The sequence below is a fragment of the Bartonella japonica genome (genome assembly GCF_040545385.1).
Lineage (GTDB): Bacteria > Pseudomonadota > Alphaproteobacteria > Rhizobiales > Rhizobiaceae > Bartonella > Bartonella japonica.
On record NZ_JBEPLT010000005.1, the window covers coordinates 57,672 to 106,134 of the forward strand.

Annotated in this window: 38 protein-coding genes and 2 tRNA genes (1 of these 40 running past the window's edge); 7 read left to right on the forward strand and 33 right to left on the reverse strand. The window is 36.3% G+C overall.

Annotated elements, in window-relative coordinates:
- Together ABID39_RS03530 and sodC are read left to right on the forward strand one after the other, a co-directional pair.
- On the forward strand, positions 1 to 29 hold the end of the coding sequence (locus ABID39_RS03530) for a hypothetical protein (protein ID WP_354186097.1). The gene continues 304 nt to the left of window position 1, outside the view; 29 of the gene's 333 nt are visible here — the last part of the coding sequence; its start codon lies off the left edge, out of view; it ends in the stop codon at positions 27 to 29.
- A gap of 432 nt (positions 30 to 461) precedes the next feature.
- On the forward strand, positions 462 to 986 hold the full coding sequence (gene sodC / locus ABID39_RS03535; protein ID WP_354186099.1) for a superoxide dismutase [Cu-Zn] SodC: 525 nt from the start codon (positions 462 to 464) through the stop codon (positions 984 to 986).
- A gap of 331 nt (positions 987 to 1,317) precedes the next feature.
- Here the strand turns inward: sodC and ABID39_RS03540 are convergent, their stop codons facing one another.
- The 6 genes from ABID39_RS03540 to ABID39_RS03565 all read right to left on the reverse strand — a co-directional run bounded on the left by ABID39_RS03540 (position 1,318) and on the right by ABID39_RS03565 (position 7,876).
- Positions 1,318 to 1,719, reverse strand: coding sequence for an SUF system Fe-S cluster assembly protein (locus ABID39_RS03540; protein ID WP_354186101.1), 402 nt, complete (start codon positions 1,717 to 1,719; stop codon positions 1,318 to 1,320).
- Complete coding sequence (locus ABID39_RS03545) at positions 1,712 to 2,956, reverse strand: cysteine desulfurase (RefSeq protein WP_354186103.1); 1,245 nt, start codon at positions 2,954 to 2,956, stop codon at positions 1,712 to 1,714. The genes ABID39_RS03540 and ABID39_RS03545 overlap by 8 nt, the downstream gene beginning before the upstream one ends.
- Positions 2,957 to 2,965: 9 nt before the next feature.
- On the reverse strand, positions 2,966 to 4,234 hold the full coding sequence (gene sufD / locus ABID39_RS03550) for a Fe-S cluster assembly protein SufD (protein ID WP_354186105.1): 1,269 nt from the start codon (positions 4,232 to 4,234) through the stop codon (positions 2,966 to 2,968).
- An 11-nt stretch (positions 4,235 to 4,245) separates the two neighbouring features.
- On the reverse strand, positions 4,246 to 5,001 hold the full coding sequence (gene sufC / locus ABID39_RS03555; RefSeq protein ID WP_354186107.1) for a Fe-S cluster assembly ATPase SufC: 756 nt from the start codon (positions 4,999 to 5,001) through the stop codon (positions 4,246 to 4,248).
- Between the two features lie 54 nt (positions 5,002 to 5,055).
- Complete coding sequence (gene sufB / locus ABID39_RS03560) at positions 5,056 to 6,567, reverse strand: Fe-S cluster assembly protein SufB (RefSeq protein ID WP_354186109.1); 1,512 nt, start codon at positions 6,565 to 6,567, stop codon at positions 5,056 to 5,058.
- Between the two features lie 151 nt (positions 6,568 to 6,718).
- Positions 6,719 to 7,876, reverse strand: a complete 1,158-nt coding sequence (locus ABID39_RS03565; RefSeq protein ID WP_354186111.1) for a cysteine desulfurase family protein — start codon at positions 7,874 to 7,876, stop codon at positions 6,719 to 6,721.
- A gap of 157 nt (positions 7,877 to 8,033) precedes the next feature.
- Between ABID39_RS03565 and ABID39_RS03570 the strand changes: the two genes are divergently transcribed.
- The 3 genes from ABID39_RS03570 (at position 8,034) to ABID39_RS03580 (ending at position 10,909) form a co-directional block, all read left to right on the forward strand.
- Positions 8,034 to 8,714, forward strand: coding sequence for an alpha/beta hydrolase (locus ABID39_RS03570; protein WP_354186113.1), 681 nt, complete (start codon positions 8,034 to 8,036; stop codon positions 8,712 to 8,714).
- A gap of 202 nt (positions 8,715 to 8,916) precedes the next feature.
- Positions 8,917 to 10,170, forward strand: a complete 1,254-nt coding sequence (tyrS, locus tag ABID39_RS03575; protein WP_354186115.1) for a tyrosine--tRNA ligase — start codon at positions 8,917 to 8,919, stop codon at positions 10,168 to 10,170.
- 253 nt (positions 10,171 to 10,423) lie between these two features.
- Positions 10,424 to 10,909 carry a peroxiredoxin gene (locus tag ABID39_RS03580; protein WP_354186117.1) on the forward strand — a complete coding sequence of 162 codons (486 nt, stop codon included), beginning with the start codon at positions 10,424 to 10,426 and terminating at the stop codon, positions 10,907 to 10,909.
- Between the two features lie 119 nt (positions 10,910 to 11,028).
- Here the strand turns inward: ABID39_RS03580 and prfB are convergent.
- The 3 genes from prfB to ABID39_RS03595 form a co-directional block, all read right to left on the reverse strand.
- Positions 11,029 to 12,157 (reverse strand): peptide chain release factor 2 gene (gene prfB / locus ABID39_RS03585; protein ID WP_354186119.1). Its coding sequence is split into 2 segments (ribosomal slippage): positions 11,029 to 12,087 and positions 12,089 to 12,157, totalling 1,128 coding nucleotides; the frame shifts between segments, so codons are not numbered across the junction.
- Between the two features lie 185 nt (positions 12,158 to 12,342).
- Positions 12,343 to 14,808 carry a penicillin-binding protein 1A gene (locus ABID39_RS03590; protein WP_354186121.1) on the reverse strand — a complete coding sequence of 822 codons (2,466 nt, stop codon included), beginning with the start codon at positions 14,806 to 14,808 and terminating at the stop codon, positions 12,343 to 12,345.
- 145 nt (positions 14,809 to 14,953) lie between these two features.
- Positions 14,954 to 16,183 (reverse strand): N-acetylmuramoyl-L-alanine amidase, encoded by a 1,230-nt coding sequence (locus ABID39_RS03595; protein ID WP_354186123.1) that lies wholly within the window; start codon positions 16,181 to 16,183, stop codon positions 14,954 to 14,956.
- Positions 16,184 to 16,790: 607 nt separating this feature from the next.
- On the opposite strand from ABID39_RS03595, the gene ABID39_RS03600 reads away from it, so the two are divergent.
- Positions 16,791 to 19,421: an Rne/Rng family ribonuclease gene (locus ABID39_RS03600; protein ID WP_354186125.1), complete on the forward strand. Its 2,631-nt coding sequence runs from the start codon at positions 16,791 to 16,793 to the stop codon at positions 19,419 to 19,421.
- Between the two features lie 93 nt (positions 19,422 to 19,514).
- Here ABID39_RS03600 and ABID39_RS03605 read toward each other — a convergent pair whose 3' ends face one another.
- The 24 genes from ABID39_RS03605 to ABID39_RS03720 all read right to left on the reverse strand — a co-directional run bounded on the left by ABID39_RS03605 (position 19,515) and on the right by ABID39_RS03720 (position 48,103).
- Positions 19,515 to 20,126, reverse strand: a complete 612-nt coding sequence (locus ABID39_RS03605) for an invasion associated locus B family protein (RefSeq protein WP_354186127.1) — start codon at positions 20,124 to 20,126, stop codon at positions 19,515 to 19,517.
- A gap of 1,949 nt (positions 20,127 to 22,075) precedes the next feature.
- Positions 22,076 to 22,933 (reverse strand): hypothetical protein, encoded by an 858-nt coding sequence (locus ABID39_RS03610; RefSeq protein WP_354186129.1) that lies wholly within the window; start codon positions 22,931 to 22,933, stop codon positions 22,076 to 22,078.
- A 227-nt stretch (positions 22,934 to 23,160) separates the two neighbouring features.
- Positions 23,161 to 26,661, reverse strand: a complete 3,501-nt coding sequence (mfd, locus tag ABID39_RS03615; protein WP_354186131.1) for a transcription-repair coupling factor — start codon at positions 26,659 to 26,661, stop codon at positions 23,161 to 23,163.
- An 11-nt stretch (positions 26,662 to 26,672) separates the two neighbouring features.
- Positions 26,673 to 26,957 (reverse strand): FAD assembly factor SdhE, encoded by a 285-nt coding sequence (locus tag ABID39_RS03620; RefSeq protein ID WP_354186133.1) that lies wholly within the window; start codon positions 26,955 to 26,957, stop codon positions 26,673 to 26,675.
- Between the two features lie 74 nt (positions 26,958 to 27,031).
- Positions 27,032 to 27,712, reverse strand: coding sequence for an ABC transporter ATP-binding protein (locus ABID39_RS03625; protein ID WP_354186135.1), 681 nt, complete (start codon positions 27,710 to 27,712; stop codon positions 27,032 to 27,034).
- Positions 27,712 to 28,980 (reverse strand): lipoprotein-releasing ABC transporter permease subunit, encoded by a 1,269-nt coding sequence (locus tag ABID39_RS03630; RefSeq protein ID WP_354186137.1) that lies wholly within the window; start codon positions 28,978 to 28,980, stop codon positions 27,712 to 27,714. Before ABID39_RS03630 ends, ABID39_RS03625 begins: the two co-directional genes overlap by 1 nt.
- Before the next feature lie 11 nt (positions 28,981 to 28,991).
- A complete protein-coding gene (gene proS / locus ABID39_RS03635; RefSeq protein WP_354186139.1) occupies positions 28,992 to 30,317 on the reverse strand; it encodes a proline--tRNA ligase in 1,326 nt (441 codons plus the stop codon).
- Positions 30,318 to 30,542: 225 nt separating this feature from the next.
- On the reverse strand, positions 30,543 to 32,219 hold the full coding sequence (locus tag ABID39_RS03640; protein WP_354186141.1) for a ribonuclease J: 1,677 nt from the start codon (positions 32,217 to 32,219) through the stop codon (positions 30,543 to 30,545).
- 55 nt (positions 32,220 to 32,274) lie between these two features.
- Positions 32,275 to 33,084 (reverse strand): biotin--[acetyl-CoA-carboxylase] ligase, encoded by an 810-nt coding sequence (locus tag ABID39_RS03645; protein ID WP_354186143.1) that lies wholly within the window; start codon positions 33,082 to 33,084, stop codon positions 32,275 to 32,277.
- The gene (nuoN, locus tag ABID39_RS03650; protein ID WP_354186145.1) at positions 33,084 to 34,538 is read right to left on the reverse strand and encodes an NADH-quinone oxidoreductase subunit NuoN; all 1,455 of its coding nucleotides are present in this window, start codon (positions 34,536 to 34,538) and stop codon (positions 33,084 to 33,086) included. The genes ABID39_RS03645 and nuoN overlap by 1 nt, the downstream gene beginning before the upstream one ends.
- 18 nt (positions 34,539 to 34,556) lie before the next feature.
- Positions 34,557 to 36,026, reverse strand: coding sequence for an NADH-quinone oxidoreductase subunit M (locus ABID39_RS03655; RefSeq protein ID WP_354186167.1), 1,470 nt, complete (start codon positions 36,024 to 36,026; stop codon positions 34,557 to 34,559).
- Positions 36,026 to 37,990, reverse strand: coding sequence for an NADH-quinone oxidoreductase subunit L (gene nuoL / locus ABID39_RS03660; RefSeq protein ID WP_354186169.1), 1,965 nt, complete (start codon positions 37,988 to 37,990; stop codon positions 36,026 to 36,028). The genes ABID39_RS03655 and nuoL overlap by 1 nt, the downstream gene beginning before the upstream one ends.
- A gap of 6 nt (positions 37,991 to 37,996) precedes the next feature.
- Positions 37,997 to 38,305 (reverse strand): NADH-quinone oxidoreductase subunit NuoK, encoded by a 309-nt coding sequence (gene nuoK, locus ABID39_RS03665; protein ID WP_354186147.1) that lies wholly within the window; start codon positions 38,303 to 38,305, stop codon positions 37,997 to 37,999.
- Positions 38,306 to 38,315: 10 nt separating this feature from the next.
- Positions 38,316 to 38,936: an NADH-quinone oxidoreductase subunit J gene (locus ABID39_RS03670; RefSeq protein WP_354186149.1), complete on the reverse strand. Its 621-nt coding sequence runs from the start codon at positions 38,934 to 38,936 to the stop codon at positions 38,316 to 38,318.
- A 96-nt stretch (positions 38,937 to 39,032) separates the two neighbouring features.
- Positions 39,033 to 39,524 (reverse strand): NADH-quinone oxidoreductase subunit NuoI, encoded by a 492-nt coding sequence (gene nuoI / locus ABID39_RS03675; protein WP_019223540.1) that lies wholly within the window; start codon positions 39,522 to 39,524, stop codon positions 39,033 to 39,035.
- Positions 39,525 to 39,538: 14 nt separating this feature from the next.
- Positions 39,539 to 40,585: an NADH-quinone oxidoreductase subunit NuoH gene (gene nuoH, locus ABID39_RS03680; RefSeq protein ID WP_354186152.1), complete on the reverse strand. Its 1,047-nt coding sequence runs from the start codon at positions 40,583 to 40,585 to the stop codon at positions 39,539 to 39,541.
- 22 nt (positions 40,586 to 40,607) lie between these two features.
- Positions 40,608 to 42,677, reverse strand: coding sequence for an NADH-quinone oxidoreductase subunit NuoG (nuoG, locus tag ABID39_RS03685; protein WP_354186154.1), 2,070 nt, complete (start codon positions 42,675 to 42,677; stop codon positions 40,608 to 40,610).
- A gap of 64 nt (positions 42,678 to 42,741) precedes the next feature.
- Positions 42,742 to 44,049 (reverse strand): NADH-quinone oxidoreductase subunit NuoF, encoded by a 1,308-nt coding sequence (nuoF, locus tag ABID39_RS03690; protein ID WP_354186156.1) that lies wholly within the window; start codon positions 44,047 to 44,049, stop codon positions 42,742 to 42,744.
- Between the two features lie 161 nt (positions 44,050 to 44,210).
- On the reverse strand, positions 44,211 to 44,846 hold the full coding sequence (nuoE, locus tag ABID39_RS03695) for an NADH-quinone oxidoreductase subunit NuoE (RefSeq protein WP_354186158.1): 636 nt from the start codon (positions 44,844 to 44,846) through the stop codon (positions 44,211 to 44,213).
- Complete coding sequence (locus tag ABID39_RS03700; RefSeq protein WP_354186161.1) at positions 44,846 to 46,036, reverse strand: NADH-quinone oxidoreductase subunit D; 1,191 nt, start codon at positions 46,034 to 46,036, stop codon at positions 44,846 to 44,848. Before ABID39_RS03700 ends, nuoE begins: the two co-directional genes overlap by 1 nt.
- A 106-nt stretch (positions 46,037 to 46,142) precedes the next feature.
- On the reverse strand, positions 46,143 to 46,772 hold the full coding sequence (locus tag ABID39_RS03705; RefSeq protein ID WP_354186171.1) for an NADH-quinone oxidoreductase subunit C: 630 nt from the start codon (positions 46,770 to 46,772) through the stop codon (positions 46,143 to 46,145).
- Positions 46,773 to 46,788: 16 nt separating this feature from the next.
- Positions 46,789 to 47,370, reverse strand: a complete 582-nt coding sequence (locus ABID39_RS03710; protein ID WP_354186163.1) for a NuoB/complex I 20 kDa subunit family protein — start codon at positions 47,368 to 47,370, stop codon at positions 46,789 to 46,791.
- Positions 47,361 to 47,726, reverse strand: a complete 366-nt coding sequence (locus ABID39_RS03715) for an NADH-quinone oxidoreductase subunit A (RefSeq protein ID WP_354186165.1) — start codon at positions 47,724 to 47,726, stop codon at positions 47,361 to 47,363. Before ABID39_RS03715 ends, ABID39_RS03710 begins: the two co-directional genes overlap by 10 nt.
- Positions 47,727 to 48,026: 300 nt before the next feature.
- A tRNA-Asp gene (locus tag ABID39_RS03720) sits at positions 48,027 to 48,103 on the reverse strand.
- Positions 48,104 to 48,278: 175 nt separating this feature from the next.
- Here ABID39_RS03720 and ABID39_RS03725 point away from each other — a divergent pair.
- Positions 48,279 to 48,354, forward strand: a tRNA-Val gene (locus tag ABID39_RS03725).
- The last annotated feature ends 109 nt before the right edge of the window (positions 48,355 to 48,463 follow it).

Here is a 48,463-nt window from a genome sequence, read left to right on the forward strand (position 1 = left end):
GGGAGACTTGTACATATCCTAAACGTTAATGCTCTTATAAACTTCCGTTATAGATAGAAATTTTTTATTATTTAACATGTGAGTTTACAGGTTATATCTCTATTTTGATAAGATCCTTGTCATATTATGAATTATATATAACGTACTGGCTAAACTCTCAAAATTCCTTCTTTATTTTTTAAAAATCTCTCTTGAAAAAATATAAGTGAAATATAATTAGATTCTATGAAAGTTACATTTTTTATAGAGACAAAGAGGTTCTTCGAGATACGCTTTAAAAGTGATAGAAATTTTGAAAAATATTAATATAAACTGCTGATTATTATTATGTAATTAAAGTATTTATTTATTTTAGTAATTATAGATTTATAAGATAATATATTTTTATTTATCAGTTCTCATGTAATTGAATTAATTTATTTATAATAAATGTGTATAAGATAAGTAAGAAGAGTTTCTTTATGAATAGAGTTTTTTTTCTTGTATTAACTTCACTGACATTTCTAACTTGGAACGCTGCTGCATTAGCGGCATCTATGCAAGTTAAAATTTATAAATTAAATAAAAACAATACCAAACAAGCTGTTGGTACAATTAAAATTGAAAAAAGTGCACATGGTTTAATTTTTGTACCAAACTTATTCACCTTACCAGAAGGTTTTCATGGTTTTCATGTTCATGAAAATCCTTCATGTGATATGAAAGATGGTGTCATTGGTGGTGCTGCAGGTGGACATTATGATCCGGGTCGTACGCATAAACATCTTGGACCTTATAATATTAATGGTCACCTTGGTGATTTACCTGCACTTTATGCTGATGATAAGGGACGATCAACGATGAGCGTTCTTGCTCCACGAATTAAAGAACTTTCAAAGGTTAAAGGACACTCCTTAATAATTCATTTAGGAGGAGATAATCAATCAGATCAACCTTTACCACTCGGTGGCGGCGGTGTGCGTTTGGCGTGCGGTATTATTGAATAGAAAGACTTATTTTTATTTATTACAGGTTAACTCATTAGACTGTTTAAGCATTTTCCTTAGAAAACAAAACACTTTAGCATAATATCCCTTTTCTTTCCGATTACCTGTATAATCTTCTTCAAGCGTTTTAAGCGTGAATAAACTTCTTCATAAGGTATGATATGATTTTTTCAATAAAATACGAAATACTCGTTTGAATATTTCTTTTTTCTAAGAGAGATAATTTTTAGTTTCTTCTAGTGCAAATCATTCAATATCCTTAAACTTAAGTTATTGATAAAAATAAAAAAATATTTGATAAATCCACTAAATAAAATTTCCTTAATAATATTTAGTACCACCCTACAGCAATTTGTGCTTCTTCTGACATACAATTAGGAGTCCATGGTGGATCAAAGGTCATGGTGACTTCAACACTAAGAACTCCTTCAACAGCACTGACAGCATTTTCTACCCATCCCGGCATTTCTCCTGCAACGGGACATCCCGGTGCTGTAAGTGTCATTTCAATTTTTACCGAACGGTCATCTTCAATATCGATACGATAAATCAAGCCAAGCTCATAAATATCAGCAGGAATTTCAGGATCATAAACTGTTTTAAGAGCAGCAATAATATCATTGGTCATACGATCAATTTCATCTGCTGGAATAGCTGATATATAAGATTTTTCATCTTGGTTCACAGCTTCAAAAGATTCTGTAGAAGGATGCTCTTCAACTATTTTAGCCATTAAAAAATATCCTTGCTTTTTCTAATGCTTCTACTAACTGATCAATATCTTCACGATTGCTATACATAGCTAATGATGCACGACAAGCGGATGTTAAGCCAAAATGTTGTAATAAAGGTTGTGCACAATGCGTTCCTGCGCGTATAGCAACACCTTGCCGATCAATAAACATAGCAACATCATGTGCATGAATACCTTCTATTTCAAAAGATATAATAGCACCTTTATGAGGAGAATGACCGTAAATGCGTAATCTTTTAATCGTTTCAAGCCTTTCATGTGCATAAGATAAAAGTTCTGTTTCATATGCATGAATAGCATTTCTGCCTTTTTTATGTATGTAATCAATAGCAGCAGCCAATCCTATAGCTTCAGCTATAGGGGGCGTGCCCGCTTCAAAACGATGAGGAGGTGCGTTATAAGAAACCTTATCAATTGTGACATCCTTAATCATTTCTCCTCCCCCTTGAAAAGGATGCATTTCTTCTAGCCTATCTTCCTTACCATACAGAACGCCAATACCTGTGGGGCCATAAAGCTTATGACCTGTAAAGACATACCAATCACAATCAAGATCTTGCACGTCAACTGCTAAATGCACAGCTCCTTGAGAACCATCAACAAGAACAGGAATAGCATTTTGATGCGATAATTTAATAATCTCTTTAACAGAAGGAACCGTTCCCAAGACATTAGACATATGAGTCACAGCAACAAATTTTGTTTTATCGCTTAAAGCCTTTTGAAAATCTTCAATATGTAAAATACCATTTTCATCAACAGGTACAAAAACAAGCTTGACGCCTTTTTGTTCACGAATAAAATGCCAAGGGATAATGTTTGAGTGATGTTCCATAATGGTGAGGACAATTTCATCACCTGCATTCAATTTAGACATAGCCCAACCGTAAGCAACAGTATTAATAGCTTCCGTTGCACTCTTTGTAAAAACAATTTCCCTTGCTGTTTGAGCATTTAAAAAAGCACACACTGTCTGGCGAGCATCTTCATAAGATTGTGTTGCTGCATTTGATAAAAAATTTATTCCCCGATGTACATTTGCATAACGGTATCGATAAAAATTATCCATCGCATCAAGCACAGATTGCGGCTTTTGAGCAGATGCAGCACTGTCGAGATAAGCCAATCGCTTTCCGTAAACCTTACACTGTAAAATAGGAAAGTCACGGCGAACTTCCTTCACATTATACCCCAATATTGCCCCATTATTATTCATTTTTCTGCCCTAAGCATTTTCTTCTAACCATTTTCCAATGATATTTCTTAAAATGGTTTGAATATTTTTTTGCCTGATATCATCAATGAGCTCGAAGACAAAACCTTTAATCAAAAGTGCACGAGCCGTATTCAAAGGAATACCACGTGCCATGAGATAAAAAAGATGATCATGATTGATATTAGCAACTGTCGCACCATGACCACAAGCAACATCATCAGCAAAAATTTCTAGTTCAGGCTTTGCATTAAATTCCGCATCATCTGAAAGGATGAGGCTATTACAAGCCATGCGAGCATCTGTTTTTTGAGCCTTTTGAGCAACACGTATAATTCCTTGAAAAACACCAACTGCCTTATCGGTAACCACATTACGTACAATTTCTGTTGAGGTTGTTTTTTCTTCAATGTGACGAATATTCATCGTAAGATCGCTATGTGTGTGTCCCGATAACAAATTTATGACTCGTAATTGAAAATCAGACTCTCCTCCTTGTAACTCAACATCTATTTCCTGACGATTAAGTTGACTACCAATATTAATCACATAAAGCGATAGTTTAGCATTTTGGCTAAGAATAGCACGAAAGCGACAAAATTGTGCAGAATTGAAACCACGGTTGCGAATAAGAATCCATGTTACATTACTATAATCTGCAACCTGTAACGAAGATATCGAACTAACAAAGGTATCTTTATCATTACCAATTTGATGCTCCACAAACACAGCTTGACTGTTTTTATCAATTTTTATACTTGAAAAAACATGAGATTGCCCACCCATTTGAATATTTTGTAATTCAATGGGAACATCAATTTTTGTATTTTCAGGAATATCAAAAAGCCAACCGTCCGTAACAAAAGCTGTGTTTAACTGTCCAATAAAATCTTCATCAGACATAATTTGATCTATCGTTACAGAATTTTCTTTTAACGCATCTGCAAGACGTCTTACTGTAATATTCTCTGCTTTTGATTGTGTAGAGGTTTTTCCATTTACAACAGAAAAAACAGCACTCTCTGAAAGCAATGCATCAACGAATTGTTTATCATTTACTTTTGAAAAGCCACTAACAGATTTTAACAACGTCCGCAAATTAGTATAGTGCCAATTTTCGTTTTTTCGTGAGGGAAGCCGTGAGGTTTGAAATAATTTAATCGCTTTTTTGCGGACTGCTTGCACTGCCCTATCACCAGGTAAGTTTCTCATAGATTGATTAAAATTACCGATAAGATCTTCTTCAACGGCTAACAATTCTTGTTGTGAGTTCGCATTCATATTCAATGGCCTCAAGCCGCCTCATTGATAATATCAGTATATCCATTTTGCTCTAAATAAAGTGCTAATGATTTATCACCGCTTTTAATAATGCGTCCTTTATAAAGAACATGTACTGTATCAGGGATAATGTAATTAAGCAGACGCTGGTAATGCGTGATCACCAAAAATGAACGTTTCGAATTACGAAGTTTATTAACACCATCAGCAACAATTTTTAATGCATCAATATCTAAGCCAGAATCTGTTTCATCTAAGATACAAAGTCTAGGTTCAAGAAGTGCCATTTGCAAAATTTCAGCTCGTTTTTTTTCTCCACCTGAAAACCCCACATTTAATGGACGTTTCAGCATATCCATATCAATTTCAAGTTTTGAAGAAGCTTCTTTTACATATTTTATAAATTCAGGAATTTTAAGCTCTTTATCACCACGTGCTTTGCGTTGAGAATTCATTGCTACTTTCAAAAATTCCATTGTTGCCACTCCAGGTATTTCCATTGGATATTGAAATGCAAGGAAAACACCATATGTTGCACGTTCTGCTGGATCCATTTCTAAAAGTGATTGTCCATTATACAGGATATCACCTTCTATCACTTCATAATCATCGCGACCAGCAAGCAAATAAGATAATGTTGATTTTCCTGCTCCATTTTGCCCCATGATAGCAGCAATCTCACCCTCTTGAATGGTCAAGTTTAAACCACGGATGACCTCCGTCTCGGTCCCTACAATACGGGCACGCAAATTTTTAATCTCTAACATTATTTAATCCTGTTCTGGTTATTTTACATCAAGCTATGCTATTGATCTAACCAATCATCCTACACTACCTTCAAGGCTGATACCAATGAGCTTTTGTGCTTCGACAGCAAACTCCATTGGAAGCTTTTGAATAACTTCTTTTACAAAACCATTCACAATTAATGCGATAGCTTCTTCCTCAGGAATACCTCGTTGCATAACATAAAAAAGTTGATCATCAGAAATTTTTGATGTTGTTGCTTCATGTTCAAATTGAGCAGTTGCATTTTTTGCTTCAATATAAGGTACTGTATGAGCACCACAATCATTACCAATTAACAAACTATCACATTGTGTAAAATTACGTGCATTCTGCGCTTTTCGATGTGCTGTAACTTGTCCCCTATAGGTGTTATTTGAAAAACCAGCAGAAATACCCTTGGAAACAATACGACTTGATGTATTTTTTCCCAAGTGAATCATTTTTGTTCCAGAGTCGATTTGTTGATGGCCATTTGCAACAGCAATGGAATAAAATTCTCCACGAGAATTGTCACCACGCAATAAGCAAGATGGATATTTCCAAGTAATTGCAGAACCAGTCTCAACTTGTGTCCATGAAATCTTAGAATTATCACCCCGACAATCTCCTCGCTTTGTTACAAAATTATAAATACCCCCCTTCCCATCTTTATCACCAGGATACCAATTTTGTACTGTAGAATATTTAATTTCTGCATTTTCCAGTGCAATAAGCTCAACAACAGCAGCATGAAGTTGATTGTCGTCACGTTGGGGAGCCGTACATCCCTCAAGATAAGAAACATAGGAATCTTCATCCGCAATAATCAAAGTTCTCTCAAATTGACCCGTGTTGCGTTCATTAATTCTAAAATAGGTTGAAAGCTCCATAGGACACCGAACCCCTTTGGGAATATAAACAAATGAACCATCTGTAAAAACAGCTGCATTTAAAGCAGCATAATAATTATCCCCCACAGGAACAACTGTTCCTAAATATTTTTTAATAAGAGCAGGATGTTTGATAACTGCCTCTGAAATCGAACAAAAAATGACACCAACACGTGCTAACTCTTTTTTAAATGTTGTTACAACCGAAACAGAATCAAATACCGCATCAACAGCTACCTGTCCTGATGCGTAAATACTATTATCAAAAGTTGAAGGATCAGACTGTTTCCTTACTCCTGCTAAAATTTCCTGCTCTTTAAGAGGAATACCGAGTTTTTCATACGTTGCTAACAATTCAGGATCCACTTCATCCAAAGACTTTGGTCCTGTATGATTTTTAGGAGCGGCGTAATAATGAAGATCCTGAAAATCAATGGGAGGATATTGAATGCGAGCCCAATGAGGTTCTTGCATTGATAACCAGCGACGGAAAGCTTGTAGACGCCATGTCAACATCCATTCAGGTTCATGTTTTTTTGCAGAAATAAACTCAATAATGCCTTCATTCAAACCTTTTGGAGCTTTATCTGTCTCAATATTGGTTTCAAAACCATATTTATATTGATCTACGTCTATTTCACGGACTTGACGGATTGTTTCCTGTATTGCCGGCATCAGTTTTCTCCACTTTCCCCGGTGTTAGAGACCGGTGATTAAAAGTCTTGTTTCTTTATAAAATAAAGCAAAAAACTTATTCATTAGATTATAGGTAAAACAGGATAATTTCAATCAAGTATATTTCATTTTTAAAAAAGTTCTAAATTATTTAATGATAAATTTTATTTTTGTTTTTATCTATGATTTGTGAAAAAACCGATAAAAAGTCATCAATATCTTCAGACGTTGTGTTTCGTCCTATTGAAACACGAATTGCGCCATTGGGAACATCATACCCCATTGCTTCTAAAACCTTGCTTTGTTTTACTTTTCCCGAAGAACAAGCAGAACCTGCTGATACAGAAAATCCAGCCAAATCAAAACCAATTTGCATAGTTTCAGCCTTCATATTGCGCACAGCAAAATAAGTTGTATTTGGCAAACGTTGAACTCTTTTACCAAAAATTTCAATGTCATTACTGATTTTTTGTAGACCATCTTCTAGTTTATTGCGTAAATAAATTAACTGTTTTATTTCTTCTTGAGTAGAACAATCCGCTATAGCTGCCCCAAAAACAGCAATGAGTGGTAAAGCTTCTGTTCCTCCACGCGAACCTTTTTCTTGCCCTCCCCCAATAATAAGAGGATCTGGCATAAGAAGGTTGCCACATGAGACAATAGCACCAACTCCTTTAAGCCCACCGATTTTATGTGCAGATAATATAAAAAAATCTCCACCCATTTGATGAATATCAACAAAGTTTTTGTCTACATATTGTGTCAAATCAACGATAAGAATACCTCCACTATCCCGAACAATAACAGATATTTCTTTTATTGGTTGTATCACACCAGTTTCACCATTAGCAGCTTGAATAGCAACAAGAGGAAGACCTTTTGTTTTATCATGCACTGCTAGGAGAGATGCCAATTTATCTTGTTGAATTAAACCATCTTGATCAACACTCACTGTGCTGATGCATTCTTTTGAAAAACGTCCTCCTTCTGCAACAGATGGATGTTCCGTCGCTCCGATATAAAGATGAGAAAAATAAACCTTTGAATTGCCCATATTATAAAAGGGTGTGAGCAAAGTCATCGCCGCTTCACTCGCACCAGATGTAAAGACGACATGATCTGGATTTGTATTGAGGTTTTCAGCGATTTGCCTACGTGCTTTTTGCAACAAAGTTTTAGCAGCACGGCCTTCCGCATGAACAGATGATGGATTACCAAATATCTCTAGTGAAGCCAGCAATGTCATCCGTGCCATTTCTTTGAGCGGTGTTGTCGCATTATGATCAAAATATCGGCGTCTTACAACCATTTGACTTCACAATTATTCATCGTACGAATTGATTCAAAAATAGTGCATTATTTAAAAAAATGCACTTAAAAAAGAATATTTAGTGATTAACTAAGAAATTTTATGATAAAAGTCGGTTCAGGTCAATGAGAGCCTTATAGCATTTAAGGAGCATTTAATGCCAGAAATTATTTTTAACGGTCCCGCAGGTCGTCTTGAAGGGCGTTATCAACCCTCACAACAAAGAAATGCACCAATCGCGATTATTTTGCACCCTCATCCCCAATTTGGTGGAACAATGAACAATAAAATTGTTTATGATCTCTTCTACATGTTTCAACAACGTGGTTTTACAACATTACGTTTTAATTTTCGTGGTATTGGTCGCAGCCAAGGTGAATTTGATTATGGAATTGGAGAACTTTCAGATGCGGCTTCGGCACTCGATTGGGTGCAAACACAGCATCCTGATTCTAAAAGTTGCTGGGTAGCTGGATATTCATTTGGAGCATGGATTGGTATGCAACTTTTAATGCGCAGACCAGAAATCGAGGGCTTTATATCCGTTGCTCCTCAACCGAATGTTTATGACTTTTCATTCCTCGCCCCTTGTCCTTCCTCAGGACTTATTATTCACGGTGCTCTTGATAAAGTTGCTCCCCCAAAAGATGTCCAATTACTCGTAGATAAATTAAAAACACAAAAAGGCATCACAATTACACAAGAAATACTAGAAAATGCTAACCACTTTTTTAGCGGATGTAATGAAGAACTTATTGAACGATGTGCTCAATATTTGGATAGCCATATTACACATGAATTTCTTATTCCTCCTCCTGAAATACTTTCCCTTACATAAGAAGCGCTAAGAATTTATATAAATGAACAGTGCTTTCTTTCTCTGAAAAACGTTTCTCTTTAAACAAAGATAATATTTGTGTTTGTCTCTTATTACCGATGTTTCTCCTTCTCTTGTAAGGTATACATTACTTGTGATAGAGATAATGTATTAATGCCTTATTTGTATAAATAAATACAATATTGATTAGGAAATAAAATCTGTGTTTGCCTTTAAATCTGACTTTTTACACATTATGCGCGAACGTGGTTTTATCCACCAAATTTCGGATGAAAAAGGCTTAGATGATCTTTTTTCAAAAGAAGTTGTGAGCGCCTATATTGGATTTGATCCTACAGCATCAAGTCTCCATGCCGGAAGTCTTCTTCAAATTATGATGCTGTATTGGTTACAAAAGACCGGTCATCGCCCTATTGCTTTGATGGGTGGAGGAACAGGATTGATTGGTGATCCTTCCTTCAAAGATGAAGCACGACGTCTTTTGACACAAGATGATATTGCTGCAAATATCGCTGGCATTAAAAAGGTATTTGCTAACTATTTAACATTTGGTGATAAAAAAAACGATGCATGTATCGTCAATAATGCTGAATGGTTATGCAATTTGAACTACTTAGAATTTTTACGTGATGTGGGAAAACATTTTTCTGTCAACCGTATGTTATCATTTGATTCTGTCAGACTGAGACTTGAGCGTGAACATTCTTTGTCATTCTTAGAGTTTAATTATATGATTTTGCAGGCTTATGATTTTGTTGAACTTTATAAGCGCTATGGATTACGTATGCAAATGGGTGGCTCAGATCAATGGGGCAATATTATTAATGGAATTGAATTAGGACATCGCTTAAACACACCACAATTATATGCATTAACTTCACCGTTGTTGACAACGTCTTCTGGTGCAAAAATGGGCAAATCTTTGAATGGTGCTATTTGGCTGAATGCAGATATGCTTTCACCTTATCAATTTTGGCAATATTGGCGTAATACAGAAGATAGTGATGTTACACGATTTTTAAAGCTCTATACAACATTGCCAATGAATGAGATTCTCAAACTTTCTGCATTGCAAGATAGTGAAATTAATGAAGCAAAGAAAATCCTCGCAACAGAAATTACAGCAATGCTACATGGACGCAGTCTCGCTGAAGCAGCAGCAGAAACTGCTCGTAAAACTTTTGAAGAAAAAGCGCTTGGAGAAGATCTTCCAACTGTTGAAATTAATGCTACAGAATTAAAAAATGGTATAGGGTTACTCGCTCTTCTGGTCAAAGCTGGATTGGCTAAATCTAACAGTGAGGCACGCCGGCATGTTCAAGGTGGAGGAGTACGTATTAATGATCAAAATATTGAGGATGAAACACGCCTTATTATTGAAGGAGATGTAAATACAACAGGAGTCATTAAACTATCTTTCGGTAAGAAAAAACATGTTTTGATGAAACCACTATAATTTATTTATGATTTTATAATTTTTTCACTCATTTGGACTATATGTTTGTGGCTTTTATTCTGTTTCCGTATTCCTCAATATAGTCCTTATAATATGTCCTTATAATATAATGAGATTCAAATGAGAGATAAAATATACTGAATATAATTTCTACTCTCGAGAATTGAAATGTTATTTCACCTGTGTATTTTCATGCTCAACATTTACTAAAATTTTTCATACCAAATAGCCTACTGAAAAGGGAGATAAAGCAATGACAAGATCGATAAAAGGTACTACTGCTCCTGATTTCGATTTACCACGCGATGGTGGAGGCACATTATGTCTTTCTGATCTTCAAGGGAAATTGGTCGTTTTGTATTTTTATCCCAAAGATGATACCAGTGGATGCACAAGTGAAGCTATTGATTTTACAAGATTAAAAGAAAAATTTAATGAAATCGGAGCTGTTATTATTGGAATGTCTCCAGATAATATAAAAGAACATGATAAATTTAAAACAAAACACGATCTTGATATCATCCTTGTTTCTGATGAAGAAAAAACAACACTTCAGGCTTATGGTGTTTGGGTTGAAAAAAGCATGTATGGACGTAAATATATGGGTGTTGAACGAAGTACTTTTTTAATTGATTCAGCTGGCATAATAGCAGAAGAATGGCGCAAAGTGAGTGTATCTGGACATGCCGAAAATGTCTTAGCTGCCGCTACACTTCTACATCATAATAGTGGCTTATAAAATGCATAATCGATGCATCATCCTTCCAGTTGGCTTTATTTTTCTTACTGGTAAATCTAAGCGTAACAAAACTCATAGAACAAAAATAAACTTATACGACTTTTAAAATATGAATCTGATCAATTAATATCTTCAACTTCTTGATTCTTTCCGTAAACACGCTGTGCAAGTGCTGCTTCTATAAACGCATCTAAATTGCCATTTAGTACAGATTGTGGACTCGTATTTTCAACGCCTGTGCGCAAATCTTTGATAAGCTGATAAGGTTGAAGAACATAAGATCTAATTTGATGCCCCCATCCAATTTCAGTTTTAGAAGATTCGAGAGCATTCGTTTCTTCTTCTCTCTTTTTGCATTCCTCTTCATAAAGTCGTGCCCGCAACATTGACCAAGCAGTTGCTCGATTTTTGTGCTGAGAACGCTCGGTTTGACATTGAACCACAATACCTGTTTTTATGTGTGTGATGCGGACTGCAGAATCTGTTGTGTTGACATGTTGCCCTCCAGCTCCTGATGCCCGATATGTATCAATACGGACATCTGCTTCTGAAACATCAACTTCAATATTATCATCAATTACAGGATAAACCCAGATACTTGCAAAAGAAGTATGGCGCTTTGCATTTGAATCAAACGGTGAAATACGTACCAAACGGTGAACACCCGATTCTGTCTTCAACAGACCATAAGCATTATGCCCTTTTACGAGAATAGTTGCTGATTTTATCCCTGCTTCCTCTCCATCATGGATTTCCAATACTTCAACTTTCATTTTACGCTGTTCAGCCCAACGCGTATACATACGTAGAAGCATAGAAGCCCAATCTTGGCTTTCTGTACCTCCTGCTCCAGCATGGATCTCTAGATAAGTATCATTTGGATCTACTTCTCCTGAAAGGAGCACATCAATTTGCTTTTTATCTATCTCATTCTTAAGGCTACGAATTGCATTTTCTGCATCAGTGATAACCTCGGTATCGCTTTCTTCTTCACCCATTGCGATTAATTCAATGCACTCTTCAAGTGTCTTTGTAAATGATCGAATACTATTGATTGAATCATCAAGATTCTGACGTTCACGCATCATATCTTGCGCTTGTTGTGCATCATTCCAAAGCGTTGGGTCTTCTGCCTTTTGATTGAGATATTCAAGACGTTTTAGTGATTGATCCCAGTCAAAGATGCCTCCTTAGCAACTTAATTGCTTGTTGAATTTCATCGACTAATACTTCTATTTCTGCTCGCATAATTTTACACCGTAATCCTAAAAGGCTCTTTTTCGTTATGCTTCTTCTCTAGCATTTTATACAAACTTAATGCTCGTGGTAAGAGAATAGCATGACCTCAGCAATTTATTTACTGTAGTGAAATGATCAAAAGTAAATAAAAATTATTTTATTGCATCAACCACGTAAAAAGAGACTCTTACTAGTTAATACAGTCCACCCGTACCACTTTCAAGAGCCTTGTTGACCTGTGGAGAAGTAGTTACAGAAGGAACACCTTCCTGAAAATAATTTGTTCCACCAATGACTTGATATATGTCAGCAGGTCCAGTTCCTGGCTTAAATGCCTCTATAATGACATCATGATCTCCTGCTTCAGCGAGCATTCCCGTTTTACGATTAATCGGCATTAAAATCATACCTTTTGGCATTTTAAATGGTACATCTGGCTTTCCTTTTAAAGCCTCTTCCATAAACTCACTAAAAATGGGGGCTGCTAATGAACTTCCTGTTCCATTGTACCCTAATGGAGCTGGTTGATCGTAACCGATAAAAATACCAACAACAAGATCAGGAGTAAATCCCATAAACCATACATCTTTAGAATCATTGGTTGTTCCTGTTTTAGCGGCAATATGTCGATTAAGAAAACGCAAGCGTGCAGCTGTACCGCGCTGGACAACCCCCTCCATCATTGAGGTAATCTGATAAGCCGTCATAGGATCAAGAACTTGATCTCGCTCATCAATTAATGTGGGTTCACTTTGATTATTCCACGATAAAGCATTACAACTTTCACAAATACGATCATCATGACGGTAAATTGTTTTCCCATATCGGTCTTGAACCCTATCTATGAGAGAAGGATTAATAGAGCGACCACCATTGGCAATAACTGAATAAGCTGTAACCATTCGTAAAACTGTCGTTTCACCAGCCCCTAAAGCCATAGGGAGATAAGGTTGCAATTTATCTACAACACCAAAACGCTCTGCATATTCAGCGATAAGGGGCATACCCATATCATGGGCAAGTCGTATGGTCATAAGATTGCGAGAATATTCAATGCCATAACGCAGCGTTGAAGGTCCAGCGAATGTACCACCATAATTTTTAGGTTGCCAAATCTCACCATTATATTGGCGCACTTCGATAGGTCCATCTAGAATAACCGAAGCTGGTGTATAGCCATTATCAAGTGCTGCTGCATACACAAAAGGCTTGAAAGCAGAGCCAGGCTGGCGATAAGCTTGTGTCGCACGATTAAATTCAGACGCTGCAAAAGAAAATCCTCCCACCATAGCGAGTACACGCCCTGTATGAGGTTCCATAGCAACAACTGCACCTTCAACCTTTGGGATTTGTTGTAAACGATAAGTGTTATTGGTATTCGATAATTTTTCAACAAAAATAACATCTCCAACTTGCAAAACACCGGATAAATTTTGCATAACTCTTCGATGTTCATTTTTTTTTACAACGTTTAATGCCCATTTTGAATCGTTTTCAGACAAAACAGCAATTTCCCGTTTTTTTGACAATGCACCTGAAGCTTCGCGCTGTGGCTGTAGACCAATTTCTACGTTATTAGCGTTAATAGAAAGAACAACAGCTAAACGCCACTCAGGAACATCACTTAACCCTTTGATATTTGCAAGTTCTATACCCCAATCATCTTTCTTATCAATATGACTATAAGCTCCCCGCCACCCTTGTGAATGATCAAATTTAATTAATCCATTATGTAAGGCACGCCGAGCAACAAGTTGTAAATGTGGATCAAGCGTTGTACGAACGGAAAGTCCGCCTTCGTAAAGTATTTTAGCTCCATAACGATGCATTAAACGACGGCGCACTTCTTCAGTAAAATAGTCAACAGAAAAAATGTAGCTATCTTTACTACGCACTGTCGCTCCCAAAGGTTTTTCTTTAGCCTTCTCACCTTGTTCACGTGTTACATATCCATTTGCAACCATTCGATCTATAACCCAATTGCGCCGATCAATGGCACGTTGTGTATTTTTAAATGGATCATAATTCGCGGGACCTTTTGGAAGTGCTGCCAAATAAGCACATTCTTCTAAAGTAAGTTCATTAACGGACTTATTAAAATAAGTTAGAGAGGCCGCCGCGATACCATAGGTGCTACGACCAAGATAAATTTCATTGAGATAAAGTTCGAGAATATGATCTTTTGAATAGGTCTTCTCCATACGCATTGCGAGAATAGCTTCCTTTAACTTACGCTCTAATGTTGCTTCTGAATTTAAAAGGAAGTTTTTAGCAACTTGCTGTGTAATGGTTGACGCTCCTTCTGGACGCTTTCCGGAACCAATGTTGCGGATGTTATTGATCAAAGCCCTAAAAAGTCCTTCGGGATCTAAACCAAAATGATGGTAAAAATTTTTGTCTTCAGCGGAAATAAAAGCATCTTTAAGAATTTTTGGTATTGACTGAATTGATAAATAAAGGCGATGCTGTGTTGCGAATTCTGCCATCAGGCTACCATCAGCAGCGTGAACACGAGTCATCACAGGCGGTTCATAGAGCGAAAGAACTTCATAATCAGGAAGTGCATTTGCTTGACTATTTGTTATTACACTCCACATCATTGTCGCGCAAAGCCCAATAAAAATAACAAAACTAAGAAAATATCTAAAAAAAATCATCATTGAACGGCTATCGCTTCCTTCAGAAAGATCCACTATTTCAGCAGTAAACGAGTATCAACACTCGATTTAGACAAAGAAAAAACTGTTTTCTATCTTTATACCATGATAATAGAGGCTTATATTGATACTCTATTTTCTTATAATTTTAAAGAGGCTGCATGATTTTCTGTCTATACTCAGCAAATTGGCGAATAGAATGAGCAATAGAAGCGGCCATTTTCTTTCTCCACTGAGTGTTATTTAATAATTTTTCATCCTCTTCATTTGATAAATAACCGATCTCTATCAAAACAGAAGGTATATCCGAAGCTCTCAAAACTTGAAAATCTGCATATCGATGAGGGTTATTGATTAGATTGATTTTATTCTTTGATAAGCTTGAAATAACATTATTAGCAAAATTAACCGAAAATATACGCGTTTCACGTTGGGCAAGATCAGATAAAATACCTGTAACTTCAAGAGATTCATCTGCAGGCAATCCATCAAGCAGATCAACTCTATTTTCACTTTCCGCTAAGGATTTTGCTATTGCATCAGATGCCTTGTCTGATATGGTATAGACTGTTGCTCCACGAAGAGAATGAACATTAATGGTATCTGCATGAATGGATATAAAAAGATCACCATCAAATTCTTGTGCTTTTTTAACTCTTTCACTTAACCTTAAAAAGGTATCAGAATCGCGCGTTAAAGCAACAACAATATGAGAGTCTTTTTTTAATTCATCTTGCAATGCTCGTGCAAAAGCTAATGTGATATCCTTTTCTAAGATTCCAGTAACACCTCGTGCACCTCCATCAATTCCACCATGACCAGGATCAATAACAACACGAAAATTACGTAATGGAACGGGGTGTGTTTTTGTACTGAAGTTAGCTTTTTGTTGTTTTTCAAACACCTCATCAAATTTCTTTTGTGTCGTCTTACGAAGATCTATCAATAACTGCCATAAACCATTATCTAATTTTTGTATTACCCTTTTTTCAACAGAAAAAGTAATTTTACTTGTTAAAATAATACGTGAAGTTCGTATATCAGAAAAACCGTAACGTACATCTGAGAGCATATCTGATAATGTGTTTTGTTTTCTCAAAGGTATGTTCTGCGATGAAAAATCAACCACAGGTAAATTAATAACCAAACGTGCAGGACTATCTAAAATCTGTAAACGAACACTTGGCTCAGCATTAAAAACCGCAATAATACGTGTATGTGTTCTATCACCAATAGTCCGCAAATTAATAAGTTTTAGAGCCGTTCCAGCTTGAATATTCGTTTGAAATATTAAAAAAAACAATAAACAATAGGCTATGTACAAAATAATATTCCAATAAGCTACTCTCGGCTTTTTGGCAAAGAAACTCTTTATCATAAGCGATAACACTCTATATTTTACATTAACAACAACTGATTTTATCCGTATAAAAATGATGCACTAAATTTACTCTCTATTTTTCAATAAATGTTGATCTTTTTAACTTTAAATACCCTAAAGAACAAAATTAAGGCAATAAAGATATTAATCATGGTACGTATTTATATTGTTACTTGCCAAAATGGTGATATCAACATAAAAGAATATTTATGCTTCTTAGCTATGTTGTAATCTAAATTACCTGTAATCTAGATTAAGTTGTCTTTAGAAGGTTTGTTACATATTATATATTTAAGCTTTTTATGGATAAAAACTCTTTAATTTGTGTTACAAAAGCTAGGAGTGCGTCATTTAAGGTTCACTGGTTCGAATATCCGAACTGTTTAAAGATTGTTTTGCCGGAGACTTACAGAAATTATGAGGCATACAAAACAGATGAAGATGATGATCAAAAATGCTGTAAATGCAACCATGTATTTGCATGTAGTGTCTCGTTCTGTTTTTTCGGCACCTCCCTTTTATGGCAGACAACCCTTTATATTTGCGAATGGTTATACTGTTCGTTTGAATAAAATTGCGTATGTCGCCTTCAGGATTTTAACTTATGTCAAACAAAATGCTTATAGATGCCTCTCACTCGGAGGAAACACGTGTTGTTGTTGTTTACGGCAACAAAATTGAAGAATTTGATTTTGAATCAGAACACAAAAAACAGCTTAAGGGGAATATTTATCTGGCACGTGTAACGCGTGTAGAACCATCGCTCCAAGCAGCTTTTGTCGAATATGGTGGAAATCGTCATGGCTTTTTGACATTTTCTGAAATTCACCCTGATTATTATCAAATCCCTATTGCTGATCGCCTCGCTCTTCTTGAAGAAGAGGAAAAGGCTGCAATGCGAGAAAATTATGCTGTTGCTCCCACCGAAGAAACTAACAAAAATAAAAGAAATTCTAAAAAAACAAAAAAAAGTGAACGTAACAGTACCATAGCAACAAATGTTGAGGATGACATTATATCCGAAGCAACGATCATAGATGATGCAGAAGAAACATTTGATTCATGTGTTTCTAATAATGATATCGAAATGGTTGGAGCAGAAGATGTACGTGAAGAACTCCCCAGCTATCAGCAAAAACAAGAACGTCAATATAAAATTCAAGAAGTAATTAAACGTCGTCAAATTTTGTTGGTGCAAGTTATTAAGGAGGAACGTGGCAATAAAGGAGCTGCACTCACAACATATTTATCTCTAGCAGGTCGCTATTCTGTTTTAATGCCTAACACAGCACGTGGTGGTGGTATTTCACGAAAAATTACCAATGTGCAAGATCGTAAGCGTCTTAAAGAAATTGTAAAAGAATTAGCAGTTCCCAAGGGTATGGGAGTTATCCTTCGCACTGCTGGAGCGAATAGAACTAAAGCTGAAATCAAACGCGATTATGATTATCTGATACGGCTATGGGATACTATCCGTACTTTGACACTCAAATCCACTGCCCCATGCCTTGTCCATGAAGAAAGCAATCTTATCAAGCGTTCTATACGGGATCTTTACAGTAAAAATATCAATGAAATTCTTGTTTCTGGTGATCAAGGATATCGTGAAGCAAAAGATTTTATGCGTATGCTTATGCCAAGTCATGCGAAAGTTGTACAACCTTATCGCGATCATATTCCTATTTTTGCACGCAATAATATTGAAATTCAGCTTGATAAAATGTTGCAGCCACGAGTTTCTTTAAAATCTGGTGGTTATCTTGTTATTAACCAAACAGAGGCACTTGTTGCCATCGATGTAAATTCTGGCCGCTCTACAAAAGAATTTTCTGTTGAAAAAACAGCGTTACAAACAAATTTGGAAGCTGCAGAAGAAATAGCGCGTCAATTACGCTTACGTGATCTTGCTGGTTTAATTGTGATTGATTTTATTGACATGCTTGAAGAACGTAATGTGAGATTAGTTGAAAAAAAGTTAAAAGATTGCTTAAAAAATGATCGCGCTCGTATTCAAGTTGGTCACATTTCACATTTTGGCCTTTTAGAAATGAGTCGTCAACGTATTCGTGTATCTGTTTTAGAAAGTACTACTCAACCTTGTCCACATTGTGCTGGAACAGGAAATATTCGTTCGGAATCATCAATTGCTTTACATGTCATGCGTTCAATTGAAGAATATCTTCTTCATAATCCGCTATATAACATTATTGTGCGTACTCCTATAGCAACAGCGCTTTATGTGTTAAACCACAAGCGCAATATTCTTATTAATCTAGAAACGCGCTTTAAACTTAATATTAGTATTGAAGCAGATGATAGTATTGGAACACAACATTTCCTTATTTCTAAGGGAACAATAGCAGAGGCAGCTTCCCAGACTACCTCGAAGTTTGAAGATAACAATACAGAAGAAGTTGAAGACGCACTCTTAAAAGAGAGTGAAACTGCCGAAGATAAAACATCCGTTGAAGTAAACTCGAAACGTCGACGTAAAAAACTTCAAGCCGAGATTAATGAAAATTTTTCTTCTACAGAGCATACAAAAAATGATTCTTTGGATGATGAATCCTGTCGTCGAGGGCGTCGTCGAGGACGTCGTCGAGGACGTCGTGGTGGTCGTCGTAATCAAGACAATGATTTCTATCAAATGCGCATTCCTTACGCAGAGCCAGTAGGAGATTTTGCCAAGCAAACCTTAGAAGAAGTAAAAACAGCACATCGTAAGAGTCATATTCCAGCTGCTATCCAGCTTGAGGAATCAAAAAATGACATACAGAATTTAAACACACAGCAAGAGGAAAATGTAAAAGCTGATGCAGCTGTTAAACTTAAAAAACGTAAAACACGTTCTTCAAAAATACTGAAAAATCAACAATCCATTGAAGGTAATAAAGATATAGCAATTCTAGAACCTCTTGAAGAAAAATCTGCAACCAGTTTCAAACCTCAAGTTCAAACAAAGAAAGCAGATAAATCTACTGATGAAGTCTCGAAAAAGACGCCTAAAAGTAAAAAATCTACACCTAAAACACGCAAAAAATCACTCTCTAAAGAATTAATCCAAATGGAGAAAACATCAAGGCAAGAAACCGTAATAGAGCAAATTGTCGAACCAACTCGCTCTAAAATTGAAGAAATAGTTAATCAGCCCGTTATTATATCATCAACGTCTGATGACGCTCCAAAAACCCAACGTATTGGTTGGTGGAAACGTAGAACTCTCTCCAAAAATTAAGCACAAAAAAACCGCTACAAAACATTTGTGGCGGTTTTAGTAAATCAACATAGAAAAAGCTTCAAAGAATATTTTTTCTATGTTGTATATTTATTATCTCTTTTTAGCTTTTTCTTGCTCAGCACGCATGCGCTCTTCAATTTCTTTTTGGTTGGATTGAATAGCTTGTTGCAATTTTATCTGCTCTTGTTGAAATTCTTTTTCTTCCATACCAGGACCTGTGTATGCAGATGTGAAACCATTAAGAGAAAATTCAATAGGATTAGCTGAACCACGGAAATTAATTGTCGTCACAAGCATTTTTGAACCAGTTTTCATGGCAGTAATAAGCTTATCATCTAAGACATCATTAGCAATACAACTCGGTCCGTTACAAATAATATAAGGAACTTTCTTAGAGAAATTATCTCCTATTTGAATAAGAACACCTTCTGGTAAAAAACGGCCTGTAGGAACTTGAATCCCTATACGGCTTTCATTTTGTTTTCCTTTTATTTCAACCAGATTAAAAGACGTTAAAGGCTGCCCAGTATTTGATAAAACAGTGTTCATTGTATTACAAATATCAACATCATTCTGCTTACTACAAACCTTTTGCCAACCTTGAGTTAAGGTTTGTGCATTTGCAGAAGAGTGAATTGCAAGAAAAAAAGCAACTGCTCCAGCTAATACTGAACTAACATAATAGATACTTTTATGCGACATGGCTAAATTAATCCTTTCAATGCGCTTTTACAATATTTCCAACATTAGAAATATCAAATATAATTTTAATCAAGTGTATTAAATTAAATCAATGAAATGACACCCTCTTCTGTTATTCTTACTTCAATATAAAGATAAAAGTCAAATTTAGGGAAAAATATAATAAAAATAGTTTATTAAACTCTTCAATTTTCTTACCTCCCTATTTTATAGATTGGTATTTTATAAAATTTATCTGAAAAATACATTCGTGCAATAGAATAATGTAATATTACATAAACGAGTCAGCATTGTAATGTCATTAAAATATAAAATCTTATTTTGTTCTATATCTCTCATTACTTTCAATTTTCCTTTACATTTATAATAATTATTTTTTTTGAGCCATGAATCTTTAGTAATAAGCATTACAATTTAGGAGTCTTGCAAATGATTAGAAAAGCTAGAATATCTTTCTTATGTTCTTCATGAAAAAAATTAAAAAAATAAAGTGAATTATGATGCTGTTAGGACATTTTTAGGATTAAATTCATTTGTAATCTGTAGTTTTATAATGGCTTGTTATGTTTGCTATCACCCAATGTTGTGAAAGCCCTTGCATTTAGACAGTTTATAAGAAGCATTTTGAGTCCTTTTAAAAAACATAGTTGATGTTTTTGTTGAAACAAATTCAAGTCGTTAGCAACACACATATCATTTTCTCACTGTGCACAAAAACGTATTATTAAAGATTTTTTTTAAAGAACCTCCCTGCTAGTCTCATGAGATTTATTTTTAATATGCCGTCACATTATTTAAAAAGATAAAGAGTCAAACAAACTTTGTTGATATTTTTCAATTTTGAATGGAACAATCATCATCTTATTCAATAAAATTTACATGAGAATAGAAAATTATTTGGGATATTTTTCTTCTTTCAGCTATTGAAAAAACAGCACTTTTAGCACCTTATCCTGATACAATTCTTCCTGAAGTCATGGATATTAAACAAATGAATCAGGTATAGGTTGATCAACAGAAAACTTAAAATCTTTTACGAAAAACAGATTTTATAAAAGAAAATAATAAATCTATTGTTTTTTGTGGATTATATTTTCGATTTGAACTTATGATTTGATCACTTACATAAGAAAAAATCACACTCGTATGTCAAAATGCGATAAAGCATTTTGACATTCATACTGGAATAAGAATAATTACACTCTCTTTCATCAGGAAACAAACAAATCAATCACTGAAATTCTTGGCTTCTCGTAATTTGAAAGGGAATTTAATTTTGTTGAAATAACTGATCCGGCTATAGATGCCATGATATATTATTTAACCTGAACAACGAATAGCACGTTTACCATACTTCAAACGTCCCACTTAATATATCATTCTATAGCTACCCTCTTCCAGCTTGATGGCATAATAAAAAATAACATGTATCCATTATCTTAAATTTTCTTCATTTATAATATATCTTATTATATGAAATAATAAACGTTTATAAATTAAAAAAATCCATTTTATCCAAATATTTAAAGTATAATTTAATTTTATACATTTAATATCTTATAAAGATAAAATTATTATCTTTATAAATTATAATAATACAAAATATAATTACAAATACATATAAAAATATAATACATTTTTACATAATTAATATTTTAAAAATAAGTTAATTTATTAATATGAACTATCTATATATTTAGAAAATACTGTAGAATTATATATTATTAAATGAAATTTTTTAAAGAAAAATATTCATAAATTCAGATTATTATAACATTTATAGTAGACATCACTCGTATTTTTTATTTAAATATTTTTATAATTCCGTATAAAAATTATTTTTTTATGTAAAATCGGTGTTATTTTTACATACTGCATCATAGTTTCATTGTTATAAAAATGAAATATTTTTTTGCCCTATGAAGTCAGTGTAATAAGAGTGGATATAACTACTGATTGTTAAACCACTCTTTCACATGATAAAACATGCGATTGATAACGCCTTTTCTTTTATTTGGAAGCATTATATCATGTACCTTCTCAAAGGTTCTGCAAATTGCAGGGATATTCTCCAAAAATGAATCTCCCCGTATGAGAGAATCCTTTATATTATCATATAATTCTTTTTTATAATTATAAGGGCCAGTCTTTAGAAGCTCTCTAATATCCTTTATTAGCTTTGGATCTATCAAATTCATTGCATATTTTGCCCAAATAAAATCTTTCTTCTTCCAGCCAAAATCTTTACGCAAAATAATAGCTATATCACTACGCAATAGGCTCCCCAAAGTTCTGCAAGTAACAACGAAAACTAGATAATTTTCTACTATTTCATCATTGCCCCAAACATCTTCATTTGCTTTCCATTCATTAAATAATTGAGTTTTTTTGAGATATTCTTTTGTTTTAACCAGCTTTTCTTTATACTCTTCTTTTTCATATTCTCTTGCTATGTGCATTCTGGATACTAATTTCAGTTTTGATTCAGCCAACTTACTTAATTTTAAAGTAAGTCTGAAATACTCCTCATTTAAATCATTTTGTCTGCGTAAAAGCTTATCCTGCTCATGCAAAAGCCTATATTGTGTGGAATCAGAAGCACGTCCGATTAAAAGATTTAACTCATCTAATCTTTCTTCAATAAACTCAATTGCACTACTAATAACAAATCTTCTTTCTTTGAAACGTTGATATTTTTCCTCAAGAGTTTCATCGAAAAGAAATTCAGCATGAACAGTTTTTACTCCATATATTAAAGTGAGCAATAAAACACCTAAAGCAAGCAACCTTTGTAATGAAAAAATCATATCATTTCACTTAAAAAATTCATATAAATAGCGCTATCAATTTTAATAAGTGTACTGTTAATGTATTTTCCAAATTGTATCAATATGTATTATTGAAAATGAGTATTTTAAAAGATATTTTTTCTTTATGAACTTTAAGATCGTTCTTATAAAAACAAGATAAATAACTATTTTATAGAATATTTCTACAAGATATGAATATATATTTAGTCCAATAGAGAAGTTTCCTAAGCAGAATGTTTTTCTACCATTTCTACAAGCTGTGTCATAACATTTGCCGCTCTAATAAGTCTTTTATCCACTGTGGAGCAATCATAAATGAGAGCAATACTTTGATCTGGTCGAATTTTTGCTATCGAACCTTGTTTTCCAATCCACTGAACAAGAGCAGCACTGTTTTCAAAATAATTATTGCGAAATTGTATAACTATACCTTTTGGACCAGCATCCAATTTTTCTACATGTGCTTTTCGACATAATATTTTGATATAAAATACTTTAAGAAGATGTTGAACTTCAAGTGGCAAAGGACCAAAACGATCAATTAATTCTGCTGAAAATTCATTGATTTGCTCTAAATTATCAAGTTCTGTTAAACGACGATAAAGCCCCATACGTAATGGTAAGTCAGGCACGAAATTTTCTGGTATCATCACTGTTGTACCAAGAGAAATTTGAGGGGACCATTGTTTATCATTACTCTGCTCACCATTTTTTAATTCCACAACAGCTTCTTCTAGCATTTTTTGATAGAGCTCAAATCCAACTTCTTTGATATGCCCTGATTGTTCTTCACCTAAAAAATTTCCTGAACCACGAATATCCATATCATGGCTTGCCAATTGAAAACCTGCCCCCAAGCTATCAAGGGACTGTAGCACTTTAAGACGTCTATCAGCAGCAGGCGTTAAAACTTTACCAGAAGGAAATGTAAAAAGTGCGTAAGCACGTTGCTTTGAGCGCCCTACCCTGCCACGCAATTGATAAAGAGCTGAAAGACCAAACATCTCAGCACGATGAACAATTAACGTGTTGGCTGTTGGAATATCGAGTCCTGATTCAATGATGGTTGTTGACAGAAGAACATCATATTGCCCGTCATAAAATGCATTCATAATATCATCAAGTTGTCCAGCCGGCATTTGCCCATGTGCTACAACGAACTTGAGTTCAGGCACATGCGTTTTAAGATATTCTTCCACAGAAACAAGATCAGAAATACGAGGACAAACATAAAAACTTTGTCCACCACGATAATATTCTCGAAGCAATGTTTCACGAACAACAAGTGCATCAAACGGAGAAATAAAAGTACGTACCGCCATTCTATCAATGGGTGGCGTTGTTATTAATGAAAGTTCACGAACACCTGATAAAGCAAGCCCTAAAGTTCGTGGTATAGGAGTTGCTGAAAGTGTGAGAACATGAATATCACTTTTAAGCTCTTTTAAACGCTCTTTGTGTTTTACGCCAAAATGCTGCTCCTCATCAATGATAAGAAGCCCTAGCCGTAAAAAATTAACTGCATCACTTAATAAGGCATGTGTTCCAATGACAATATCAATCGTACCATCTGAGATACCCTTTTTAACTTGTGCAAGTTCTTTCGCTTTCACAAGCCGTGAAGCATGACCAATTTTAATGGGTAATCCTTGAAAACGTGCAATAAAAGTTTTGTAATGTTGTCGTGAAAGCAAAGTTGTTGGTACAACAACAGCAACTTGATATCCACTTAATGCCGCAACAAAAGCACTTCGAATGGCAACCTCTGTCTTTCCAAAGCCAACATCACCACATATTAAGCGATCCATAGGCTTTCCCGATGCTAAATCATCTAAAACAGCATCAATGGCATTCATTTGATCTTCTGTCTCCTCATAAGGAAAGCATGCAACAAACTCATCAAACGGTCTAATTGGTGGAACCAAAGTAGGTGCAGAACGTGTAGCACGCTCTGCAGCTATACGGATCAATTGACCAGCCATTTCCAATAAATGTTTTTTCAGTCGTGTTTTTCGTGCTTGCCAAGCAAGACCACCTAACTTGTCTAACGTTACATCTGTTCCCTCAGATCCATAACGTGAAAGAAGCTCGATATTTTCAATCGGTAAAAAGAGTCTATCATCTCCAGCATATTTAATTTCAAGACAATCGCGTAAAATTCCTGTAGTCGTAATGGTTTTGAGACCAACAAATTGCCCAATACCATGGTCAATATGCACAACAATATCGCCTGAATTTAAAGCGGCAATTTCAGAAATAAAATTCTTGTTGTTTTTGCGACGTTTTGGTGACCTTATTAATCGATCACCAAGAATATCTTGCTCTGTTATGATAGAGAAATCTTCCATTTCAAAGCCATGCTCTAGCATCATAACAGCCGCTAATATACGATCACGTGGTGTTGCTTTGACAGTTTGTAATGATTTGACAAAATTTATTTCTTTTAATCCGTGCTCATCAAGAACTTGCACCAAACGATTAAGAGATCCTTCACTCCAACCAGCTAAAAGTACTTTCTTTCCTGCAGCACGCAATGAAGAGATATGATGAACCACACTTGAGAAAACATTTTTCTCTTGTGCATTACGCTCTTTTACAAAATCATATCCTTGTTTTACATTCGCATGAACAAGAGTTTTTCCAAAAGCTTGCGGAACATGAAAAGGGGTAAAATCAATACGCTGTCCAGATTGTTGCACACACTCCAAAACACGTTCTGGCGTTAAATAAAGAAGGTCTGGCTCTATCGGATGATAAGACGTAGAACTTTCTTTATCATTTGCACGTTCTTTGCGTGCATCATAGTAATCTTTAATAAGGCGATAACGTTCGGTGAATACTTCTTCTATAAGATGCTCAAAAACAATAGGTAAATTACCACAATGATCAAAAAAAGTATCAAGATTTTCATAAAAAAATGGTAACCAATGTTCCATACCAGCAAAACGTCGCCCTTGAGAAAGAGCTTCATAAAGCATGTTATTTTTTTGTGATATACCAAATGTACGGATATAATTGCTTTTAAATCGACTAATGAGATCAGGTGTGAGAACAACCTCACTCATTGAATGTAATAAAAGTTCCGTTCTTTTACTTGTTATTCTTTGTGTCTCTGAATCAAATACGCGGATAGTTTCCAAGGTATTGCCAAAAAAATCAAGCCGCAAAGGTTCAACCTCAACGGGAGAAAAAACATCAAGAATTCCTCCCCTTACAGCAAACTCTCCCACATCCTTGACAACCGTAACCCGTTCAAAACCATTGCATTCTAAAGATTGAATAAGATGCTCCATATTCATAGTCTGGCCAATACGTACATGAATAACCTGAGATTCAATCATTTTACGTGGTGGCAATTTTTGCATAATTGCATTTGCTGTGGTTAAGATAATCGCATCATGTGGATTCTGACGTAAATTTGCCATATGGACCAAAGCTGATAATCGACGTGCTGTGATAGAAATTCCAGGTGATACACGGTCATAAGGTAAACAATCCCATGCAGGAAATTGGAGCACAGGCAAATTGGGATCAATAAAATTTAGAACTTGCTGTAAATGAGCAAGTTTTGTTCCATCGCGAACTACATAGACGATTGGTTTATCTTGGGCAATTTCTGAACATAATTTAGAAAGCGCAAAAGCTTCAAATCCATCAATAATACCGTCAAAAATAATTTGAGAGGAAGTGTTTTTCGGAATAATAATTTCTTTTAAGAGAGACATCGGAATTCATTTCAATTTATGCAAATATGATAATTGACGATGTCACGAAAAAGCGGACCATCAATTTCAAATGGTGGCGCAATTTCTCCAGTAATCCAAGTCAGCAAATCACGATCATCAAAAGACATAATATATTCAAATTCAGAGATCATTTTATCACTCATCATAACAATATGGGCATCTATATATTGTCCCAAAATTATATCCATTTCACGAATACCACGGTGCCATGCACGAAAAACTAATCGGCGACGTCGTACATCCAATTGATTTTTGTCAACGACAAGGGGGGCCATAAAAATCTCCTTAATGAGGCAAAAATAATCTTAATTATAGCTTTTAATTCTTAAAATAAACTCTGTATATCACCTTAAGGAAGTTCTATAACTTTTTGTTCTTTAATTGTAATTCGACGATGCATTTGCTTAGCCAAAGCATAATTATGCGTTGCAATAAGTCCAGAAAGCCCAGATTGACGAACAAGTGCAGATAAAGCTTGAAATACATAAGCTGAAGTAACAGGATCAAGATTTCCTGTAGGCTCATCAGCCAAAAGAATCGAAGGAGCATTTGCTACAGAACGTGCAATTGCAACACGTTGTTGTTCTCCTCCCGATAATTCTGATGGTCTATGGTGAGCACGATGAGAAACACGCAGATATTTTAGTAATTTAAATGCACGATCCTCTGCTATTGCCTTTTTAAATCCTGCTATCATTTGTGGTATCATAACATTTTCTAAAGCTGTAAATTCTGGAAGCAAATGATGAAATTGATAAACAAAACCAATATCATTACGTCTGATAGCTGTTCGCTCACTATCAGAACACTTTGCACAAGAAACACCTCGTAATATCACATCACCAGCTGTTGGCTTTTCTAATAATCCAGCAATCTGAAGAAGTGTTGACTTTCCAGCTCCAGAGGGAGCTACAAGTGCTACAAGTTCTCCGCGATTAAGAATGAAATTGGCTTTGTCTAAAATAACAAGAGGTTTATTATTTTCGAAAAAATGTCGCTCAATCTCTATAAGCTCTAAAACAGCTGTCATTATTCATACCTCAAAGCTTGTACAGGATCGAGCTTAGCAGCACGCCATGCTGGAATGAGAGCAGCAAGAAAAGATAAAAATAAAGCCATTACAGCAACCATGGCTGTTTGTCCCCACTCAATTTGCGCAGGCAATTTTGTTAAAAAATAAAGTTGAGCATTAAAAACATCAACATTAAACAACCAAGAAACAAAATCCTGAATATGATTGATATTCGCGGCCGCTATAATACCAAAAATTAAGCCCAATATTGTTCCAATCAGTCCAATCATCATACCAGTGACGATAAATATACGCATAATCGCACTTTGTTGTGCACCCATCGTGCGTAAAATTGCAATATCATGACTTTTATCTTTTACAAGCATAATGAGTCCTGAAATAATATTTAAAGCTGCCACAAGGACAATAAGAGAAAGAATGAAAAACATAACATTTCGTTCAATCTGTAAAGCTGAAAAAAATGCCTGATTGCGTGTACGCCAATCAATTAAGTAAACTTGTTGATCAATTGCCTTTTCTATAGACGGTTTTATTCGATCAACAGTATCAGGGTCATTCAGGAATAATTCTAAAGATTGAACTTTATCTCCCAAATTAAAAAACATTTGCGCTTCACGGAGAGGCATAAAAACGAATATTGAATCATATTCAGACATACCAACTTCAAAAATTGCTGCAACTTTGTAAGCCTTAACACGTGGTGTCACCCCAAAAGGAGTTGCATCACCATCTGGCGTGATGATACGAAGATCACTTCCAATAGTGAGTCCTAATTTTGTTGCCAAACCACTACCAATAGCAACAGACTCCTCCTTATCAAACTGAGCAAGGGAACCTGATTTAATATTTTCGGATACTGTTTTAAGCTTCTCTAAATCTTGTTTGCGCATACCGCGAACGAGAGCACCTGATCCCCCTTGAACTTCACCTTGCACAAGCGCTTGACCTTCGACAACAGGTAAAGCAAATTTCATGCCATTGATCGATTCTAAAGAAGGAATAAGAGTATTATAATCGGAAAAACTAGAATTCAATGTTTGAACAATGAGATGTCCATTCATGCCAAGAATACGATTGAGAAGTTCTGTGCGAAAACCATTCATCACAGCCATAACAACAACAAGAGCAAATACCCCTAACATAATTCCAATAAGAGAAATGATTGAAATAACAGAAGCAACGACATGTTTTTTATTGGGAATCATATAACGAAAAGCGATCATCCATTCATAAGATGAAAACCATTTACTTCTGAACCTTTTCATAACATTGCCTATTAAATTACAGAAAATTGGTTGAGTACATTTTCAACCATTAGAGATTTTTTAACACCCGTTTTTCGATCTTTCATTTCAACTTCATTTTGTGCAATGCTTTTCGGTCCAACAATTATTTGTGTCGGCAAACCAATCAAATCCATTGTTGCAAATTTTGATCCAGGGCGTTCATTTCTATCGTCTAACAATGGATCAAAACCAGCATTTTTAAAACCTTGATAGAGAGTTTCACATGCATGTGTACATTTTTCATCATCCGGTTTCATATTAATGATACCAAAATCGAACGGTGCCATAGATTCTGGCCAAATAATACCGTTTTCATCATGAGACGCTTCAATAGCTGCGGCTACAAGACGCGAAGGTCCAATACCATAAGACCCCATAGAAACCACATGCTCTTTTCCATCTCGTCCCATCACTTTTGCCCCCATTGGTGCTGAATATTTAGTACCAAAATGAAAAATATGCCCCACTTCAATACCACGAGCTGAAAGACGATTATCGTCAGAAATTTTACTCCACTCTTCTTCATTATGCATTTCTTCTGTTGCTGCATAAAAAGAAGTCCACTGTTTCACAATATCAGCCAAAATAGCTTTATCATTAAAATCGATTGAACTGTTTGGAACACTCAGTTCAAGAAATTTCTTATCACAAAATATAGAGCTCTCTCCTGTTTCAGCCAAAATAATAAATTCATGACTGAGTTCACCACCAATCGGACCTGTATCAGCACGCATAGGAATTGCTCTTAAGCCAAGACGAGAAAAAGTACGCAAATAAGCAATAAACATACGATTATAAGATGTTTTAGATCCTTCATAATCAAGATCAAAAGAATAAGCATCTTTCATTAAAAATTCTCGTGAACGCATCACACCAAAACGTGGACGAATCTCATCACGAAACTTCCACTGAATATGATACAAATTAAGTGGAAGATCTTTATAAGAATGAATATATGAGCGAAAAATATCTGTTACCATTTCTTCATTCGTTGGACCATAAAGTAAATCACGTTTTTGTCGATCTTTAATGCGGAGCATCTCTAAACCATAATCATCATAACGATTACTTTCACGCCAAAGTTCCGCAGATTGGATTGTTGGCATCAATATTTCTATAGCGCCAGCTCGTTCTTGTTCCTCACGAATAATACGACAAACTTTATCAAGTACTTTTTTACCTAAAGGAAGCCAAGAATAAATCCCTGATGTTTGTTGGCGAATCATACCTGCACGCAACATAAATCGATGAGAAACAATCTCTGCTTCCTTAGGATTTTCTTTTAAAAGTGGAAGAAAATATTGAGAAAGACGCATTGAAATAATTAACTCCTAATCAAGATCTATCATAACTGTATAATTTAGATATACTATCCGTCCATCTATAGCCACATTCGTAATTGTTGCAAAGATAACGATTATATTGTTAAAAAGTTTATGTATCATATTTTCTTTTGGGCTTATTTTTAGCGGTAAACAATCTAACAATTTTCTTCTCTCTATTTTTTTGAGCGAAAAGAAAATAATATATACTAAAATACTTTATTTTGACCGATGTAAAAAAACGGTACAGACAGGTTTTTTCTGCCAAATCTCATTAACGGCCGCTCTCACAGCACGCCGCGTTGCTTCTCGAATAAGTTCATTATTTTTTCGTTTAATGCGCGGAATATTATAAAATGTATTTTCTATCACGTCTAAAAGAATATCTTTCAAACTTTCTCCTTTTTCATTACTTTCAGGAAGTCCTAATGTGGTTAAACCGATATCATTAAGTAACTCATGCTTGCTATTCATATGAAGGGAAACAGCAACATGCCCAGCATAACTTAATTTGCGCCTCTCGCGAATTCCTAACGTATCTTCATCCCCAATAAGGCAACCATCTTTATAAATACGCCCAACAGGGGCTTGATCGATGACTTCTACTGGACCTGGTGCAAGCCGTAGCATATGACCATTTCTAATCTCAGCAACAATCTTAATACCTGCTTGACGCGCTAAATCAGCCTGAGCAGTGAGATGCATTGCCTCACCATGGACGGGAACAAGTATTTGTGGTTTCAGCCAATCATACATCTGTAAAAGTTCTGAACGACGTGGATGTCCTGAAACATGAACAAGAGCATCTTTATTTGTAATAACTTTAAGCCCCTTATCGATGAAACGATTTTGTATCTCAAGAATCGCTTTTTCATTTCCTGGAATACTTCGTGACGAATAGATAACTGTATCACCAGCAGAAAGTGCAATATTTCTTATTTCATTGCGTGATAGTTTTGCTAAGGCAGCAGATGCTTCTCCTTGACTTCCTGTTACAACTAAAACAAGATCCTTTCGTCGGATGTAACCATAGTCATCCTCTGTCACAAATGGAGCTAAATCATTCATATAACCAAGCTCTTCTGCAACCATAATACTTCGCTTAAGAGAACGCCCAACAATAAGAACTTTGCGCCCAACAGATTCGGCTGCAAGAGCAATTGAACGTATCCGACCAACATTAGATGCAAAAGTTGCTAACACAACTCGTCCCTCAGCTTTTGAAAAAATTTCAGAAAAACTTGTCTGAACTTGCTGTTCTGACGGTGTTACACCATCTCGACATGCATTTGTCGAATCACAAAGCAATGCTAAAACACCTTTATTCCCTAAAGTATGGAATCGTTTTTCATCAGTTGCATCTCCAAGTGAAGGTGTTTGATCAATTTTCCAATCACCCGTGTGGATTACAGTGCCTAAAGATGTCGTAATTGCTAAAGACACAGATTCTGGAATTGAGTGGTTAACAGCAATAGCCTCAACAGAAAAAGAGCCCACTTGAAAACAATCACCAGCTTGAAAGATATTGAGTGGAATTTTATAAGATTCAAAATCTGACTGTTTTTTACTCTCCAATAATCCTGCTGTAAAAGGAGTACAATAAATTGGAACTTTAAGTTTTGGCCATAAATCAAGAACAGCACCATAATGATCTTCATGAGCATGCGTCAAAATAAGACCACGTATATTATGCTTTTCACTTTCTAAAAAACGAATATCAGGTAAAATAAGATCGACTCCGGGTAATTCGGCACCAGCAAAACTAACCCCCATATCAACAAGCACCCACTCACAAAAGTTTTCTGAACCAAATCTATAAGCAGCCAGATTCATTCCTATTTCACCTACTCCTCCCAAAGGTAAAAAAACAAATTCATTCTCATTGGCTGCAACCATATAAGTATCTCCTGAATTATTAAGATAATCTGATAGTGAAATAAAATTTTATTAATTAATAACGACCTGCATGAACAGAGGAAGCAAAACCAAAATGGACATCTCCAGCTGTAATGACAGTTTTCTGGCCATTGTTTTGTTTAATGATACAGTTAAAATCACTATCAAGACCATCAAAAATACCTTCAATGACTTTTTCATCATTGACTATTTTGACATGTTGTCCAAGATGAAAAGAATAAGAAAGCCATTTTTCGCGGATTATCTCACATCCTCTTGGCTGTTTCCAAAGAAGATAATTTTTAGAAAAACACTCTGTCAAAACCGTAAATAACTGTCCTTCTTCAATATGCAAACCAATATTCTTTAAGCTTGAAGTGGGATATGGTGCATCTTCATAATGATATTTTACATTCACTCCAATACCAATAATCAATGCATACTGTTGTGATGGCAATTTAAACATCTCAAGCAAAACTCCAGAGCTTTTAGCTCCCCTTAATAAAATATCATTTGGCCACTTTAAGCTAACAATACTGTTCATTTTCTCTTCATCTTTTATAAATTGATTTATTGCCTCTCTCACACTTACTCCAGCAACAAAACCAAGCTGAGAAGCAGTTTCATGAATAATATCGTCAATTAATAAAAGACTAGAATAAAGATTTCCCTTCGGACTATACCATGTCCTTCCCCTTCTAGCTTTTCCCAGTGTCTGTTCCTGCGCAATAATCCAGAGATAACCTTGATGACCAGCTTGCGCTTTTCTCTGTGCAACAAGATTCGTTGAATCAACATTTTTGTATGCTTCAACAGTGTACCCTTGTTTTTGAGCAAAATCTGATAAGATATAAACCATATTCATTAAAATAATGCGGCGGCAGCTTTTTCTGCTAACTCCACGAACCAAATTCCAAAAAATGTATAAAACAAAATGAATAATGCAGAAATGCCAAGACAGAGTTGAAGCTCATTTGGCAAAACAATAAACTGCGCTTTTGCATCATCAAACCACATAATTTTAATAACGCGCAAATAGTAAAAAGCCCCAATAACAGACGCAATCATTCCAATGATAGCAAGCGGAGTAAGACCAGCATGAACAGCAGCAGAAAATGTATACCATTTCCCAAAAAAACCAGCCATGGGCGGTATACTTGCCAAAGAAAAAAGTTGTATAGTCATCACAACAGCCATAAATGGATTGGTCTTTATTAACCCTGAAAGATCATAAATATTTTCAACATTTCCCTTACTAGAACGCATTCCAAGAATAAAAGCAAATGAACCAAGCGTCATGGCAAGATAAATAGTCATATAAAGAATAACACTTTTTACTCCAAGCAAATCTCCAGAAGCCAAACCGACAAGAGCATATCCCATATGACCAATCGATGAATAAGCCATTAAACGCTTAATATTATTTTGACCAATTGCTGCAAAAGCACCGAGTATCATTGATGTCATCGCCATGAATACCAAAATTTGCTGCCATGCAGGCATAGAGCCATCAGAATTACTGAGCGGAACAAAAGCCGTAACGATAACCCGAATAATGAGTGCCATTGCCGCAACCTTAGGAGCAGCAGCAAAAAATGCTGTAATAGGTGTTGGTGCCCCCTCATACACATCAGGAGTCCACATATGAAATGGAACTGCAGAAATTTTGAAAGCCAAACCAGCCAAAATAAAAACAATTCCGAAAATAGCTCCTAATTGTAAGTTTTCGCCTTTTAAAGCAAGAGCAATTTCGCGAAAACCAATTTGACCAGTAAAACCATAAAGCAAAGAAATACCATAGAGGAGTAATCCTGAAGACAATGCTCCTAAAACAAAATACTTTATGCCAGCTTCAGAAGATTTTACATTATCACGATTAATTGCAGCCAAAACGTATAAAGCGAGAGATTGTAGCTCTAATCCCATATAAAGCGACAGCATATTACCAGCTGAAATCATCAGCATCATACCAAGGGTTGCTAAAAGAACGAGCACCGGAAATTCAAAAATATCTAACTTTTGAGAGCAAATAAAACTCACAGACATAATAAGTGCGAAGAGTGCCCCAATAAGCGTTAAAATTTTCATATAGCGACCGAAAGAATCTATAATAAGCGCATTGTTTTGAAATAAGCCACTTTTCGGAAAAACAACGATAATAACAATGGTTGCAATAAGAAGAGCAATAGACAAGCCTGTCACCGTTAAAGAGCAGCGTGCATTGGAATAAACACCAATCAAAAGAAATATCACTCCTCCCAGTGCTATTAAAATCTCCGGAAAAATTAACACTAATTGAGCTACTATTTCAGTTTGCATAAGCTTTCTTCTCTTAATCTAGTGTAGTTTATTGATGAGGGCTTCTACAGAAAACGCCGTTACTTTAAAAATAGGGGTTGGATAGATACCAAAAAATATTGTTAGAATACCCATTGGATAAAGAATGAACTTCTCTCTTAAAGAAAGATCAATAAGTACTTTCAAATTTTCTTTATCCAAGGAACCAAACACTACACGCCGATAAAGATAAAGTGCATAGGCAGCAGATAAAATAACGCCAGTCGTAGCAAAAACAACCACCAATTTATTTACTTGAAAAACACCTATTAAGGTTAAAAACTCACCTAAAAAACCTGAAGTTCCAGGTAAACCAACATTTGCCATAGTAAAAATTAAGAAAACAACAGCATATTTAGGCATGTTATTCACTAAACCACCAAAAGCTGCTATTTCACGTGTGTGTAAGCGATCATAGATAACTCCAACACAAAGAAACAAAGCTGCTGAAACAATTCCATGCGATAACATCTGATAAATAGCTCCCTGAACCCCCTGCTCATTCGCAGCAAAAATACCCATCGTCACATATCCCATATGCGCTATAGAAGAATAAGCAATAAGTTTTTTTATGTCATTTTGAACAAGCGCAACTAGTGATGTATAAATAATAGCGATAAGCGATAACGTGAAAACAAAAGGAGCAAAATCAGCTGATGCGATAGGAAACATTGGCAAAGAAAAACGAAGAAAGCCATAACCGCCTAATTTAAGTAATACACCAGCTAAAATAACAGAACCAGCTGTTGGTGCTTCTACGTGCGCATCAGGTAACCACGTATGAACTGGCCACATCGGCATTTTAACCGCAAAAGAAGCGAAAAAAGCAAGCCATAACCACATTTGCATATGTGCAGGAAACTGATAGTTTAATAAAGTTGGTATATCAAGTGTTCCAGCCTCCCAGTACATAGCCATAAGAGCAACCAGCATGAGCACTGAACCAAGCAAAGTGTATAAGAAAAACTTTATACTCGCATAAACACGACGCACCCCTCCCCAAACACCAATAATAATAAACATTGGAATGAGGCTGCCTTCAAAAAAAACATAAAATAATATTGCATCAAGAGCACAAAAGACCCCAATAATCGCAACCTCAAGAAGAAGGAACGCAATCATATAAGCTTTTAATCCATCTTTAACATTCTCCCAACTTGCTAAAATACAAAAAGGCAAAAGAAAAGCTGAGAGAACAACAAAGAGGATAGAAATACCATCGACTCCCATATGATAGCTAATACCCCCGCCTAACCAATCGAATTTTTCAATCATTTGGAAATGCGTGTTTGTATCATCAAAACCAGCCCAAATAATGAGGGAAATAATAAAAACAAACACCGTGGTAAAAAATGCTACATTGCGTATATTACATCGAGCGGCTTCGCTATCATCTTTAATAAACAGAATAAGCAGAACACCAACAAGCGGCAAAAATGTAACCGTAGAAAGAATAGGCCAATCGGTCATCAATTTACGCCCCCGATCATCATCCATGTAATAAGTAATGCAACGCCAATAAGCATCGCAAATGCATAGTGATAAAGATAGCCTGTTTGTACGCGAACAATTCTATTTGTAATATCAATAACGCGCGCTGCAATACCATTCGGACCTAGACCATCAATAATCTTACTGTCTCCAACTTTCCAAAGAAAGCAACCAATTTTAAAAGCAGGACGAACAAATAAAAAGTGATATAACTGATCAAAATACCACTTTCGGTAAAGGAAATAATACACTCCAGGCATAATTCTCGATAATTTCTTGGGAAGAGAAGGAACAGCAATATAGAATAAATAAGCTAACACAAATCCAAGAGCCATCGCTACAAAGGGTGACCATTTTACCCAATTTAAAACGTGGTGTGCATCATGAAGAATGTGATTGTGGCTATTTGTAAATAATGCCCCTTTCCAAAAAGCATCATATAAATCACCAAAAAAGTAAGGTTGAAAAACAACCCCAGAAAATATTGCTCCAATAGATAAAATAAGCAGTGGGATCAACATAACTGGAGGCGATTCATGAACATGGTGCATAACATCAACTGTTGCACGTGGTTTACCATGAAACGTCATAAATATAAGCCGCCATGAATAAAAGCTTGTTAATAAAGCAGCAAAAACAAGAAGATAAAAAGCATATCCTGAAGCAATGTTATGTGCTGCAAAAGCAGACTCTATAATTGCATCTTTAGAGAAAAAACCTGCAGTTCCCAAAACTGTTCCTGGAATACCAACACCTGTTAAGGCAACTGTTCCTATCACCATCATCCAATAAGTTACCTTTATATGTTTACGTAATCCGCCCATTTTTCGCATATCTTGCTCATCAGAAACAGCATGAATGACAGATCCAGCCCCAAGAAACAGTAAAGCCTTAAAAAAAGCATGAGTAAAGAGATGAAAAACAGCTGCTCCATAAGCTCCAACACCAAGAGCGACAAACATATAACCAAGTTGTGAACATGTAGAATAAGCAATAACACGCTTAATATCATTCTGCACCAACCCCACAGTTGCCGCAAAAAACGCAGTCGTTGCTCCAACAATAATAATCACTGTTAAAGCAATTGCAGAAAGTTCAAAAATTGGTGACATCCGTGCAACCATAAAAACACCAGCTGTTACCATTGTTGCTGCATGAATGAGTGCCGATACGGGTGTTGGTCCCTCCATTGCATCAGGAAGCCAAGTATGTAATAGAAATTGTGCGGATTTTCCCATAGCACCAATAAACAATAAAAGGCATGTAATAGTAATTGCTATCTGTCCATCCAGCTGATAATCTAAAAACGTTATATTTTGCATAAAACTACTGGTTGCAGCTTTTGCAAAAATAGAAGCAAAATCAACCGATTGGAATAAAATAAAAATACTAAAGATTCCTAAGAGAAAACCAAAATCCCCAACACGGTTAACGACAAAAGCTTTCATTGCAGCCTTATTTGCAGACTCTCTCTGAAACCAAAAACCAATGAGTAAATAAGAAGCAAGCCCAACACCTTCCCATCCAAAAAACATCTGAATCAAATTGTTGGATGTTACCAACATAAGCATCATAAATGTAAATAAAGAAAGATAAGAAAAAAAACGAGACCTTGAAAGATCATGATGCATATAACCAATAGAATAAATATGTACTAATGCCGAAACACTATTTACAACAATGAGCATGACAACCGTTAATGTATCGATATGCAAAGCCCAGTCAAAAGTTAAATTACCGACAGAAAGCCAAGATAATACCGATATATCAACTACTTGAGCATCACCAAGTGCAATATTGAAAAAGGCTATCCACGATAATACGGCAACAATGACCATAAAGCTACATGTTACCAATTCACTTGCGCGATCTCCTATAGCCTTTCCCCCTATAGAAGTAATGAGAAAAGCCAAGAGTGGAAGAAAGACGATCGTATAATACATCACTGATCAGCCTTTCATTACATTCACGTCTTCAACCGCAATAGACCCACGGTTACGGAAAAAAACTACAATAATTGCTAAACCAATTGCAGATTCGGCCGCTGCTACTGTTAAAATAAATAAAGCAAATATTTGACCAACGAGATCATGAAGAAACGCTGAAAATGCAACAAAATTAAGATTAACTGAAAGCAATATAAGCTCAATGGACATCAAGATAATAATCACATTTTTTCTATTGAGAAAAATCCCAGCGATACCGATTGTAAACATCAGAGCAGAAACAATGAGATAATGAGTAATATCAATGTGCATAGCTCCCCCCTTAAATACCCTTGCCGGATTCAACTTGTTTAATCTCGATTGCACTTTCTACTGTCCTAGAAACTTGAACGGCCACAGATTGTCGCTTTACACCAGATTTATGACGAAGTGTCAGAACAATAGCACCAATCATTGCAATTAATAAAATTATTCCAGCAATTTGAAAATAAAAAACATAATCCGTATAAAGAATATCACCTAATGCCTGTGTATTCGTTCTATGTGCTAAATCTGGAATTGGTTGCGTGATATTTGTTCTCAGAACTGGAGAAAAATCGCTACTCACAAAGATAACAATCAATTCTATAGCAATAATACTTCCAACAAAAGCTCCTAGAGGAGCATACCGAAGCGCACCACTCTTTAATTCAGCAAAATCAACATCAAGCATCATAACCACAAATAAAAATAAAACAGCAACAGCTCCAACATAAACAACAAGCAGGATAAAACCCAAAAATTCCGCTCCTACAAGTAAAAATAAAGCCGCAGCATTAAAAAATGCCAATATTAAAAACAAAACTGAGTGTACAGGATTGCGCGCCATAACAACAATAATTGCACTCGTAAGCATAATAAAAGCAAATAAATAGAAAAATGCCGCCGCTAGATCTGTTAGCATAGGCCTCTCCTCAATTAACCCAAAAATTGGTACAAAATTTCATACCAGATTACAATTTATCGGAAAAATTATCCGACTTCTCATCCAACGATACACTTAACGATAAGGTGCATCCATCAATATATTTCGAGAAATTTCTCGCTCCCAGCGATCTCCATTCATTAAAAGCTTTTCCTTATCATAATATAATTCTTCACGCGTTTCTGTTGCAAACTCAAAATTAGGCCCCTCGACAATAGCCTCAACTGGACAAGCTTCTTGACAAAAACCGCAATAAATACACTTAACCATATCTATATCATAACGAACAGTTCTACGTGTACCATCATTGCGCCGAGGTCCCGCTTCAATTGTAATAGCCTGCGCAGGACAAATCGCTTCACACAATTTACAAGCAATACACCGTTCCTCACCATTTGGGTAGCGACGTAGCGCATGTTCACCACGAAAACGCTGAGAAACGAATCCCTTCTCGTAGGGATAATTAATCGTAGGCTTTGGTGAAAAAAACTGACGCATTGCTAGAAAAAAAGCACTCACAAATTCCAATAAAAGGAGTGACTTTGCTGCCTGAATAAAACCTGACACCGTGAAATCTCCTCTTAAACAAAACCGCTATACTTTAAAAAAGCAGCAGTTATCACAACCATTGCTAACGAAAGAGGAAGAAAAACCTTCCAACCAAGCCGCATGAGTTGATCATAGCGATAGCGTGGAACAAATGCTTTGACCATAGCAAACCAAAAAAATACAAAGCAAACTTTTAAAATAAACCAAATAATACCAGGAACCCAATTAAGCCACCAAACATCCAAGAGTGGTAACCAACCACCTAAAAATAAAATGGTTGTTAATGCACACATTAACACAATAGCAACATATTCGCCAAGGAAGAAGAGCATATAAGGTGTTGAAGAATATTCAACCATGTGACCAGCAACAAGTTCAGATTCTGCTTCTACTAAATCAAAGGGAGGACGATTTGTTTCGGCAAGTGCAGAAATAAAAAATATAACAAACATTGGAAAAAGAACGAGCCAATTCCAATCAAGAAAACTATTGAAAGGAAGACCTAAAGCCGTACCAATTCCATAACTTTGTTTCTGAACAATTGTTGTAAGATCCAACGATCCACTAATCAAAATAACGGTTACAAGCACAAAGCCAATTGAAACCTCATAAGAAATCATCTGAGCAGCTGAACGAAGTGCTCCTAAGAAAGGATATTTTGAATTTGACGCCCACCCTCCCATGATAACGCCATACACTTCAAGAGATGAAATAGCTAAAATATAAAGCAAACCAACATTAATTTTGGCAACTTCCCAGCCTTCATTGATAGGAACAACGGCCCAAGTTGATAAAGCAAGCGTAGCAGAAACAAAAGGCGCCAAAAGAAAAACACCTTTATTAGCACCAGCAGGAATAATAGGCTCCTTAACAACAAATTTAATTAAGTCCGCAAAAGATTGTAACAATCCCCACGGACCAACGACATTTGGACCACGACGTAATTGTACTGCCGCCCAAATCTTTCTATCTGCATAGAGAAGATAGGCAACCAAGAGCAGAAGAACAACCAAAAGGAGAAGTGCTTTTCCAATTATAATGAGTAATGGCAATAACCAGATCATAAAGAAATCATACATAATTCTTCCTTTTCCTCTGCACTTACTCTATAGCTTGCGTAGCGCGGCTTTTCGCAAGAGATGAACATTCAGCCATAACTGCAGAAGCACGCGCTATCGGATTTGTCAAATAAAAGTCCTTAACCATAGAAATAAATGCTTGCGGTTCCAAAGCAACCGTTTGTGAACCAAGCAGCTTAAGATCAGCTATATCAGAAGGAAGCACATCATCAATGGCACAAAGATGTGGAAAATCATTAAACAGATTCTGTCTTAATTGAGAAAGAGAATCAAAAGGAAGCTTTTTTCCCAAAACATCCGATAAAGCACGCAAAATAGCCCAATCTTCTTTTGCTTCACCTGGGGCAAAACCAGCCCTATTTGTCATTTGAATACGCCCCTCTGTATTTATATAAAGTCCTGATTTTTCAGTATAAGCTGATGCTGGTAAAATAACATCAGCAGCATGCGCACCATTATCACCATGGCTACCAATATAAATTGTAAAAGCCTTTTCATTGACCAATTCTACTTCATCGGCACCAAGCAAAAATAAGATTTCACAGGTTTTCAGAATATTTGCAACCCCAAGCTCAGAAGTAAAACCAACATCTAGCCCTCCAACAATCGACGCCGCATTGTGAAGGACACCAAATCCATTCCACTCTTCACTAAGAGCTCCAATATTATCGGCTAATTTTGCAAGATTTTTTAAAACAGACAACCCTTCTTTTCCCGAAAGAGCTCCCTCTCCGATAAGAATAAGTGGTCTTTTAGCTTCTTTTAATACATTTAAAAATACACCTTCTCCCCGAATCAGTGCACTCAATGCCTCAGTACCCTCTCCGAGATAAGAATAAGGATAACGTAAATCGGCTTTTTCTCCAATTAACGCGATGGGAAACGCCCCCATCCTTTGACGCTTTAAAATACGTGCATTTAAAACAGCAGCTTCAAGACGTGGATTAGACCCTACAATAAGCAATGCGTCAGCCTGTTCAACACCTGCAATTGTTGGATTAAAAATATAACTCGCACGCCCTAATTCAGGGGATAAAGCCATACCTCTTTGACGACAATCAAAGATCTTTGATCCTAATGAAATCAATAATTTTTTAAGTGCATACATTTCTTCAATGGATGCAAGATCTCCTGCAACTGCTCCAATTTTTTCTGGTTGGATTGTAGAAATCACCATTTTAATTTTTTCAAAAGCCTCTGCCCAACTTACAGGTTGAAGCGTTCCATTTTTGCGAATATATGGTCTATCAAGCCGCTGTGTACGTAATCCATCCCATATAAAACGCGTTTTATCAGAGATCCATTCTTCATTTACATCTTCATTCGTACGCGGCATAATTCGCATAACTTCACGACCGCGGCTATCGATGCGAATAGCACTACCAAGTGCATCCATAACATCAATCGATTCCGTTTTAATCAATTCCCATGGACGTGCATGAAATGCATAAGGTTTTGAAGTTAAAGCCCCCACTGGACAAAGGTCAATAACATTTCCTTGCAATTCAGATGTCATTGCTTTTTCAAGATATGTTGTAATTTCAGCATCTTCACCACGCCCTATCAATCCAAGCTCAGAAATACCTGCCACTTCTGTTATAAAACGAATACAACGCGTACAATGAATACACCGTGTCATAACAGTTTTCACAAGTGGACCGATATACTTATCTTCCACAGCGCGCTTGTTTTCTCTATAACGAGAACAGTCACGCCCATAAAACATTGCTTGGTCTTGAAGATCGCATTCCCCTCCTTGGTCACATACAGGACAATCCAAAGGATGATTGATGAGAAGAAACTCCATCACTCCTTCACGTGCTTTTTTTACCATCGCCGTGTTGGTAAAAATTTCAGGTATCTCTCCATTAGGTCCTGTTCGTAAATCACGAACGCCCATAGCACAAGAAGCCTGAGGTTTGGGCGGACCTCCCTTAACCTCAACCAAGCACATACGACAGTTCCCAGCAACTGATAAAGATTCATGAAAACAAAAACGCGGCACTTCAGCACCGGCCGCTTCAGCTGCCTGAAGCAACGTGTAGTAATCAGGAACTTCAATCTCTTTACCATCAACTTTGATATTTATCATCACTCATCCAGCCTGCAGATAATCCACTTTAAATTTGCACTCTGTTGCTCTTAAACAAAATCCTCTATCCAACCGCTTCCAAAGCAATATTTTTTCTTTGAACAACATTTCGCGTATAATCATTAATTCTCCGCTCAATTTCCGGACGAAAATTACGTATCAACCCCTGTACAGGCCATGCCGCAGCATCGCCAAGTGCACAGATGGTATGCCCTTCAACCTGTTGAGAAACCTCAAACAAAAGATCGATTTCACGTTTTTGCGCTCTTCCTTCAACCATACGTTCTAAAAGGCGCATCATCCAACCAGTACCTTCACGACACGGTGTACACTGACCACAACTCTCATGTTTAAAAAAAGCCGATATACGCCAAATTGCCTTAATGATATCGGTCGATTTGTCCATAACAATTACCCCACCCGTGCCAAAAGAAGATCCAACATCTCGCATCCCATCAAAATCCATGATCGCGTCAACCATATCCTCTCCACGAACCACTGGACAAGACGCTCCACCTGGAATAACACCTAAAAGATTATTCCATCCACCACGAATACCACCTGTATGTTTTTCAATTAATTCACGAAAAGAAACACCGAGCGCTTCTTCAAATGTACAAGGTGCATTCACATGCCCAGAAACCATAAATAATTTTGTTCCAACATTATTGGCACGTCCAATTGATGAAAACCACGAAGCACCACGACGTAAAATTGTTGGAACAACAGCAATCGATTCTACATTATTGACGGTGGTTGGACAGCCATAAATCCCCATATTAGCAGGAAATGGTGGCTTAAGTCGAGGCTGGCCTTTTTTTCCTTCAAGGCTTTCGAGAAGAGCTGTTTCCTCACCACAAATATAAGCACCTGCACCATGATGAATAATGATATCGCATACATGCCCATATTTTGTTTTTTTGCCAAGTAAACCTGCATCATAGCATTCATCAACAGCTGCCTGAAGTGCTTCACGCTCTCGAATATATTCACCGCGAATATAGATAAAAGCGACATTCGCTCCCATAGCAAAAGTAGCAATAGCACATCCTTCAATTAAAGTATGAGGATCATGTCGTAAAATATCGCGATCTTTACATGTTCCTGGCTCTGACTCATCAGCATTTACAACCAAATAATGAGGACGACCATCACTTTGTTTGGGCATAAATGACCATTTCATTCCAGTGGGAAAACCAGCTCCACCGCGACCACGTAGACCCGACGCCTTCACCTCATCAATGATCCAGTCTCGACCTTTCTGGATAATTGCCTTAGTATTGTCCCAATGTCCGCGCGACATTGCAGCTTTTAATGATTTGTCTTTCAAACCATAAATATTGGTGAAAATGCGATCCTTATCAGCCAGCATACCCCACCTTTTTTTCTATTACCCGTAGCATTCTTAGCTTTTCCTCAAATGCAATTTTTAAATATTTTTTTAATTTTTAACTCTTCGTTAGAGACAGTTTCGATGGGTAAAATAATAAAATATTTCAAAAAATATTTATTATGTCCAATCTGTATCCTTCCTTAAGACTTAAGCGTCTTTATGTCTTTTTCATTAATGAGAGAAGTTAAGCCACTAATTGGCTCAGATGATTTACGACTATTTTGCGGACCAACTGCTATCTCAGAACCTTTACCCGCTTCAAATGCATCGATAATTTCTTTAAGGCGCTCGGCCGTAAGATCTTCATAAGTATCTTTAAAAATCATAACCATAGGTGCATTAACACAAGCTCCAAGACACTCCACCTCTTCCCATGATAACGTTCCATCCCTATTGGTAACAAAAGGCTCATGATGAATTTTTTTCTGACAAACTTTAATTAATTCACCAGATCCACGCAACATACAAGGGGTCGTACCACAAATTTGGATATGCGCTTTTGTACCAACAGGTTTGAGTTGAAACTGAGTATAAAAAGTCGCAACTTCTAGAACACGAATATAAGCCATGGAAAGAATCTGAGCAATATGCTCAATTGCAGCACGTGTCACCCAACCATCTTGCTCTTGAGCACGCATTAATAATGGAATTACGGCGGATTGTTCGCGCCCCACAGGATATTTTTCTATGGTATTTTTCACCCATATTTGATTTTCTTTTGTAAAAGAGAATTCTGCAGGCTGATAGACTTCATCTGCAAGACGGCGCACGGACATTAGCGATCAACCTCCCCAAAAACAATATCAATAGAACCCAAAATAGCTGTAGCGTCTGCTAGCATATGACCTCTGGTTAAAAAATCCATAGCTTGAAGATGAGCAAAACCAGGAGCACGTAATTTAACACGATAAGGCTTATTTGTTCCATCTGAAATAAGATAAACACCAAACTCACCTTTGGGAGCCTCCACAGCAGTATAAACCTCACCAGGAGGTGTATGAAAACCTTCCGTATAAAGTTTAAAATGGTGAATAAGTGCTTCCATCGAACTTTTCATTTCACTGCGTTTGGGAGGCACAATTTTATGATCCAAACTTGAAACAGGTCCATTTTTTTCACTACCAAGCAAACGATCCACGCACTGGTGCATAATTTTCGCTGATTGACGCATCTCTTCCATACGAATGAGGTAACGATCATAACAATCACTATTTTTACCTACAGGAATATCAAATTCCATTTCTTCGTAGCATTCATAAGGTTGGCTTTTACGCAAATCCCACGGTACACCAGCCCCACGAATCATAACTCCAGAAAAACCGCGCGCCCAAGCTTCATCAATGTGTACCACACCAATATCTACATTACGCTGCTTAAAAATCCTGTTTGGCGTTACAAGTGAATCCAATTTGCCAAGAGCAACAAGAAACGGATCAATAAAATTACCAATATCTTCAATCAAAGTTTCAGGTAAATCTTGATGCACACCACCCGGACGAAAATAATTTGCATGAAGACGTGCACCACACGCACGTTCATAAAAAATCATCAACCTTTCGCGTTGCTCAAATCCCCAAAGTGGTGGAGTCAAAGCACCAACATCCATTGCTTGCGTTGTGACATTCAGTAAATGATTAAGAATGCGCCCAATTTCAGAAAATAAAACACGTATTAATTGCCCTCGTTTGGGAACTTCAACACCCAATAGCTTTTCAATAGCAAGCACAAAAGCATGCTCTTGATTCATAGGAGCAACGTAATCTAAACGATCTAAATAAGGACAAGCCTGAAGATAAGTTTTTGTTTCCATTAACTTTTCAGTGCCACGATGTAACAATCCAATATGTGGATCTACACGCTCAACAACTTCACCATCCAATTCCAGAACCATGCGCAAAACCCCATGCGCAGCAGGGTGCTGCGGTCCAAAATTGATATTAAAGTTCCGAACATTGACCTCAGCCACAATAAACCCCTTGCTTTTAAAAACTTTATATCAAATATTAACAAAAACTCTTATTCATACTAAAAACTTAATTATTTTAGAAAGTTTAATACTCTATACTCTAGTGTTAAGCTTTACCAGTTTCAGTATCACTTTTTGACACTTGTTTTTTATCAGATGGTAAAACATATTGCACCCCCTCCCAAGGAGAAAGAAAATCAAAACTGCGCATCTCTTGTCGCAAAACAACAGGCTCATAAACCACCCTCTTTGCTTCATTATCATAACGACACTCAACAAATCCTGTAACAGGAAAATCTTTGCGTAAAGGATATCCTTCGAATCCATAGTCAGTTAAAATTCGCCTTAAATCCGGATGACCTGAAAATAAAATCCCATACATATCATATGCTTCACGTTCATACCACTCTGCTCCAGGATAAATCGAGCACGCAGAAGCAACAGGAGTATTTTCATCAGTACGCACTTTAACACGCAAACGTAAATTCTCACGAGGAGATAATAATTGGTAGGAAACATCGAAGCGTTTATCACGGGAAGGATAATCAACACCACTAATATCTGTGATATTAATAAACTGACAACGAGAATCATCACGAACAAACATTAACACATCTGTAATTGCATCAAGACGCGATACAATAGTCAGCTCACCAAATGCAAGAATGGTCTCTTCGAGCTTATCTCCTAACTTGCTTTTTAAATAGGCATCAAGCTCAACCAATGATTCACTCACCATGATAACAACGCTCCTATCGTTCTATAGAACCAGTCCGACGGATTTTTTTCTGCAACAGTAATATTCCGTATAGCAATGCTTCCGCCGTAGGAGGACAGCCTGGAACATAAATATCCACAGGCACAATACGATCACAACCACGCACAACTGAATAAGAATAATGGTAATACCCACCACCATTTGCACAAGAACCCATAGAAATCACATAACGCGGTTCAGGCATTTGATCATATACTTTTCTTAAAGCAGGTGCCATCTTATTTGTTAGGGTACCCGCTACCACCATCACATCTGACTGACGGGGTGAAGCACGCGGAGCATATCCAAAACGCTCATTATCATAATGAGGCATTGAACACTGCATCATCTCGATAGCACAACAGGCCAAACCAAAACTCATCCACATTAAAGAACCAGTACGTGCCCAAGTAATCAAAGCATCAGCTGAGGTAACTAAAAAGCCTTTGTCCGATAGCTCAGCATTGATGTCACGAAAAAAACTATCGTTAGAACCAATCAACTCACCCGTATTCGGATCAATAATTCCCTTCGGTTTAGGAGCAGTAATCATTGAATTGTTAGATATTAATCCCATTCAAGAGCCCCCTTTTTCCATTCATATATAAAACCGATAGTTAAAAGTGCTAAAAATACAATCATCGACCAAAAGCCGAACATACCTATTGAGCCAAATGAAACCGCCCAAGGAAAAAGAAAAACAACTTCAAGATCAAAGATAATAAACAAAATTGATACTAAATAAAAACGAATATCAAACTTCATACGTGCATCATCAAAAGAATTAAATCCACATTCATAAGCTGATAATTTTTCAGGATCAGGGGAGCGATAGGCCACGACATAAGGCATAATCAAAAGAACCCCAGCAATAACCGCCGAAACGACGATAAAAATTAAAACCGGTAAATAAGAGCTCAATAAATGAGACATAACCTTTTTCCACCTTAATGGAACGACCTTAATTAACGCAATCACTCCACAATCATTAGATTAAACAAATAAATTACACTAATTGCTCTGTTCATTCCGCTCGTACTGCTTCAAGAGCATGCCAAGCAATGCTTTTTATTGGCATAGGTAACGCAGAGTAAGAAAAGACGCAAGCCTTATTCTCATAAACCATGTAAAAAGAAGAAAAAACCACATTCAGAAACACACATTAAAGCCAACACTTTAATAATGCATGCCTCATACCTAAAATATTTCAAAAAAAATATGAAAACTGCGAAATGGCGCGAGTGACGGGGCTCGAACCCGCGACCTCCGGCGTGACAGGCCAGCACTCTAACCAACTGAGCTACACCCGCGCAATTCTTTCGAACCAATTTATTAATTGGTATAAGCGGTCGTGTAAGGTGTTCATGCGTTCATGTCAAGAAGCCTTATGCATTTTTTTAAAAAAATCATCAAACATTATCTTTATTCTTGCGTTTGAAAAAAAAATTCCTTAAAGAGTGCCTATCCAATTGCTGATCTCATATTGGGCGATTAGCTCAGCTGGTAGAGCGCCTCGTTTACACCGAGGATGTCGGGAGTTCGAGTCTCTCATCGCCCACCATATTCTTTTTATTCGCATATAATCTGTTGATTTTATTTATCTTTTTTCAGGGTACGGGATAGTAAAATAAAGGTGCGGGAATAGGATTTTGCAACATGCCTCTTAATTA

Excerpts from the sequence above, each read along its gene's own strand:
- sodC (WP_354186099.1), top strand. The coding sequence starts at position 462 with ATGAATAGAGTTTTTTTTCTTGTATTAACTTCACTGACATTTCTAACT.
- ABID39_RS03540 (WP_354186101.1), bottom strand. The coding sequence starts at position 1,719 with ATGGCTAAAATAGTTGAAGAGCATCCTTCTACAGAATCTTTTGAAGCT.
- ABID39_RS03545 (WP_354186103.1), bottom strand. The coding sequence starts at position 2,956 with ATGAATAATAATGGGGCAATATTGGGGTATAATGTGAAGGAAGTTCGC.
- sufD (WP_354186105.1), bottom strand. The coding sequence starts at position 4,234 with ATGAATGCGAACTCACAACAAGAATTGTTAGCCGTTGAAGAAGATCTT.
- sufC (WP_354186107.1), bottom strand. The coding sequence starts at position 5,001 with ATGTTAGAGATTAAAAATTTGCGTGCCCGTATTGTAGGGACCGAGACG.
- sufB (WP_354186109.1), bottom strand. The coding sequence starts at position 6,567 with ATGCCGGCAATACAGGAAACAATCCGTCAAGTCCGTGAAATAGACGTA.
- ABID39_RS03565 (WP_354186111.1), bottom strand. The coding sequence starts at position 7,876 with ATGGTTGTAAGACGCCGATATTTTGATCATAATGCGACAACACCGCTC.
- ABID39_RS03570 (WP_354186113.1), top strand. The coding sequence starts at position 8,034 with ATGCCAGAAATTATTTTTAACGGTCCCGCAGGTCGTCTTGAAGGGCGT.
- ABID39_RS03580 (WP_354186117.1), top strand. The coding sequence starts at position 10,424 with ATGACAAGATCGATAAAAGGTACTACTGCTCCTGATTTCGATTTACCA.
- ABID39_RS03590 (WP_354186121.1), bottom strand. The coding sequence starts at position 14,808 with ATGATGATTTTTTTTAGATATTTTCTTAGTTTTGTTATTTTTATTGGG.
- ABID39_RS03595 (WP_354186123.1), bottom strand. The coding sequence starts at position 16,183 with ATGATAAAGAGTTTCTTTGCCAAAAAGCCGAGAGTAGCTTATTGGAAT.
- ABID39_RS03600 (WP_354186125.1), top strand. The coding sequence starts at position 16,791 with ATGTCAAACAAAATGCTTATAGATGCCTCTCACTCGGAGGAAACACGT.
- ABID39_RS03605 (WP_354186127.1), bottom strand. The coding sequence starts at position 20,126 with ATGTCGCATAAAAGTATCTATTATGTTAGTTCAGTATTAGCTGGAGCA.
- ABID39_RS03610 (WP_354186129.1), bottom strand. The coding sequence starts at position 22,933 with ATGATTTTTTCATTACAAAGGTTGCTTGCTTTAGGTGTTTTATTGCTC.
- mfd (WP_354186131.1), bottom strand. The coding sequence starts at position 26,661 with ATGTCTCTCTTAAAAGAAATTATTATTCCGAAAAACACTTCCTCTCAA.
- ABID39_RS03620 (WP_354186133.1), bottom strand. The coding sequence starts at position 26,957 with ATGGCCCCCCTTGTCGTTGACAAAAATCAATTGGATGTACGACGTCGC.
- ABID39_RS03625 (WP_354186135.1), bottom strand. The coding sequence starts at position 27,712 with ATGACAGCTGTTTTAGAGCTTATAGAGATTGAGCGACATTTTTTCGAA.
- ABID39_RS03630 (WP_354186137.1), bottom strand. The coding sequence starts at position 28,980 with ATGAAAAGGTTCAGAAGTAAATGGTTTTCATCTTATGAATGGATGATC.
- proS (WP_354186139.1), bottom strand. The coding sequence starts at position 30,317 with ATGCGTCTTTCTCAATATTTTCTTCCACTTTTAAAAGAAAATCCTAAG.
- ABID39_RS03640 (WP_354186141.1), bottom strand. The coding sequence starts at position 32,219 with ATGGTTGCAGCCAATGAGAATGAATTTGTTTTTTTACCTTTGGGAGGA.
- ABID39_RS03645 (WP_354186143.1), bottom strand. The coding sequence starts at position 33,084 with ATGAATATGGTTTATATCTTATCAGATTTTGCTCAAAAACAAGGGTAC.
- nuoN (WP_354186145.1), bottom strand. The coding sequence starts at position 34,538 with ATGCAAACTGAAATAGTAGCTCAATTAGTGTTAATTTTTCCGGAGATT.
- ABID39_RS03655 (WP_354186167.1), bottom strand. The coding sequence starts at position 36,026 with ATGACCGATTGGCCTATTCTTTCTACGGTTACATTTTTGCCGCTTGTT.
- nuoL (WP_354186169.1), bottom strand. The coding sequence starts at position 37,990 with ATGTATTATACGATCGTCTTTCTTCCACTCTTGGCTTTTCTCATTACT.
- nuoK (WP_354186147.1), bottom strand. The coding sequence starts at position 38,305 with ATGCACATTGATATTACTCATTATCTCATTGTTTCTGCTCTGATGTTT.
- ABID39_RS03670 (WP_354186149.1), bottom strand. The coding sequence starts at position 38,936 with ATGCTAACAGATCTAGCGGCGGCATTTTTCTATTTATTTGCTTTTATT.
- nuoH (WP_354186152.1), bottom strand. The coding sequence starts at position 40,585 with ATGTATGATTTCTTTATGATCTGGTTATTGCCATTACTCATTATAATT.
- nuoG (WP_354186154.1), bottom strand. The coding sequence starts at position 42,677 with ATGATAAATATCAAAGTTGATGGTAAAGAGATTGAAGTTCCTGATTAC.
- nuoF (WP_354186156.1), bottom strand. The coding sequence starts at position 44,049 with ATGCTGGCTGATAAGGATCGCATTTTCACCAATATTTATGGTTTGAAA.
- nuoE (WP_354186158.1), bottom strand. The coding sequence starts at position 44,846 with ATGTCCGTGCGCCGTCTTGCAGATGAAGTCTATCAGCCTGCAGAATTC.
- ABID39_RS03710 (WP_354186163.1), bottom strand. The coding sequence starts at position 47,370 with ATGGGATTAATATCTAACAATTCAATGATTACTGCTCCTAAACCGAAG.
- ABID39_RS03715 (WP_354186165.1), bottom strand. The coding sequence starts at position 47,726 with ATGTCTCATTTATTGAGCTCTTATTTACCGGTTTTAATTTTTATCGTC.